The 55,278-nt window shown below is 66.8% G+C and carries 58 protein-coding genes, 2 tRNA genes and 1 pseudogene (2 of these 61 running past the window's edge); 26 read left to right on the top strand and 35 right to left on the bottom strand.

What is annotated here, in order from left to right; all coding sequences use genetic code 11:
* Nucleotides 1-12, top strand: the 3' portion of a protein-coding gene (gene dnaG, locus ACWPXK_RS23495; RefSeq protein WP_454198357.1) for a DNA primase. 1,908 nt of this gene lie to the left of the window's left edge; 12 of the gene's 1,920 nt are visible here — the last part of the coding sequence; its start codon lies off the left edge, out of view; the stop codon is at nt 10-12.
* A gap of 73 nt (nt 13-85) precedes the next feature.
* Here dnaG and ACWPXK_RS23490 read toward each other — a convergent pair whose 3' ends face one another.
* Nucleotides 86-331 carry a hypothetical protein gene (locus tag ACWPXK_RS23490; RefSeq protein WP_454198332.1) on the bottom strand — a complete coding sequence of 82 codons (246 nt, stop codon included), beginning with the start codon at nt 329-331 and terminating at the stop codon, nt 86-88.
* Nucleotides 332-534: 203 nt separating this feature from the next.
* On the opposite strand from ACWPXK_RS23490, the gene ACWPXK_RS23485 reads away from it, so the two are divergent.
* Nucleotides 535-607, top strand: a tRNA-Asn gene (locus ACWPXK_RS23485).
* Nucleotides 608-630: 23 nt separating this feature from the next.
* Here the strand turns inward: ACWPXK_RS23485 and ACWPXK_RS23480 are convergent.
* Nucleotides 631-1,062: a hypothetical protein gene (locus ACWPXK_RS23480; RefSeq protein WP_454198362.1), complete on the bottom strand. Its 432-nt coding sequence runs from the start codon at nt 1,060-1,062 to the stop codon at nt 631-633.
* Between ACWPXK_RS23480 and ACWPXK_RS23475 the strand changes: the two are divergent.
* Nucleotides 1,031-1,156: pseudogene (locus ACWPXK_RS23475) on the top strand (IS5/IS1182 family transposase); the annotation flags it as partial. The gene ACWPXK_RS23480 and the pseudogene ACWPXK_RS23475 sit on opposite strands and share 32 nt — an antisense overlap.
* A 26-nt stretch (nt 1,157-1,182) precedes the next feature.
* Here the strand turns inward: ACWPXK_RS23475 and ACWPXK_RS23470 are convergent.
* Nucleotides 1,183-1,323: a mycothiol transferase gene (locus tag ACWPXK_RS23470; protein ID WP_454198331.1), complete on the bottom strand. Its 141-nt coding sequence runs from the start codon at nt 1,321-1,323 to the stop codon at nt 1,183-1,185.
* Between the two features lie 38 nt (nt 1,324-1,361).
* A complete protein-coding gene (locus tag ACWPXK_RS23465; RefSeq protein ID WP_454198330.1) occupies nt 1,362-2,099 on the bottom strand; it encodes an SDR family NAD(P)-dependent oxidoreductase in 738 nt (245 codons plus the stop codon).
* A gap of 83 nt (nt 2,100-2,182) precedes the next feature.
* Between ACWPXK_RS23465 and ACWPXK_RS23460 the strand changes: the two genes are divergently transcribed.
* Complete coding sequence (locus ACWPXK_RS23460; RefSeq protein ID WP_454198329.1) at nt 2,183-2,824, top strand: TetR/AcrR family transcriptional regulator; 642 nt, start codon at nt 2,183-2,185, stop codon at nt 2,822-2,824.
* Between the two features lie 668 nt (nt 2,825-3,492).
* On the top strand, nt 3,493-3,699 hold the full coding sequence (locus tag ACWPXK_RS23455) for a DUF4272 domain-containing protein (RefSeq protein ID WP_454198328.1): 207 nt from the start codon (nt 3,493-3,495) through the stop codon (nt 3,697-3,699).
* Nucleotides 3,700-3,801: 102 nt separating this feature from the next.
* Here the strand turns inward: ACWPXK_RS23455 and ACWPXK_RS23450 are convergent, their stop codons facing one another.
* From ACWPXK_RS23450 to ACWPXK_RS23425, 6 genes are all read right to left on the bottom strand, one after another.
* A complete protein-coding gene (locus ACWPXK_RS23450) occupies nt 3,802-5,121 on the bottom strand; it encodes a UDP-glucose dehydrogenase family protein (protein ID WP_454198327.1) in 1,320 nt (439 codons plus the stop codon).
* A complete protein-coding gene (locus tag ACWPXK_RS23445; protein WP_454198326.1) occupies nt 5,114-6,058 on the bottom strand; it encodes a glycosyltransferase family 9 protein in 945 nt (314 codons plus the stop codon). Before ACWPXK_RS23445 ends, ACWPXK_RS23450 begins: the two co-directional genes overlap by 8 nt.
* A gap of 55 nt (nt 6,059-6,113) precedes the next feature.
* A complete protein-coding gene (locus tag ACWPXK_RS23440; protein WP_454198325.1) occupies nt 6,114-7,115 on the bottom strand; it encodes a glycosyltransferase family 2 protein in 1,002 nt (333 codons plus the stop codon).
* Nucleotides 7,112-8,734, bottom strand: coding sequence for a carbamoyltransferase family protein (locus ACWPXK_RS23435; protein ID WP_454198324.1), 1,623 nt, complete (start codon nt 8,732-8,734; stop codon nt 7,112-7,114). Before ACWPXK_RS23435 ends, ACWPXK_RS23440 begins: the two co-directional genes overlap by 4 nt.
* A 98-nt stretch (nt 8,735-8,832) precedes the next feature.
* A complete protein-coding gene (locus tag ACWPXK_RS23430; RefSeq protein ID WP_454198323.1) occupies nt 8,833-9,798 on the bottom strand; it encodes a UDP-glucuronic acid decarboxylase family protein in 966 nt (321 codons plus the stop codon).
* Nucleotides 9,795-10,772, bottom strand: coding sequence for a glycosyltransferase (locus ACWPXK_RS23425; protein WP_454198322.1), 978 nt, complete (start codon nt 10,770-10,772; stop codon nt 9,795-9,797). The genes ACWPXK_RS23430 and ACWPXK_RS23425 overlap by 4 nt, the downstream gene beginning before the upstream one ends.
* Nucleotides 10,773-10,920: 148 nt before the next feature.
* On the opposite strand from ACWPXK_RS23425, the gene ACWPXK_RS23420 reads away from it, so the two are divergent.
* The 5 genes from ACWPXK_RS23420 (at nt 10,921) to ACWPXK_RS23400 (ending at nt 16,851) form a co-directional block, all read left to right on the top strand.
* Entirely contained in the window at nt 10,921-12,303 is a 1,383-nt protein-coding gene (locus tag ACWPXK_RS23420; RefSeq protein ID WP_454198321.1) for an aldehyde dehydrogenase family protein, read from the top strand.
* A gap of 28 nt (nt 12,304-12,331) precedes the next feature.
* Nucleotides 12,332-13,219, top strand: a complete 888-nt coding sequence (locus ACWPXK_RS23415) for a polysaccharide pyruvyl transferase family protein (RefSeq protein ID WP_454198320.1) — start codon at nt 12,332-12,334, stop codon at nt 13,217-13,219.
* Complete coding sequence (locus ACWPXK_RS23410) at nt 13,216-14,100, top strand: glycosyltransferase family 2 protein (RefSeq protein WP_454198319.1); 885 nt, start codon at nt 13,216-13,218, stop codon at nt 14,098-14,100. The genes ACWPXK_RS23415 and ACWPXK_RS23410 overlap by 4 nt, the downstream gene beginning before the upstream one ends.
* Nucleotides 14,101-14,104: 4 nt before the next feature.
* Entirely contained in the window at nt 14,105-15,001 is an 897-nt protein-coding gene (locus ACWPXK_RS23405) for a glycosyltransferase family 2 protein (RefSeq protein ID WP_454198318.1), read from the top strand.
* 389 nt (nt 15,002-15,390) lie between these two features.
* The gene (locus ACWPXK_RS23400; protein WP_454198317.1) at nt 15,391-16,851 is read left to right on the top strand and encodes a DHA2 family efflux MFS transporter permease subunit; all 1,461 of its coding nucleotides are present in this window, start codon (nt 15,391-15,393) and stop codon (nt 16,849-16,851) included.
* 178 nt (nt 16,852-17,029) lie between these two features.
* Here the strand turns inward: ACWPXK_RS23400 and ACWPXK_RS23395 are convergent, their stop codons facing one another.
* From ACWPXK_RS23395 to ACWPXK_RS23370, 6 genes are all read right to left on the bottom strand, one after another.
* Nucleotides 17,030-17,740, bottom strand: a complete 711-nt coding sequence (locus tag ACWPXK_RS23395; RefSeq protein WP_454198316.1) for a flavodoxin family protein — start codon at nt 17,738-17,740, stop codon at nt 17,030-17,032.
* Nucleotides 17,737-18,159: a hypothetical protein gene (locus ACWPXK_RS23390; RefSeq protein ID WP_454198315.1), complete on the bottom strand. Its 423-nt coding sequence runs from the start codon at nt 18,157-18,159 to the stop codon at nt 17,737-17,739. The genes ACWPXK_RS23395 and ACWPXK_RS23390 overlap by 4 nt, the downstream gene beginning before the upstream one ends.
* Nucleotides 18,156-19,292: a molybdopterin-dependent oxidoreductase gene (locus ACWPXK_RS23385; RefSeq protein ID WP_454198314.1), complete on the bottom strand. Its 1,137-nt coding sequence runs from the start codon at nt 19,290-19,292 to the stop codon at nt 18,156-18,158. The genes ACWPXK_RS23390 and ACWPXK_RS23385 overlap by 4 nt, the downstream gene beginning before the upstream one ends.
* Complete coding sequence (locus tag ACWPXK_RS23380) at nt 19,292-19,909, bottom strand: methyltransferase domain-containing protein (protein WP_454198313.1); 618 nt, start codon at nt 19,907-19,909, stop codon at nt 19,292-19,294. The genes ACWPXK_RS23385 and ACWPXK_RS23380 overlap by 1 nt, the downstream gene beginning before the upstream one ends.
* Nucleotides 19,910-19,986: 77 nt before the next feature.
* Nucleotides 19,987-20,655: a TIGR04282 family arsenosugar biosynthesis glycosyltransferase gene (locus tag ACWPXK_RS23375; RefSeq protein WP_454198312.1), complete on the bottom strand. Its 669-nt coding sequence runs from the start codon at nt 20,653-20,655 to the stop codon at nt 19,987-19,989.
* Complete coding sequence (locus ACWPXK_RS23370) at nt 20,652-21,323, bottom strand: glycosyltransferase family 2 protein (RefSeq protein WP_454198311.1); 672 nt, start codon at nt 21,321-21,323, stop codon at nt 20,652-20,654. Before ACWPXK_RS23370 ends, ACWPXK_RS23375 begins: the two co-directional genes overlap by 4 nt.
* A gap of 125 nt (nt 21,324-21,448) precedes the next feature.
* Between ACWPXK_RS23370 and ACWPXK_RS23365 the strand changes: the two genes are divergently transcribed.
* From ACWPXK_RS23365 to ACWPXK_RS23355, 3 genes are read left to right on the top strand one after another with little or no spacing between them, the layout of a single operon-like run.
* Nucleotides 21,449-22,792, top strand: a complete 1,344-nt coding sequence (locus ACWPXK_RS23365) for a hypothetical protein (RefSeq protein WP_454198310.1) — start codon at nt 21,449-21,451, stop codon at nt 22,790-22,792.
* A 5-nt stretch (nt 22,793-22,797) separates the two neighbouring features.
* Complete coding sequence (locus ACWPXK_RS23360) at nt 22,798-23,502, top strand: response regulator transcription factor (protein ID WP_454198309.1); 705 nt, start codon at nt 22,798-22,800, stop codon at nt 23,500-23,502.
* Nucleotides 23,495-24,520: a sensor histidine kinase gene (locus tag ACWPXK_RS23355; protein WP_454198308.1), complete on the top strand. Its 1,026-nt coding sequence runs from the start codon at nt 23,495-23,497 to the stop codon at nt 24,518-24,520. Before ACWPXK_RS23360 ends, ACWPXK_RS23355 begins: the two co-directional genes overlap by 8 nt.
* A 4-nt stretch (nt 24,521-24,524) precedes the next feature.
* On the opposite strand, the gene ACWPXK_RS23350 is transcribed toward ACWPXK_RS23355, so the two are convergent.
* Together ACWPXK_RS23350 and ACWPXK_RS23345 are read right to left on the bottom strand one after the other, a co-directional pair.
* Nucleotides 24,525-25,586, bottom strand: coding sequence for an NAD-dependent epimerase/dehydratase family protein (locus tag ACWPXK_RS23350; RefSeq protein WP_454198307.1), 1,062 nt, complete (start codon nt 25,584-25,586; stop codon nt 24,525-24,527).
* 206 nt (nt 25,587-25,792) lie between these two features.
* On the bottom strand, nt 25,793-26,209 hold the full coding sequence (locus ACWPXK_RS23345) for a DUF6010 family protein (RefSeq protein WP_454198306.1): 417 nt from the start codon (nt 26,207-26,209) through the stop codon (nt 25,793-25,795).
* A gap of 219 nt (nt 26,210-26,428) precedes the next feature.
* Between ACWPXK_RS23345 and mbp1 the strand changes: the two genes are divergently transcribed.
* Nucleotides 26,429-26,680, top strand: a complete 252-nt coding sequence (mbp1, locus tag ACWPXK_RS23340; protein WP_454198305.1) for a microaggregate-binding protein 1 — start codon at nt 26,429-26,431, stop codon at nt 26,678-26,680.
* Between the two features lie 167 nt (nt 26,681-26,847).
* Here the strand turns inward: mbp1 and ACWPXK_RS23335 are convergent, their stop codons facing one another.
* Complete coding sequence (locus tag ACWPXK_RS23335) at nt 26,848-28,038, bottom strand: lipase family protein (RefSeq protein WP_454198304.1); 1,191 nt, start codon at nt 28,036-28,038, stop codon at nt 26,848-26,850.
* 276 nt (nt 28,039-28,314) lie between these two features.
* On the bottom strand, nt 28,315-29,061 hold the full coding sequence (locus tag ACWPXK_RS23330; protein WP_454198303.1) for a glucose 1-dehydrogenase: 747 nt from the start codon (nt 29,059-29,061) through the stop codon (nt 28,315-28,317).
* Between the two features lie 138 nt (nt 29,062-29,199).
* Between ACWPXK_RS23330 and ACWPXK_RS23325 the strand changes: the two genes are divergently transcribed.
* Nucleotides 29,200-29,649: a MaoC family dehydratase gene (locus ACWPXK_RS23325; protein WP_454198302.1), complete on the top strand. Its 450-nt coding sequence runs from the start codon at nt 29,200-29,202 to the stop codon at nt 29,647-29,649.
* Nucleotides 29,650-29,740: 91 nt separating this feature from the next.
* Complete coding sequence (locus ACWPXK_RS23320; RefSeq protein WP_454198301.1) at nt 29,741-30,637, top strand: alpha/beta fold hydrolase; 897 nt, start codon at nt 29,741-29,743, stop codon at nt 30,635-30,637.
* Nucleotides 30,638-30,703: 66 nt separating this feature from the next.
* Here ACWPXK_RS23320 and ACWPXK_RS23315 read toward each other — a convergent pair whose 3' ends face one another.
* The gene (locus tag ACWPXK_RS23315) at nt 30,704-32,095 is read right to left on the bottom strand and encodes a WS/DGAT/MGAT family O-acyltransferase (RefSeq protein ID WP_454198300.1); all 1,392 of its coding nucleotides are present in this window, start codon (nt 32,093-32,095) and stop codon (nt 30,704-30,706) included.
* A 176-nt stretch (nt 32,096-32,271) separates the two neighbouring features.
* Between ACWPXK_RS23315 and ACWPXK_RS23310 the strand changes: the two genes are divergently transcribed.
* Nucleotides 32,272-33,174, top strand: coding sequence for a metal-dependent hydrolase (locus tag ACWPXK_RS23310; protein ID WP_454198299.1), 903 nt, complete (start codon nt 32,272-32,274; stop codon nt 33,172-33,174).
* Nucleotides 33,171-34,277, top strand: a complete 1,107-nt coding sequence (locus tag ACWPXK_RS23305) for a PDR/VanB family oxidoreductase (RefSeq protein WP_454198298.1) — start codon at nt 33,171-33,173, stop codon at nt 34,275-34,277. The genes ACWPXK_RS23310 and ACWPXK_RS23305 overlap by 4 nt, the downstream gene beginning before the upstream one ends.
* Before the next feature lie 28 nt (nt 34,278-34,305).
* On the opposite strand, the gene ACWPXK_RS23300 is transcribed toward ACWPXK_RS23305, so the two are convergent.
* Nucleotides 34,306-34,812: a hypothetical protein gene (locus tag ACWPXK_RS23300; RefSeq protein ID WP_454198297.1), complete on the bottom strand. Its 507-nt coding sequence runs from the start codon at nt 34,810-34,812 to the stop codon at nt 34,306-34,308.
* Between the two features lie 582 nt (nt 34,813-35,394).
* Here ACWPXK_RS23300 and ACWPXK_RS23295 point away from each other — a divergent pair.
* Both ACWPXK_RS23295 and ACWPXK_RS23290 read left to right on the top strand, forming a co-directional pair.
* Nucleotides 35,395-36,387, top strand: coding sequence for a zinc-binding dehydrogenase (locus ACWPXK_RS23295; RefSeq protein ID WP_454198296.1), 993 nt, complete (start codon nt 35,395-35,397; stop codon nt 36,385-36,387).
* Nucleotides 36,388-36,452: 65 nt separating this feature from the next.
* Nucleotides 36,453-36,614: a hypothetical protein gene (locus ACWPXK_RS23290; protein WP_454198295.1), complete on the top strand. Its 162-nt coding sequence runs from the start codon at nt 36,453-36,455 to the stop codon at nt 36,612-36,614.
* Here the strand turns inward: ACWPXK_RS23290 and ACWPXK_RS23285 are convergent.
* Nucleotides 36,599-37,048 (bottom strand): nitroreductase/quinone reductase family protein, encoded by a 450-nt coding sequence (locus ACWPXK_RS23285; RefSeq protein WP_454198294.1) that lies wholly within the window; start codon nt 37,046-37,048, stop codon nt 36,599-36,601. The two genes, ACWPXK_RS23290 and ACWPXK_RS23285, sit on opposite strands and share 16 nt — an antisense overlap.
* 108 nt (nt 37,049-37,156) lie before the next feature.
* On the opposite strand from ACWPXK_RS23285, the gene ACWPXK_RS23280 reads away from it, so the two are divergent.
* The 3 genes from ACWPXK_RS23280 to ACWPXK_RS23270 all read left to right on the top strand — a co-directional run bounded on the left by ACWPXK_RS23280 (nt 37,157) and on the right by ACWPXK_RS23270 (nt 40,156).
* Nucleotides 37,157-37,230, top strand: a tRNA-Ile gene (locus ACWPXK_RS23280).
* A gap of 275 nt (nt 37,231-37,505) precedes the next feature.
* Complete coding sequence (locus ACWPXK_RS23275) at nt 37,506-38,180, top strand: VanZ family protein (protein ID WP_454198293.1); 675 nt, start codon at nt 37,506-37,508, stop codon at nt 38,178-38,180.
* 344 nt (nt 38,181-38,524) lie between these two features.
* Nucleotides 38,525-40,156 carry a peroxidase family protein gene (locus ACWPXK_RS23270; RefSeq protein ID WP_454198292.1) on the top strand — a complete coding sequence of 544 codons (1,632 nt, stop codon included), beginning with the start codon at nt 38,525-38,527 and terminating at the stop codon, nt 40,154-40,156.
* Nucleotides 40,157-40,818: 662 nt separating this feature from the next.
* Here the strand turns inward: ACWPXK_RS23270 and ACWPXK_RS23265 are convergent.
* Nucleotides 40,819-41,310: a hypothetical protein gene (locus ACWPXK_RS23265; RefSeq protein ID WP_454198291.1), complete on the bottom strand. Its 492-nt coding sequence runs from the start codon at nt 41,308-41,310 to the stop codon at nt 40,819-40,821.
* Nucleotides 41,311-41,722: 412 nt separating this feature from the next.
* Here ACWPXK_RS23265 and ACWPXK_RS23260 point away from each other — a divergent pair, with 412 nt between their 5' ends.
* A complete protein-coding gene (locus ACWPXK_RS23260) occupies nt 41,723-42,883 on the top strand; it encodes a lipase family protein (protein ID WP_454198290.1) in 1,161 nt (386 codons plus the stop codon).
* Between the two features lie 138 nt (nt 42,884-43,021).
* Here the strand turns inward: ACWPXK_RS23260 and ACWPXK_RS23255 are convergent, their stop codons facing one another.
* From ACWPXK_RS23255 to ACWPXK_RS23240, 4 genes are all read right to left on the bottom strand, one after another.
* On the bottom strand, nt 43,022-43,606 hold the full coding sequence (locus ACWPXK_RS23255) for an acyltransferase family protein (protein WP_454198289.1): 585 nt from the start codon (nt 43,604-43,606) through the stop codon (nt 43,022-43,024).
* Between the two features lie 79 nt (nt 43,607-43,685).
* Nucleotides 43,686-44,357 (bottom strand): CPBP family intramembrane glutamic endopeptidase, encoded by a 672-nt coding sequence (locus ACWPXK_RS23250; RefSeq protein WP_454198288.1) that lies wholly within the window; start codon nt 44,355-44,357, stop codon nt 43,686-43,688.
* A gap of 60 nt (nt 44,358-44,417) precedes the next feature.
* Nucleotides 44,418-45,431: an aldo/keto reductase gene (locus ACWPXK_RS23245; protein WP_454198287.1), complete on the bottom strand. Its 1,014-nt coding sequence runs from the start codon at nt 45,429-45,431 to the stop codon at nt 44,418-44,420.
* Between the two features lie 48 nt (nt 45,432-45,479).
* Nucleotides 45,480-45,737 (bottom strand): hypothetical protein, encoded by a 258-nt coding sequence (locus tag ACWPXK_RS23240; protein ID WP_454198286.1) that lies wholly within the window; start codon nt 45,735-45,737, stop codon nt 45,480-45,482.
* A gap of 501 nt (nt 45,738-46,238) precedes the next feature.
* Between ACWPXK_RS23240 and ACWPXK_RS23235 the strand changes: the two genes are divergently transcribed.
* Entirely contained in the window at nt 46,239-47,417 is a 1,179-nt protein-coding gene (locus ACWPXK_RS23235) for a lipase family protein (protein ID WP_454198356.1), read from the top strand.
* Nucleotides 47,418-47,469: 52 nt separating this feature from the next.
* Here the strand turns inward: ACWPXK_RS23235 and ACWPXK_RS23230 are convergent, their stop codons facing one another.
* The 3 genes from ACWPXK_RS23230 to ACWPXK_RS23220 all read right to left on the bottom strand — a co-directional run bounded on the left by ACWPXK_RS23230 (nt 47,470) and on the right by ACWPXK_RS23220 (nt 51,078).
* On the bottom strand, nt 47,470-49,029 hold the full coding sequence (locus tag ACWPXK_RS23230; RefSeq protein WP_454198285.1) for an acyl-CoA synthetase: 1,560 nt from the start codon (nt 49,027-49,029) through the stop codon (nt 47,470-47,472).
* 85 nt (nt 49,030-49,114) lie between these two features.
* Complete coding sequence (locus tag ACWPXK_RS23225) at nt 49,115-50,242, bottom strand: DUF5938 domain-containing protein (RefSeq protein WP_454198284.1); 1,128 nt, start codon at nt 50,240-50,242, stop codon at nt 49,115-49,117.
* 32 nt (nt 50,243-50,274) lie between these two features.
* Nucleotides 50,275-51,078: an SDR family NAD(P)-dependent oxidoreductase gene (locus ACWPXK_RS23220; RefSeq protein ID WP_454198283.1), complete on the bottom strand. Its 804-nt coding sequence runs from the start codon at nt 51,076-51,078 to the stop codon at nt 50,275-50,277.
* A 210-nt stretch (nt 51,079-51,288) separates the two neighbouring features.
* Here ACWPXK_RS23220 and ACWPXK_RS23215 point away from each other — a divergent pair, with 210 nt between their 5' ends.
* Entirely contained in the window at nt 51,289-51,930 is a 642-nt protein-coding gene (locus ACWPXK_RS23215) for a TetR/AcrR family transcriptional regulator (protein ID WP_454198282.1), read from the top strand.
* Between the two features lie 38 nt (nt 51,931-51,968).
* Here the strand turns inward: ACWPXK_RS23215 and ACWPXK_RS23210 are convergent, their stop codons facing one another.
* The 4 genes from ACWPXK_RS23210 to ACWPXK_RS23195 all read right to left on the bottom strand — a co-directional run.
* Complete coding sequence (locus ACWPXK_RS23210) at nt 51,969-53,870, bottom strand: potassium transporter Kup (RefSeq protein WP_454198281.1); 1,902 nt, start codon at nt 53,868-53,870, stop codon at nt 51,969-51,971.
* A 592-nt stretch (nt 53,871-54,462) separates the two neighbouring features.
* Nucleotides 54,463-54,816, bottom strand: coding sequence for a hypothetical protein (locus tag ACWPXK_RS23205; RefSeq protein ID WP_454198280.1), 354 nt, complete (start codon nt 54,814-54,816; stop codon nt 54,463-54,465).
* A 24-nt stretch (nt 54,817-54,840) separates the two neighbouring features.
* Complete coding sequence (locus ACWPXK_RS23200; protein WP_454198279.1) at nt 54,841-55,191, bottom strand: ArsR/SmtB family transcription factor; 351 nt, start codon at nt 55,189-55,191, stop codon at nt 54,841-54,843.
* 86 nt (nt 55,192-55,277) lie between these two features.
* On the bottom strand, nt 55,278 holds a 1-nt sliver of the coding sequence (locus tag ACWPXK_RS23195) for a GlxA family transcriptional regulator (protein ID WP_454198278.1). 974 nt of this gene lie beyond the right edge of the window; just 1 of its 975 coding nucleotides falls inside the window; the start codon falls outside the window, past its right edge; the stop codon is cut by the window's right edge — 1 of its three bases falls inside, at nt 55,278.

The following is a 55,278-nucleotide window of genomic DNA, read 5'->3' as shown; positions in this document are numbered from 1 at the left end:
ACCGGAGCGTAGGGGCGCACGGCGGCGTGATTCCGCGCACAGTCACCCTGTGCCGTCTGCTGTGGCCGTTCCCTGTTGGCCGAGGTCAGCGACGCAACTGGTCGTGCGGCACCAGGACGGTGGTCCGCTCGTCGAGCGGTTCCATCGGCTCCAGGCGGGGGCGGGTGCTGAGCTTGTCCGCCAGTTTCTGCCTGCCGACGAGCACGAGCTTGCGGGTCACCGGGCTCTCGGTCAGCGTGCGGGTCGCGGCGCTGATCTGTTCGTAGCGAGCCCGCCCGGCCTTGCTGCCGAGTACGTACCCGGCCGCAATGCCGATGATCAACCGCAGCATCTCGATGTGCTCCTCCCAGTTGCCAGTTCGCCGCTCCTATCCTGCCCGACGCCCCATACGCGTGTCGATCCGGATCCCCGCTGCCCGCACCCCGCGGTCGGCGAACAAGTCAGCAGGTAGCGACACGATTTGGGCTCCCGCCCAGCGATACGCTAAAGTTTCTCCTCGGCCCGCCCGGTAGCCACCGGACGCGCCGATAACAATCCCCTATAGCTCAATTGGCAGAGCAGCCGACTGTTAATCGGCAGGTTTCTGGTTCGAGTCCAGATGGGGGAGCATAACCAGCAGGTCAGGCATGTTCATCGTGCCTGACCTGCTTTAGTCTGCGGGCTGCGACCAAGAATACGCCAAAGAATTCCGGTCCAAACCTCCTTGCGCTGCGCCGTTTCGCCTGTGGGTAGGGCCCATTGGCTTGTCGCTTCCGGCTCGACGGGTGAACGTCGCAGACTCGTGCCCTCGGTGGGGCACATCGAAGATGGGAACGGGGACGACCCGGTGTGGCCCGCGACCGTGATCTCGCCACAGCTGCGGAGCATGATGCCGTTGCCCTCGAAGGCGTGCACGTCAGCCACAGCCACGTCATATACATGTTCGTGCCCGTCGGGCTCGACGCTGGCCACAGTCGCCGTGTACGGCTTCCAGTAGAAGCCGCGTCGCATGTTGCTGGTGAGGCCACCCACTTCGCCGTCTTTTGCCGACAAACGCAGGAACGAGGTGGAGCGGATGATCAATGCCCTCAAGAACTTCCGGGCTGTGGCGACGAAGTTCGACAAACGCGCCTACGTCTTCCACGGCGCCGTCACCGTTGCCTCGATCCGACTTTGACTCCGGTCGCGACCCACCGGAGAGACCTAGTAGTACCCCTTCGCCCAGTCAAGCAGCTCCCTCACGATGTCCGCGTGCCCCGCGTGCCGTCCGGTCTCCTCGACGAGATGGATGAGCATCCAGCGGAGGCTGGCGTTGCCGGAGCGGCAGTCGGGAGTGCGCCCCATCGCTTCGCGGGAACCGGATGCGCACCACCGGCCGTCGTTCAGGCCCGGGTGTAGCCGCCGTCGGCGAAGAGTTCGGCGCCGGTGACGAACGACGAGGCGTCCGAAGCCAGGAAGAGGGCGGCCTCGGCGATTTCCTCGGCGTCGGCCAGCCGCCCCAGTGGCACGACGGCCTCGGCGAACTGGTCGACGTCCGGCCCCGCGGCGCCCAGCAGGCCAGGGGTCCGCGTGGGTCCCGGGCTGAGCACGTTGACCCGGAATCGGCGCTCCCGCGACTGCCGGGCCCAGTTGTGCACGAGGTTGCTCACCGCCGCCTTCGAGGCGCTGTAGACCTCGAGTTGCTCATTGGGCCGCACGCTGTTGCTCGAGCCGACGACCAGGATGGAGGCGTTCTCCGCCAGCAGCGGAAGCGCCTTCTGAACAGTGAATAGTGGGCCCTTGACGTTGACGGCGAGCGTCAGGTCGACGTTCGCCTCGGTGTGGGCGCCGAGCGCGGCGTCCGCGACGATTCCCGCGTTGGCTACCAGCACGTCGATGCGTCCGGCCTCCTCGCGGACCCGCGCGTAGAGCGCGTCCAGGTCGGCCAGGACCGAGACGTCGGATCGTATGCCGGTGGCCGCAGGGCCCATCTCCTTGACTGCCGCTTCGAGGCGGTCGATGTCCCGGCCGGTCACGAAGACCCGTGCGCCCTCCCGGACGAAGCGGTGGGCGATGGCCAGCCCGATCCCGCTGGTCCCTCCGGTGATCACGGCCACCTTCTCCTGCAGTACGCCTGCCATGTCGAACCCTTCAGTTATGGAATGGATCGTCCATAACATAGGCATTAATGGACGATCGAGTCAAGAATGGATAGTCTGAGACCATGCCGAGACCACGCGCATTCGACGAACGCCAAGTCCTGAAGCGGGCCCGGGAACAGTTCTGGGCGACCGGCTATGCAGGAACCCGGATGGACGACATCGCCCAGGCGACCGGCCTGGGCAAGGGCAGCCTGTACGGCGCATTCGGCGACAAAGGCAAGCTGTTCCACCGTGTGTTCGGCGACTGGTGCACCGCAGTCGTCGAGGTGGCCGAAGGGCGGCTGACAGGTGGCCCGGACGCAGAGGCCTTGGCCCGGCTGTCGGGATACGTGCACCTCATGGCGGAGAACACCGCCTCCGACACCGAGCGCCGCGGGTGCCTGTTGGCCAAGGGCGCGGCGGAACTGGCCCAGCGCGATCCGACGGTTGCCGGACGGTCGGCCGAGACCATGACGGCACTGCTGACCCTGCTGCGGACGGAGATCAGCGCCGCCCAGCGCCACGGCGACATCGATAGCGCTGCGGATCCGGAGCGGTTGGCGGCACTGCTGCTGACCGTGGTCCGCGGTATCGAGGCGGTAGGCAAGGCCGGCCTGGACCCGGAGACGCTGCGGAACATTGCAGACACCGCACTGGCGGTCCTGCCGATGCCCGAGGGGCAGAAACGCCTCGCAACCGGGCACAGTCCGGCCCGCGAGAACTAACCCCTGCCAGCCTGGCTACGCACCTACAATCACCACCGGCAACACACCGCCATCGGTCGCAAGACCCCATCAGCCGGTTGACCAACCTCCCTGGGTAGTACACCTAGGCCAGGTGCCGGCATCGCCTCATTCTCCGCAGGGCGCGTGAGCGCGTCTCGTGTGGGCACCCACAGGGCGCTGTTGCTGTCATCGTCTGGAATGTCGGGGGCCGGGCCGAGTAGAGCCGTCAGCGGGCAGCCGAGGCCAACAGCAAGGCGGCGCAGTGAGTTTATCCGGGCGTCGTCCCGCTCGCCCTGCTCAATCTTGCAAATGAGGGACACGGACACACCGGCGGAGTCCGCAAGCTCGCGTGGGTGAGTCCGCGCCGCTTACGGATGCTCTAGAGCCGTTCCCCGAGGCCCATGCGTACAGGCTAGCCCCCGGGCGGCTCCTGTATCTTCCGCCGATAAACGCGCGTGGATTCTCCTGTATTCGCTCGGACGGTTTGGGCGCTAGATGTTGCGGGCCCACTCCCACAGGAAGGAGAAAAGCTATGCCCGGCAGGAATAATGGGGCAGATACTTGGGCCAACGTGCTGCGGGCGAAGGAACGTCGGGCGAAGGCGCTCGAGATGCGCATCGAGAAGAAGCGGTGATTGCCTCGGTAGAGGACTTGGTGACGTTCGAGGCGTGCAGCGAGACTGGTGTCTATCTCGTTCGCTGGTTCGTCGCACCGCCGAAGCCCATTTCTTCCTCAATCGTTTGATGGAGGATATATATGAGCAGCATGGCGAAAGCGCCGGTGGCTTGGATCCCATGCTGGTAGCAGAACGGTGCTATGCCTTGCATTGGATTGCCTGTGCCGGCGAGTCGGAATGGGATGCCGACGAAGAATAGAAGACGGGAACGTCCCATATCCGGCAGGTTCGAGCCGGTGGGCTGTACAGGGGCGTCGGACCTGATGGCGACGCCTATCCACATGGTGCGGCACAAGGACTTTCAGGTTCGTCCGTCAGCGGAAGACCAGGCGGTGCCGGTGCCCAGCAACGTGAAACCGGTGCCGCTCAGCAGGTGCTCGTCGAGCAGGTTTCGGGTGTCCACGATCACGGCCCGCTCGACGTCGGTCGCGAGCCTCGCCCAGTCGAGCGAACGGAACTCGGGCCACTCGGTGAGGATCACGATGGCGCCGGCGTCCCGCGCCACCAGATACGGGTCGTCCACCACCCGGATGCCGTCGAGGGTGCGCGACGACGGGACACACGGGTCGTAAGCGGTGACGGTGGCGTCGTGATGGGAAAGTTGTCGTGCGATCGTGACGGCGGGGGAGTCGCGCATGTCCCCGGTCCCGGCCTTGAACGTGAGGCCGAGCACGCCGATCCGTGTACCCGACAGCGAGCCGTCGACCGCGCCGGTGACCGCGCGGCGGATCTTGCGCAGCACCATCGCGTGTTGATGGTCGTTGGCTCGCAGGGCGTCACGGACCATTGCGAAGTCCAACCCCAATTCCTCTGCGGCGCGTAAGAGAGCGCGGGTGTCCTTGGGCAGGCACGAGCCGCCCCAGCCGGGGCCTGGTGCGAGGAAAGCCGGGCCGATCCGATCGTCCATTCCCATCGCGGTGGTGACCTTCGTGATATCGGCACCCACTCGTTCGCACAGTTCGGCCAGTGTGTTCACGAACGAGATCTTGACCGCGAGAAAGGCGTTGCTGGCGTACTTGGCGAGTTCCGCGCTGGCCGAGTCCAATCGGAGTACCGGCGCGCCCGTTCCGGCGTACAGTGTCGCGACACGGTCGGCCGCTTCCCGATCCCGCTCGGCCGCACCGATGAGGACCCGGTCGGGGTGCAGGAAGTCGTGCACCGCGTGGCCCTCCCGGAGGAATTCGGGGTTGCTGACGACCGCCGTGCGCGCGAGACCCGACCGTGCGGCGATCCGCTCCGCCGTCCCCACCGGAACGGTGGACTTGGTGACGAGCACGCAATCCGGCGGCAGGACGGTGGACAGCGTCTGGAGCGCGTCTTCGAGTACACCTAGATCGGCCGTACCACCGGTGCCCATCGGCGTGGGAAGACACAACAGGACCACTTCGCATTCGTGGAGCGACCCTGGGTCGGATGTGAAGACGAGCCGGTTCTCCGACAGCCCTTCCCGAACCAGTTCCGGCAAGCCGGGCTCGACGATCGAGACCGTACCAGCGCGAAGAGCCTCTACTTTGGACTCGTCATTGTCGATGCAGACGACATGATGTCCTAAGTGGGCCAGGCAAGCGGCACTGGTGAGCCCCACATACCCGGCACCTACCACACCGACGCGACTACCCATGGCGCACCTTCTGTCCAAGCAACCCGGTTGCGGCCGTCAGAACATGTTCTGGTCGAACCAGGAGCAGCCCGGGATCCGGATAGGCGGCATGTGGATCGCCGAGGCGCCCGGCCCACAGCGTTACGTGGTGTTTCGCGGCGGCGGGCGGCCCCCACCGGTGCGGAGGCGTGGGGCCGAACAGCACTACCGACGGTGTGCCGAAGGCGGTGGCGAGATGCCCTACGCCGGTGTCGCCGCACACGACCAGTGCCGCGTCGGCGACCAGCGCGGCGAGTTCGACCAAGTCGGTGCGTCCCGCGTAGACCGCTGAGGGCGGTAAGCCCCCTTTCTCGGCGACCGAGTTCGCCAACGGTCTTTCGCCGCGCGTACCGGTGATCACCACTCGGTGGCCGTTGGCAGTGAGTTCCCGGGCCACCCGAGCGAAACGTTCGGATGGCCAGCGACGTGCGGGATAGGCCGCGCCGGGATGGATTACGACGACGTTCGACTCGAGAGCGGGCTGCGGTGGTTCGGGCAGCAGCAGCGCGGTTGGATCGGCGTCGATCCCGCCGTACTCCAGCAGCCGGCACCAGCGATGCACCTCGTGCAGGTCGTCACGCCACTGGGGGCCGGGCAGCTCAGGGAAGTCCGGATGATGGTGGGTGAGCAGCGTGTCCGGACGCAGCGCCAGCAGATCACGGATGCTTTCCGGCCCGCTGCCGTGCAAGTTGACCGCCAGCCTCGGCGGTGCGCCCGCCCATTGGAGCGCACCCAGTCCCGCGGTCGGCAGCAGTTCGTCGACCGCGTCGATGAGGTCGACCAGAATGCGCAGCGCTTCCGGCGCGGCGAGCACCACACGGTCGTCCGGGTAGGCGTTCTTCAGCCCGCGCAGAGCGGGCACGATGGTCAGCAGGTCGCCGAGCCCGAGTGCGCGGAGCACGAGAATCGAGGCGGTCAAGGCCACGATCCCTCTCCCGATGCGCACACGACGCGGGCCACCAGCGCCCGGCACGTCACCGCGCACCCGCCAGCCGTATGGCTTCGGCCGGGGTCGCGTGCCGGTGGCGCAGCTCGCCGCGCAGGCGGTGCCAGCACGCAGCCGGTGGAATCAGCGCACTGCTCACCGCCATCCGGCCGATTTCGCCGGGTGTGCGGGGCCCTGGCGCGATCCGGCGCGCGGCGAATTCGCCGGTCAGCGCCGTCCAGACCGCAGCGAAGGCGAGAGCGGAGCGTTTACGGCCCGCAGCGGCGAGCACCATGGCCACCGCACCCACGGCCGTGGCGAGCGCGTGGCGGGGGAGGAGCCCGTCGCCTTCGCCGATGCGCTGACGCCACCGCCGGCCGTACTTCCGCCGCAGCAACGCGTTGTCGGCGTTCCCACGTTGTGCTCGGACACTGGCCATGGGCCCCGATCTGCGGACCGGGTGGCGAGTGCGCCGTTGTCCGGGCGCGATGACGTAACCGGCGAGGCAGACCCGCATCGCCAGATCGGCGTCCTCTCGAAATGCCCTCGGAAACCGTTCATCGAAGCCGCCGACCTCGACCAGCGCGGACCGGCGGTAGGCCATGTCCGCTGTGATCCACCGCGCGGTGGCCAGTCGTGCGGTTCCTCGTTCGTCGTCGGTCGGTCGGCGGTGCTTTGGCAGCGGAACCTCGATACGCGCTGTGGAAGCGGCCGTTTTCTCATCGAGACCGTGCAGGTCGTCGGCCAAGCGGGCAGGCCAATCCGCCGCGGTGATCACATCGTCATCGAGGAAGGCGATCCACGTGCCGGAGGCGTGCCGCCAACCCGCGTTCCTCGCCGCGGCGGGTCCGCGGCCACCCGAGCGGATGACCCGCACCGGCGACACTGTGTCGGGCAACGGTAGTTCCCCGCCTCCGGGCCGATCGTCCACCACGATGATTTCCCGTGGCCTCGGACCGGCCGCGGTGTCGAGCGACTCGAGCAGCAACCGAAGGCTCTCCCGCCCCGTCGTCGGAATCACGACGCTGTAGTCCAGGATGTGGGCCTTCATGAGCGGCGAACCAGGAAGGAGCCGATGGCCAGCAGATCGATCGGGGCGGAACCGAAGCACTCGAGGGCGTCGCGGGGCGAATCGACCATCGGCCGCCCCGCGGTGTTCAGGCTCGTGTTGACCACCACGGGCAAACCCGTGCGCCTGTCGAACTCCGACAACATCCTTGCCAGGACGGGGTTGTCCGCGGGGTCGACGGTTTGCACCCGCGCGGTGCCGTCCACATGCGTCACGGCGGGGATTCGTGCGCGCCACGCCGGGGCGACATCGTGGACGAACAGCATGTACGGGCTCGGCAACGGTCCGCGTCCGAAGATCTCGGACGCCCGGTCGGCGAGCACCATCGGTGCGAGCGGCCGGAACTGTTCTCGCCCCTTCACATCGTTGAGGCGTTCGAGATTCGCCGACCAGCCAGGATGCGCGAGGAGCGAACGATGCCCGAGTGCCCGCGGGCCGAATTCGGCCCGGCCCTGGAACCAGGCCACCACTTGGTCTTCCGCGAGCGCTTGCGCCACGTCGGCCGCGATGTCCGCGGATCTCGTGTACCTGAGCTTCGCCGTGCGGAGCATGGTTTCCAGCTCCGAGTCCGTCCACTCGCGGCCGAGGTCGGCCCCCCGCATCGGGGTGACACGCTCACCGAACTCGGCCGCCAATTGGAGCGCGGCACCCAGCGCGGTGCCCGCGTCACCCGCCGCGGGCTGCACCCAGATCCGTTCGTAGGGGCCTTCGGCGTGCAGCCGGGTGTTGGCCACGCAGTTCAGCGCGGTGCCACCGGCCAGCGTGAGGTTCCGCTGTCCGGTCTGACGATGCAGCCAGGAAGTCAACTCCAACAACACCTCTTCGAGTCGTCGTTGGACACTCGCGGTGAGGTCGGCATGGTCTTGGCCGAGCTCACCGCCGGTCACGGCCGGTGCGAAGCACTCCCAGTCGACGGGTTCGGTTCGGAAACCGCCGTCACCGGTGGAATACACGAGTTCCCGGAACCGGTCGAGGAACCTCGGCGTGCCGTAGGAGGCGAGAGCCATGACTTTGTATTCGTCGCTCGACCGGGCGAATCCGAGATGTTCGGTGAGGTCCTCGTACATCAGCCCGAGTGAGTGCGGCAGCTGCTGTGACGCCAACTCCACGAACTTGCCGTCGCGGTATTCTCCGGCGAGATACGAGTGGCGTTCGCCGCGTCCGTCGGCCACCAGGACCGCGGAGTCACCCAACGGGGCCGCGAGCGCCGCGGACGCGGCATGCGCCAGGTGATGTCGCACGAACCGCACGATCGTGGGATCGAGGCCGGGCAATGCGGCCTGGAGAAATGCAGGCGCCCTGTGGGCGTAGTCCGTTCGGGTCGCTTCGCTTTTCCGGTCGAGACCGCCGAGCGAATGATCGACCAGCCTCGGGTCGTAGGAGTAGCCCACCGCGTCGAGCTGATCGGGACGTATTCCCGCTCGGTCCAGGCACCATGCGGCCGCTTGCTCGGGCAGCTCCCACGCGGAGAACGGCACCGGCCGCTTGCCGTGCTTGCGACGTGTGAACCGCTCTTCCTCGGCGGCCGCGACGATTTCGCCGTTCACGATCAGGGCAGCAGCAGGATCGTGGAATACCGCGTTGATTCCGAGAATGCGCACGGGCCGCCTTTCTACTCGAGACGCGGGACCTGCCGGTCTGCCCGCTGACGTATAGGGGGGCGCTACCCGCCGAAGTCACCACTAAACCGGCGCGCTGATCAGCGCAGCGACTCTTCCGCCGACACGGCCGTGCGGCCGGCGAACCAGTCGATCGTGCGGCGCAGCCCCTCCGCCCTGTCGACCAATGGCGCCCAGCCCAGTTCGCGCCGGGCCAGCGAGATATCCGGGCAGCGCCGCTTCGGATCATCGATCGCGCTGTCGACATACCGCACAGTGGACCGGCTACCGGTCGCGGATCGGATTTCCTCGGCGAGGCACCGCACCGAGACTTCATGTGGATTGCCGATGTTGACCGGTCCCGGAAAGTCGGTGGACGCCAGCGCGAGCAGGCCGCGCACGGTGTCGTCGACGTAGCACAGCGAGCGGGTCTGCTCGCCGGTTCCCGCGATGGTGAGTGGTGCGTCCGACAATGCCTGAGCGATGAATGTGGGCACCATCCGGCCGTCTTCGGTACGCATGCGCGGACCGTAGGTATTGAAAATCCGGGCGATTCCGGTATTCACGCCCCGTTCCCGGCGAAATGCCATAGTCAACGCCTCGGCATACCGTTTCGCCTCGTCGTAGACGCTGCGCGGACCAACCGGATTGACGTGACCCCAGTAATTTTCGGGCTGCGGGTGGACGGCCGGGTCACCGTATACCTCGCTCGTCGACGCGAGCACGAATCGAGCTCGATTCCGTTCGGCCAGGTCGAGGGCGTTGGCGGTCCCGAGCGAACCGGCTCGTAGCGTCTCGATCGGCAGCCGTAGGTAGTCCGGGGGCGACGCCGCCGACGCGAGATGGAAGATGACGTCGAAAGAGCCTCTCGGGGGCAACGGCTCGGTGACGTCGTGCCGTATGAGGTCGAACTCGGGGCGGTCCAGCAGTCGCGCCACATTGTCCGGTGTGGACGTAGCGAAGTTGTCGAGCGCGACCACGGCTGTGCCCGCGTCGAGCAACTGCTCACACAGGTGTGATCCGACGAACCCGCAACCGCCGGTGACCAACGCACGTTCTGTATTCATTCGGTCACCTCGGCGAGTATGGAATTCCATCGGCGCAGGAAGACGTCGAGGCCGTAGTGCTCCAGCGCGAATTGCCGTCCAGACTTGCCCGCGAGCACCGCCAAGTCGGGTTCGTGGAGTAATTCAGAGAACTTCGCGGTGAGTGATGCGACGTCGGAAGCGATGGCACCGGCTTCGGGCGGCACCGCGCTTACGGCCTCGGTAGTGGCGAGGGCAACTACCGGCATGGCGAGGTGCATGGCTTCCAGGAGAGACAATCCGAGCGAGGTCCACCGGGCGGTGTGCAGATATACCCTTCTCCGCGCCATTTCCGGATGCAATGCCGACTGTTCGACGTCGCCGATTCCGCGAATCGGATGTCCGGTTGGCCGGTCCGCCGCGTAGCCGTCCGTTCCGATGCCGTACAAATCGACCGGCCCCGCCATCGCGAAGTCGGGCAACAGATCGGTTCCCGTGATCCTTCCGCGCCGCATCGGTTCGTTGATCAGCGCTACGCCGTGCGGCAGTTCGCCGGTGTACAGCGCGCCGGGGTCCACGATGCCGTGTGGCACGACCCGGGTGGGCGCGCTTCCGTTGTCCCACATCAGATCGTTGAAATGCGTTACGTGCACGATCGGGATATCGGTGCGATCCGCCAGCGGATGCCTGGTCGTGGCCGCGCTGGGACGCGGAGCGTTGTGCTCGACGTAGACCGCCGGAATGTCGGCGCCGGGACGACGACCGAGCCATCGCTCGACAAGGTCGATTTCCTCCGGGCGCTGCAGAACGATGACATCGGGCTCGGTTTCGCGCAACTCACCCGCGGGGACGTCCTCGGCGGACGGCCAGTCGCGGCCGCACCGCCCGCGGCCCCACGGCCCGCCGCCTTCCAGCACAGGGATCAGGTAGTGGTGCGGTCCCTGGACGAACGAAGTCGTCCACGAACCGTGCACGTGCCACAGCAGCACGGTGAGCCGTTCGATCGTCTCGGCCATGTCGATAGCTCTTGCCTCTTGCCGCCGGATCAAACGTGGCCCGCCGGACCGGTATCGCCGAGTGCCTGGCACTGCCCCGCGGCGGCACTGGCGCGGCTGTTGCCGCCAACGGCGTTTGAACTGTGGGTGCCAGGCAATCGCCCGCGGTATGAGCGGACCGAACGCTGCCACGTTTCCGGCAACCGAAACGATCGAGATCCTTGATCCCGCCACCGGCGCCACCGTCGGCAAGGTGCCCATGACCGGTATCGCGGAGATCGAGAAGCAGGTAGAGCTGGCCAATCGGGTCAAGTCCAGGTGGGCGCGAACCCCGGCGGCGGAGCGGGCCGCCGCGCTACGTGCCGGCGCCGCCTCGCTTCGCGAGCGTGCCGATGAACTCGCCGAGCTCAACCATGTCGAAACCGGACGCCAGCGGTCGGAGAGCAAGGAAGGGGTGCTGGCCGGTGCCGCGACATTGGAGCAATATGCCGAACTGGGGCCGGTGCATCGAGGAAAGAGCCTTCAGGGAGCCTTCGAAGCGATCGACCTCATGGTGTGGGAACCTCGCGGCGTCGTCGTCGCGCTGACGCCGTGGAACGATCCCGTCGCGGTGTCCTGTGGTTTGCTCGGCGCGGCGCTGGCCACCGGAAACACGGTCGTGTACAAGCCGAGCGAACGCGCACCCCATACCGGCGGTCTGCTGGGCGACCTGCTCGCCGCTCCGCTCCCCGAGGGTGTGCTGCAGACGGTGCAAGGCGATGGGAGGGCCGGCGCACTGCTCGCCGCACGCCCCGATGTGGACGTCGTCGCGCACGTCGGCAGCACCACCACGGGACGGTCGATCGCGAAAAGCGTTGCGACCACCGGAGCGAAGGCATTGCTGGAAAACGGCGGCAATGACGCACTCGTCGTCGACGCCGGTGTGGATCCCGTGTGGGCCGCCGGGCAGGCGGCGCTCGGCGCGTTCGCGAACTCCGGTCAGATTTGCGTGTCCGTCGAACGGATCTTCGTGCACCGGGACGTCGCGGAGCCCTTTCTGGCGGCGCTGGTCGCTGAAGCCGAGTCGTGGAAGCCGGCGCCGTTGGTCGACCGGCGCCATCGCGATCAGGTCCACGCCCACGTGTGCGACGCGGTGAACCACGGGGCCGAGCTGTTGACGGGCGGTGTCGTGCCGGACGGTGCCGGTGCGCATTATCCGGCCACCGTGCTGGCGCACTGCGAGCCGAAAATGCGGATCATGCGGGAAGAAACATTCGGTCCGGTCGCGCCGGTCCGGGTGGTGGAAACATTCGGCCAGGGCATCGCGGAGGCCGCGAGCGACGACTACGGGCTCGCGGCGACCGTACTCACTCCGTCGATGGCCAATGCGCAGCACGCCTGGCGAGAACTGCCGGTCGGCACCGTGAAGATCAATGCGGTGTTCGGTGGGGCGCCCGGCGGAGCGGCGCACCCACGCCGGGCCAGCGGCACCGGCTTCGGTTATGGACCTGAATTGCTGGACGAGATGACCCAGACGAAGGTCGTGCACCTTCGTCCGATGGCGGCCGATTGACCTGCGGTGCATCGGGTATCGCCGAGACATGCGGGTACTTGTCACGGGGTGGCCCAGCTTCGTGCACGGGGAAGCGACGGCCGGGGATGTCTTGAGCATGAGCCGGGTGTGCGACGCTCTCACATCCGCGGAAATACCCCATGACACGGCGTGGAGTCCGGGTTTCCGCTCCGATGCGTTGCACCTGGACGACGCCGACTCCGGGCGCTACTCGCACCTCGTGTTCGTATGCGGACCTGCCCACGGCGAGCAGGTGCGGTTCCTGCACAAACGGTATGCGAACTGCCGGCGCATCGCGGTGGGGGTTTCCGTTCTCGATCCGGCCGATGCGGCGGTTACCGGGTTCGACCGCGTCTTGGCGCGCGACGGTCCGTCCACCGCGCGACCGGACATGGCCGTCGCGGCGTCCACGGTGCCCGTTCCGGTGGTGGGCGTCGTATTCGCCCCGGGACAGGCCGAATACGGCTCGGCCCGTCGTCATCGGTCGGTGCATCGGGCGCTGGTGCGCTGGCTCCGCGATCTCGACTGCGCGCGACTACCGCTCGATACCAGGCTGGCGCGCGACGAATGGCGCCACTGCCGTACGCCCGACCAACTCGCGTCGGTGTTCTCCCGACTCGACGCGGTGATCACAACTCGCCTGCACGGCTTGGTGTTGGGCCTGCGGGCCGGTGTCCCGGTCCTGGCGGTGGATCCCATCGCGGGCGGAGGGAAGGTCACCGCGCAGGCAAGGGCGCTGAACTGGCCCGCACTGGTATCCGCGGAGCAAACCGTCGACACCGGCGCGTTCGACCATTGGTGGCGCTGGTGTCTGTCGCCGGCGGGGCGCGAACGTGCGCGGCGACGTGAGTTCCCTGCGGCCGATGCCTTGACCCGGGACCTGCTCGATGAGCTGCGCATGGGACGGTCGGCGTGAGCCCTCGGACCCTGGCGAAGACCACCGTCGTCATCGCCACCCGTAACCGCGCTTCCGAATTGGTCCGTACCCTGACCGAGTTACGCGCGCTCCGCCCGCGTCCCGAGATCGTGGTGCTGGACAACGCTTCCGTCGACAACACCGTCGGCGCGGCGGAGGCATTCCCGGATGTGCAGGTCATCCGACTGCCCCGCAATCTCGGAGCGGCGGCGCGCAACCTCGGCGTCGCGATCGCCCGGACACCCTACGTCGCTTTCAGTGACGACGATTCGTGGTGGGCCGGTGACGCGCTCCCCGAAGCAGAGCGGGTGCTGGACGCCTATCCACGGCTTGGCCTGGTAGCGGGACGTACGCTCGTCGGCGCCGACCACCGTGACGATCCCGTCAACGAACTGATGGCGACCAGCCCGCTCGGGCACCCCCCTGACCTGCCGGGTCCGTTGGTTCTCGGCTTCCTGGCCTGTGCCGCGATCGTCCGGAAGGAGGCGTACCTGCAGGCCGCCGGGTTCAGTCCGCTGCTGCATTTCGGTGCCGAAGAACGGTTGTTGTCGCTGGACCTCGCGGCCTGTGGCTGGCACCTCTGTTATGTGGCGGACGTGCGCGCCCACCATCACCCGTCGGCGCGGCGACCACCTCAGGCCTGGCGCAGGCGGGTCGAACAGCGCAACAACGCGTTGATCGTCTGGATGCGGCGCCCGCTACGGCGGTGCGCGGCCGAATCCGTCGGCCTGTTGCGTCGTGCCGTGCGTGAGCCGGGGACATTGCTGGCGATCGCGGGGGTCATTCGCCGCCTGCCGTGGGCGTTGGCGCAGCGGCGTCGGCTGCCGCCGGAGGTGGAACGCGGGGCCAGGACCCTGGAACTCGCCGAGGGAAGGAAGTGACCGGATGGCCACGGAACGAATGACGGTCGTCATCATCACCCGCAATCGGCGCGAACAACTGCTGGAGACACTTGCGCACATGACCGCGCTTGCCGACGCGGCGCCGATCATCCTCGTCGACAACGGGTCGACGGACGGCACCGCTGACGCGGTCGCCGCGGCGTTTCCCGCCGTAGAGCTCATCCGCTCGCCGGAGAACCTGGGTGCGGTGGCCAGAAACATCGCGGTCGAGCGGGTGGTCACGCCCTATGTCGCCTTCTGCGATGACGACACCCGATGGCAGCCGGGCGCCCTGACCCGCGCGGCCGATCTGCTCGACCAGTACCCCGGCCTGGGTTCGGTGACCGGACGGTGCCTGGTCGCGCCCGACCTCCGCGAGGATCCGATCACGCCGGAACTGCGCGATTCACCGGTTCCCGGGCCCGACTGGCTGCCCGGTCCCGCTCTGCTCGGCGTGATGGCAGCTCTGTCCGCCTTCCGGGTCAGCGCGTTCCGGGAGGTCGGCGGCTTCTCCCGGCGCTTGTGGTTCGGCGGCGAAGAGGAACTGTTCGCGCTCGACCTCGCCGCGCATGGCTGGTGGATGTGCTGGGTGGAGGACATGCTGATCCATCATGAGCCTTCGCCCACGCGTGATCCGACTCATCGTCGTCGACTGGGTATCCGGAACACCTTGTGGACGCTGTGGTTGCGCCGCCCGGCCCGAAGCGCCGCCCGGCGGACCGCCGTTGTGCTCAGGTCGGCCCCGGCCGACCTGACGACGGCTGCGGCCGTCCTGGAGACTCTGCGTGGACTGCCCTGGGTGCTGCGCGAACGAAAAGTTCTGCCCCCGCGCGTGGAGGCGGGCCTCGTTCTGTTGGAAGACTCCCAGCGCCGTTCTCCCGCGCGTCGTTATGTGGGCTGACGTTCACCGCCCGTTTCGTTCAGGCTCGGCGCACGGCGACTCGCCGCTCATCGGCTGACGGGTCCGGTACAGCTGTTCAGGTGTTGACGATCGCGGTTTCGCCTGAGATGTCGCCGGGCGGCGATGACCCTCCGGATTGGTGACCAGGCTCACGATCCGGTACCGCCAGATCGTGGGAAAGCTGGCTGACCAGCAATTTCGATTACGGTGCGGGGTGGGTCGCGGGAAAACCGGGTGATTTGTGTCGGTACCGACCGGAATACTGACCCGCGCCCGATGAGTTCGAGTAGCCGATTCCGTCTCAACCACTGTGGCGCCGGGACGCGATCCGGTGACTCGGCAACGGGCCACGTATTTCCTGACCACGTCCCATGCCCCGGAGGTATCCGATGTCCGCCCAACCATCAGCTCCCGCCTCGGGAGGGCGGACACCGACCGTCATCCGGGTGCTGGTCCTCGCGACGTTCGTGGTGATCCTGAACGAGACCATCATGATCAACGCGATCCCGCGGCTGATGGAGGATCTCGAGATCACCGATCGGTTGGCGCAATGGGTGTCCACCGCGTTCATGCTGACGATGGCGGCGGTCATCCCGGCTACCGGCTGGTTCCTGCAGCGGGTGTCGACCCGGCAGGCCTACGCCGCGGCGATGGGCGTCTTCCTGGCCGGTACCGCGCTGTCGGCCATCGCGCCGTCGTTCGCGGTGCTGCTGCTCGGACGGATCATCCAGGCCGGCGGCACCGCGGTGATGATGCCGCTGCTGATGACCACGCTGATGACGGTGGTGCCCGAGCAGGACCGCGGCAGGGTGATGGGCAATGTCACCCTGGCAATTTCGGTGGCCCCCGCGATGGGGCCGGTGATCTCCGGAGCGGTGCTGCAGATCGGTTCGTGGCGTTGGCTCTTCCTGCTCGTGCTGCCGATCGCGGGTGTGATCGCCTGGCTGGGCCTGCGCCAGCTGGAGAACGTCGGTGAACCGCAAGCCGGGCAGATCGACCCGGTCAGCGTGGCACTGGCCGCGCTCGGGTTCGGTGGGCTGGTGTTCGGGCTCAGCCGGTTCGAGAGCGGCAACCTCGCCAGTCCCGCGCTGATCGTCGCCGCGGGCTCGGCCCTGATCGCCGCGTTCGTGTGGCGTCAGTTGCGCCTGCAGCGCACCGGCGCTCCGCTGCTGGATCTGCGGGTTCTGCTGTCCGGCACCTACACCAAGGCGTTGGTGCTGATGTCGGTCGCGTTCATGGCGATGCTCGGGTCGATGATCCTGCTGCCGTTGTATCTGCAGAACCTGCGTGGCCTGAGCCCATTGGCCACCGGCTTGCTGGTGATGCCGGGCGGGTTGGCGATGGGTCTGCTCGGACCGACCGTCGGGCGCCTGTTCGACCGGTTCGGCGGACGCGTGCTGGTGATTCCGGGCTCGATCGGGATCGCCGCGTCGCTGGCCGGTTTCACCCAGATCTCGATGACCATGCCGTACTGGCAGCTGCTGGCCCTGCACATTCTGCTGATGATTTCGCTGGCCGCGGCCTTCACCCCGGTCTTCACTCTCGGCCTCGGTGCGCTGCCGCAGCATCTGTACTCGCACGGCAGTTCCATGCTCGGCACCCTGCAGCAAGTCGCCGCCGCTTTCGGCACCGCCCTGGTGGTGACGGTGATGTCGGCCCGCAGCACCACCCTCGTCGCCGAGGGTGCCGACGTCATCACCGCCACCCTCGACGGCATGCGCCTGGCCTTCCTGGTCTCCGCCGTCTTGGCGCTGATCGTGATCGTCATGGCAGTGCTGTTGCCGGGCCGGGCCGCCGCCCCGGAAGCCGAGGATCCCGAGACCACGACCCCCGAGCTGGTCAAGGGCTGACCAGGATTCGCCACGACGAAGCCCCTGGCCGCATCGAGCGCCAGGGGCTTCGCCGCATGAATCGGCCGCACCAGGGCGGTCGCGGCCGTACTGCGATGGGCGGAGCGGCCGACGCGCCGGGCGAGAACGCCTCACGGGCGAGGGGGGCGAGCGGATGTTCGCCTGAAGGACAGAGCTGCTACCGGTGTTCGGGATTCTCGAAGTCGAAGCGGCAGCCGGCGTCCCACTCTGAACGCTGGTTGCCGTGTGCTGGGATTCCATTGTTGTCTTTGAGCATTCGGGCCACATGCATCAAATTCCAGGTCATGAATGTGGTGTTGCGGTTGGTGAAGTCGTTCTCCGGTCCACCGGAACCGGGATCCAGGTAGGACGGTCCCGGGCCCGCCGCCCCGATCCAGCCCGCGTCGGCCTGTGGCGGAATGGTGTAGCCGAGGTGTTGGAGGCTGTAGAGGATGTTCATCGCGCAGTGCTTCACGCCGTCCTCGTTGCCGGTGATGATGCAGCCGCCGACCCGGCCGTAATAGGCGTATTGGCCGCGTTCGTTGAGGATGGACGAATTGCCGTAGAGCCGCTCGATGACCTTCTTGGTGACGGAACTGTTGTCGCCCAACCATATCGGTCCCGCCAGCACCAGGATGTCGGCATCCATGACCTGGCGTTGCAGGGCGGGCCACTCGTCGGTGGCCCAGCCGTGCTCGGTCATATCCGGCCAGACGCCTGGCGCGATGTCGTGGTCGACGGCGCGGATGTGGGAGACCTGGACGCCGTTCTTTTCCATGATGTGGGCGCTGAGGTCGATCAGTCCTTGGGTATTGCTTCGTTCCGGTGAGCGCTTGAGTGTGCAGTTGATGAAGAGGGCGCGCAGGTCGTCGAAGCTGGTCATGATCATCTCCCGGACGTGTTCGTTGGGGGTTTCCGTCGATGTTTTGCGCTGGCGGCCAAGACGAGCAGCCAGGTAATGGTCAGGAGTGTCGCGAGGCCGACGGGGTAGTTTCGGTCGAGAATGGTCGGGTTGTCGGGTGCCGCGTGACCGCGGCCGAGCACAGGGGCGGCGATCAGCAGCAACGCGGCGGTGCAGACCGCGCCGCAGGCGGCGGCTGCCCACCAGGAGCGTGGCAGGATCCGCCGGGCACCGAGGCCGACCATCGCGGTCAGCGGTGCGAAAACCGCGTCGTGGAGCAGGATCCCGGCCGCGAACCACAGCGCGATCGACAGCAGTCCTTCGGAGTCGAACTCGAGTAGCAAGGTGATCGCGTACCACATGAGCGATACACCGGTCAGGGCCAGCAGGGTTCGCACGATGGTCACGACAGCACCTCGATCGTCGACAGCCACTTCGTCTGGAGCACGCCGGGCCGATTGGGGGCGATCAATCGGCAGGGGTAGCCGTGGTCGAGGTCGAGCGTCTCACCGTTGATCGCGAGCGCGACCAGCGTGTTCGCGTCGAGGGCATGGCGTTGCGGGAGGTCCGAACTGTTGTAGATGCCGCCGGTTTCGAGAGACCGCAACCGGATATCTCCGCCCCGGTAGGACCCGACCGCGGCCAGCAGGTCCCGCAGCCGGACGCCTGACCATTCGGCCGAGGCGCTCCAGCCTTCGACACAGGCGATCGGAAGCCGGGCGGAGGTCTGTGGCAGTGCGAGCAATTCGGCTCGGGTGAACTGGCGACTGCGTTCGCCGACCGTCACCGTCAACCGGTAGCCGGGATCCCGTGCCGCCACGCTGGTCCCGGCCGCGGCGGCCGATCTATTGACCGGAACCCCCTGGGGTCCCTCGCCGCTACGGGGTGCCAGCAGGGATGCCCAGCGCAGGAATGGCACCGTCTGTCCGGCGACGGCTACGACTGCCACGCCCGCTGCCACCCAGGCAGCATTCAGCACCCCGCGCCGCGACACATGTCGGTGGGCGGTCTGTTCCGGATCCGCTTCATCCAATGGACCGCTCAGCGCTTCCCGAATGACCGGCAGCTTCACCGCGACGTGCACGGCGAGCGAACCGAGCACGATATATGCCATTGCATAGTGCGCGGTGGGAAAGAAGAACTTCCACGGATAGTACTGAGCGATATTGGACAATCCGGTGGACAGTTCGAATATCGTCGCACCGACGAGCAGGGCGATGGATCCACGTTCCAGTATCCGCAGCGGCGATCCGATCACCGGCCGCTGGAACAGCTTCGGGTACACCGCCCAGAGTTTGACCAGCAGTAGCGGTATCGCCGCGACCCCGGAGATGACGTGGGCGCCTTGAGTTACCTGGTACAGCCATACCGGATTGGCGGGCCACCAGAACCAAGCGGGGGGATGCTGGATCCAATGGCTCAGCATGCCCGTCACGAAGCAGATCGTGATGGCCGTGCCGAGTGCGAGGCCGACTCGGCTCGCCACTTCCGGTCCGCGGGCGCTGGATATCCCGATCGACCCGGGCTTGCGCACTACCATCACCCCGCCTCCGGAAGGCGGCGTAGCCAGGCGAAATATCGTCCGGAGACCGCTGCTGTCGTGATGACGCGGAAGCCGGTGGCCGTGGACAACTCGTGCGCATGGTCGATGCCGACGCGGGCCCACGGCATCCAGGCGCCCACTCGCGTCCGGGTTTCCAGACGGATCGGTCGGAGGTCGAAACCCGTATGGGGAGGATCGAATTCGACGATCGCCACGCCGCCGCTGGCGAGCAGTGCCGCTGAGCGGGTCAGCAGTCGTTGCGGGTCGCCGCCGATCCCGATATTGCCGTCGGCGAGGATCGCGTATGACCAGCGCCCCGCACCGGGCAAGTACCCGAAGAGGTCTCGCCGCAACGCAGGGGCGCCGCGAAAGCGCGTGACGGCGACAGCCATCGGCGAAATATCGACGCCGAGGGCGATCACGCCTCGTCGCAGCAAGTCCGCCACGAGCCTGCCGGGTCCGCAGCCCAGATCGAGAGTCGGTCCGTCGCAATAGTGGGTAATGGCGGCATCCGCGCGGCGGTCGGTGGTATCCGGATGTCCGAGCCAGCGGCGCGTCGGCAGCCGATGACGGTCGCCGTCTGCCGTGCGCATCCAGCATTCCGCGCCGGTCATGGCCTGATCGAAGAGACCGAGGGCGCAGTCCTGCCGCTGTGCATCTCGGCGGCCTGATTGCCGAAAGATATTGCGGCTCACCGTGGTACCAGCCCCATGCGGTGGATGGTGTCGGCAAACCGCCCACCGGAGTCGGCCGCTACCCGGACGGCGTCGTCGAAGCTGTCGACGTCACTGAACAGGGGTAGGTGGTCGACCTGTAATCCGCAGTACAGCATGGCAGCGCGGGTCAGCTCGCCGGTGCGGTTCGTGGACATCGGGACCTGGGCGAGCATGCGCGCCGGCTGCGGTGTCGGCAGGCCGAGCGCCCACCAGCCGCCGTCCGCGGCCGGGCCGAGCACGGCGGCCTCGCCGCCCGCCAATTGCGCTGCGGCGCAGGTGTGTACATCGGGGCCGATCTGCGGCGTGTCCATCCCGATTTGGAGGACGGGTGCGCCGAATCGCGCTGCGTCGGCGTGCGCATTGGCCAGGCGTGTGCCGAAGTCCGCGCCGCGCTGCGGGATCACGCTGAATCGGTCCAGCATCCGGGCAATTTCGGGTCCGCGTTCGGCTGCACCGAGATTCCCGGTGAAGGCGACGACGCGGTGGGCTACCTCGCTGCGCAGTACCGATTCCAGAGTGTCCAGCAGCGAAGCCGCGGCGACCAGCGCCGCCTCCCGTGGTGTGAGCGGCGGAGTCAACCTGGTCTTGGCGAACCCGGCGATGGGGGCCTTCGCCAGCACCAGCAGGGTGGCACCGGAGGTCATCGCAGCACCGCCAAGAAGTCCATGGTGGCGCGCAGTGTTCCGGGGATCGAGCCGGAAACCTTCGATACGCCACCCGTGCGCGGGCGGTAGGTGATATCGCGCTCGATGACGCGCCATCCTGCCGCGGAGGCATGCACGAGAAGTTCCAGCGGATAACCGGACCGCTCGTGCAGCGGGCCGAGCGACAACAGAGCGCTGCGCCGGGCCACCCGCATCGCGGCGATATCGTGCACGGGCAAACCGTATTTGCGGCGCAGCCGGGCCGCGATGACGCGATTCCCCAGTCGTGCGTGCCACGGCCAGACCCGTGCGTGGACGGGCCGTCGCCTGCCGACCGCGAGATCGGCGCCGTCACGGACCAGGTCGACCAGTCCCGGCAAGTCGGCCGGGTCCATCGACCCGTCGCCGTCGAGCACCGCAACCAATTCGGTGCGGGCCGCCCCGATGCCTGCCTGGACGGCGGCCCCGTACCCGGGCCGGTCCTCACGGACCACGGTCGCGCCGCGTACTCGCGCAACGGCCGCGGTGTCATCGATGGAGCCGTTGTCGACTACGACCGCGTGATATCCGTCGGGGATGGCCGCGAGTACCGCTGGCAACGCTTCAGCTTCGTCCCGGCACGGAATCACCACGGTTACACCGTCCGGCTCAGCATGGGTTTCGGTCACATTTTCAGACGCTAAGCCGCTGCGCCGTCAATGGCACCGAAAAACCTGTGACGAAACAGTGACGGCCTCGGAAAAGGCCGTTCGAACAGGGATAACTGCCCGGGTGTTGACCTATCGTTTGACCCGTGCAAGACCTTGCCGAGTCCGCGCCCCGGCTACGGAACCCGATTCGTGGCGACATAGCTGCCGCCGCTATCGCCGCAGTACTGCTCGCCGCGGCTTTCCTGATTCCGCGTATTGCCAGCGAACAATGGCGTGCAAAGCTGTATGCGGGTGCGGCGCCGATTTTCGGCAGTTGGCAGCCGCATGCGGGATGGGGCACAGTGCCCGCCGTTGTTGTCGCGGCGCTCGTGGTCACTCGAGGCCCGGCGCTGGCAGAGCGCCTGCCGTGGCGGCGGCTGCTGGTTACCGCCTGGAGCGTCGCGGTCGCCTGGGCATTTTCGTTGGCCATGGTCGACGGCTGGCAACGGGGATTCGCAGGGCGCCTCACCGATTCCAACGAATACCTGCACGAGGTCGGCGGCGTCACCGACATCCCCGTCATGCTGCGCGGGTTTTCCGGGCGCATTCTCGACTTCCAGCCGGATTCATGGACCACACATGTTTCCGGGCATCCGCCCGGCGCGCTGCTGTTCTTCGTGCTGCTGGACCGGCTCGGTCTCGGCGGCGGTGCCTGGGCGGGATTGGTCTGCATGGTCATCGGCTGTAGTGCGGTCGTGGCCGTCGCGGTGGCGTTGCGGGCGCTGGGCGCCGAGGATCGGGCGCGGGCCGCGTTGCCGTTCCTGGTCCTCGCGCCCGCGGCGCTGTGGATCGCGGTCTCGGCGGACGCGATGTTCGCCGGCATCACCGCGTGGGCGGTCGCGTTGCTCGCCATCGCCTGCCGGCCCGGCGGCAGTCCGGTCGCGGGCGTGAGCGCCGGGGTCCTGTTCGGCCTCGGTATCTATCTCAGCTACGGGCTGGTACTGATCGCCATACTCGCTGTTGCCGTGGTGGTTTCGAGCCGGGTGGCTCGGCCGCTGCTACCCGTTACCGCGGGTGCGCTCGCCGTGGCGGCAGCCTTCACTGTCGCCGGATTTTGGTGGCTCGACGGTTATCACCTCGTGGTCGAGCGGTACTACCAGGGCATCGCTACGGAGCGGTCCTATGCCTACTGGTGGTGGGGCAATCTCGCCGCGACCGTCTGCGCGGTCGGCTTGGCGACCTGCGCCGCTGCCCACCGTGGGCTGGCGTGGACACGGCTGCGCGCACTCGAACCGGCGTCGTTGCTCGTGGCCGCAGCGCTGTGCGCCATCCTGGCCGCCGATGTCAGCGGGCTGAGTAAAGCGGAGACCGAGCGCATCTGGTTACCGTTCGATATGTGGCTGCTGGTGGCGACCGCCTTCTTGCCTCGGTCCTCGGCGCGAGCCTGGCTCGCGGTGCAGGCGCTCGGCACCTTGCTGCTGGTCCATCTCATCCTGACCAATTGGTGATATCCATGAGCATTCTCATCGCGGACGACGACCCGGTAGTGCGAGAGGTGGTGCGGCGCTACCTCGAGCGCGATGGTCTGATCGTGCGTGAAACCGCCGATGGCCCAGCGACCTTGGCCGCGCTCGCCGATCCCGGCGATCCGGTCCAACTGGCGGTGCTCGACGTCATGATGCCCGCCCCGGACGGCATCGAAATCTGCCGGGCCATCAGGTCGGGGCCGCGGCCGGACATGCCGGTCATCCTGCTGACGGCGCTCGGTGAGGAAGACGACCGGGTGCTGGGCCTGGAGGCCGGGGCCGACGACTACGTCACCAAGCCGTTCAGTCCACGTGAGCTCGCGCTGCGTGTCGCGTCGGTGCTGCGGCGCGCCCAAGTGGTGCGCGACAACAGTGATCCGGTCCTGCGGGACGGAGCCGTCGAAGTGCGTCCGGCCAATCGCCTGGCACTCGTGGACGGGTCGCCGGTGGAACTGACACCACGGGAATTCGATCTACTGGTCTTCCTTTTGCGGCATCCACACCAGGTGTTCAGCCGGGAGGAACTGCTGGCCCGGGTCTGGGGCTGGGATTTCGGTGACCTGTCCACGGTCACCGTGCACATCAAACGGTTACGCGGCAAGCTCGGCGACCAGCACCGCATCGAAACGGTGTGGGGGCGGGGATATGCGTGGGCGCGCAGCGAGGCCGGAAACGGAGACAGCGATGCCTGAGGACAGTTTGCAGATCGTCGGCTACGCGCTGGCCTGCTCGATACCGGTGGTGCTGATCGGCGCGATCATTCTGCGCGCCACCAGCAATCGCTCGCTGACCACCAGCATGGCGGTACTGGTGTTGATTCCCACGCTCGCCACGCTGGCGGGAATCGTGGGAGTGAGCGGGCTGATGTTCACCCATGAATTCCAGCGAAACGCCCTCGTGTTGGCCGTGGTCGCGGCGGTGACGGTACCGGCCGCTGTCCTGCTCGGGCGGGAGCAGGCGCGAAAGACCGTCTGGGAGAAGGAAATCCGTGAGCAAGAGCGGGCCGCGGAGCGTTCGCGCCGTGAGCTCGTGGCTTGGGTCAGCCACGATCTGCGGACGCCGCTGGCCGGTATCCGCGCGATGGCCGAAGCGCTGTCGGACGGTGTCGTGACCGGCGGGGCCGATGTGACGCGTTATGCCGAGCAGATCGGCTGCGAAACCGATCGGCTCTCGCGGATGGTGGACGATCTGTTCGAGATGTCGAAGATCAACGCGGGAGCGCTGCGGCTGGAGCTAGAGCCGGTCGATCTGCGCGAGGTGATCGATGAGGTGCTGGCCGCCAACCACCCGACCGCCGAGCGGGCGCAGGTGGCGTTGCGCGCCGAGCAGCCGGCCGATCGGATCGTGGTCACGGCCAGTGACCGGGCACTCGGACGGGTGCTGACGAATCTGGTCTCCAATGCCATCGCGCATACGCCGCCGGGCGGTGAGGTCGCGATCTCGGCGGGAATCTCCGAGGGGCAGGCATGGGCTCGGGTGGACGACACCGGCCCTGGGATCGCCCCGGATGATCTGCCGCGCATCTTCGAGGTCGCCTACCGCGGGACGGCCGCTCGTTCGCCGGTGGCGGAGAGCGGAGTGCCGATCGGAAGCGGCATGGGGTTGGCGATCGCGGCGGGACTGGTCGAGGCCCATCATGGGAACATCACCGCCCAGAACCGAGAACGAGGCTGCCGGTTCGAGGTTCGGTTGCCGCTCTCCGGCAACTGAAGCACTACACCGTGGGCGCGCCGACCCCAGCGGTGGACCGGAGCGGCGCGAACGCGAACTCGGTCAGGCCACTGATCGGATCTACCTGTGCCGCGAAACCTATGGCGTGCCTGGCGCGGTTCGGGTCCGCGACGATATGCCGCACATCTCCGGCCCGATAACGTCCGGTCACCACCGGCGCCGGTCCGCCTCGTGCGGCCGCCAGCGTCGCGGCGACCTCGCCGATGGTGATCGGCTGCCCGGAGGAGATGTTCAGTGGTGTGAATCCGGCCAGCGGCTGTTCGACGGCGGCGAGGTTCGCGGCGGCGACGTCGGTGACGTGCACGAAATCCCGTGCTTGCCTGCCATCTTCGAACACCCGCGGTGGCTGCCCGGCCTCCAAGGCCGAACGAAAGATCGCCGCGACCCCCGAATAGGGCGTGTCCTTCGGCATATCGTCGCCGTAGACATTGTGGTAGCGCAGCGCGGTCACGCTGGATCCGGTCGCCGATGCCCATGCGGTCGCGAAGTTCTCCTGGGCCAGTTTGCTGGCCGCGTAAAGGCTTCGCGGACGCAGCGGGGAATCCTCGCCGACCGGAACCCACGACAGGATTTCGCCGGTGTCCGGATCGCGGTGCTCGAATATGCCGTTATCGAGGTCGTCGACACGGCGAACGCCGACCTCGACCGGACCACAGCGCCCGCCGTGATAGCGGCCTTCGCCATACACGACCATCGACGACGCCAGCACCAGCCGCCGACATCCGGCACGAGCCATCGCGGCCAGCAGCACGGCGGTCCCGTAGTCGTTGTGACTGGCGTAGGCTGGCCCGTCCTGCGCGCTCACACCGGCACCGACAACCGCAGCTTGATGACACACGACGTCGATGCCGCGGAGCACGCCGTCCAACGCATCGCCGTCGCGGACATCCAGTCGCCGCACGTCGTCCGGAGTCCGCGCCTCGTGCCCATGGGCGGCGGGCAGCATCAGATCCACCGCGACGACCTCATGTCCCGCGATGGTCAGCGCGCGGTGAACATGGGACCCGATGAACCCGGCGGCGCCGGTCAACAGCACGCGGCTCACGACGGCACCTTCCCTGTGCTCGGCCCCGTCGTGCGCCGCAACGTGCGGTGTCTTCGGTTCACTCGCTGACGCTCGCTCATGTGCACCCGCGCAGCACGGCGAGTGATCACGAAAAGGGCTCTTGGCATGCACCGATCGTGCCGGACCGACACCCTCGGCGACACCATCCACGCCGCGGCGTCACACTTTCGTCACAGCGGTCTCCCTCAGCATTTTGCTTGTCCGAGATCAGGCACCGCTGCCTTGCCGCGAAACGAGAAAAGCGATGGACCGCCGCGGAAGCACCACAGGGCGATGACCGGGTCGCAGATCGCGCAGCCCAGGGACGAGTCGTGGGCGAACGGGATGATGGGGTTCCCCTTGAAATGCTGCAGCAGGTCCCAAGCGGTGTGCAGGAGCCATGCGATGCCGATGAATGTCCAGGATTGCAGTCCGCGGTAGGCGCAGTAGGTCACTACGGCGGTGAACAGGAATTCCCAGCCGCCGAATCCGCCGCCGCTGAGGTAGGCGGCACCCGCACCGGCGACCATGATGGCGTTGAACTGGCGCCGGTGTGGTTCGCGGATCAAAGACATCACCAGCGCGTACAGGATGCCGATCGCTACCGGCGCGATGTAATTCATTGTCGAACCGACTCCTCGTGCAACAGGCCATTACCAGTCGAGATCCGAAGCTATCCGGCCTTCTTGTGGCCTCCCAGTGGCATTAATGCCACGTTCCAACGGGTACTCGCCACCGAAGTGCCATGTGCGCGCCCCGGTGGCGGCGGTCACAGGGTGATTGAGCGGGACGGGTGCGGGTATGCGGCGGGTGTCAGCCGATAAGTGAATGGGAGGTATGTGATGCCGGAGCATCAGAGCGGACCTCGGGAAGCTGTCGAAGGTGTCGTCGAGGACATCAAGGGCAAGACGAAGGAAGCTGCGGGCGTCGTTACCGGCGACGAAGACCTGAAGAAAGAGGGTCGAGCGCAGCAGGACAAGGCCGATTCCGAGCGGGAGGCGGCGCGCAAGGAAGCCGAGGCCGAAAAGGCCCGTGCGGAAGCCGATGTCGACGAGGCGCGGCAGGGCGCGTTCGAGAGCGGTAAGAACGCCTAGCCTTCTCTGCGAGATCCGATGCGGCGGTAGGGCGAAACGGCCCGTTCCCGGTGGTGGCGATCTGCTGCCACCGGGCCGTCATGAGATCCGCAAGCGCGGAACCACCCTGAATATGGTCTGCGACATGGAAATTCCACAGCCGTCGGTCATCGCGTTGTCCCGCATGATCAGCAATTGCTCGGCGCGGGCACACCGTGGAACCGGTCATCGAGCCAACCGAGCGCCGACGGCACCCCCAACACCGCGGTGGACAAATGATCCGGGCTCGGCAGCATCTCGTATTGGAGCCGGACTCCCGCAGCGCAATACCGACGGATCGTGCTGTCGACCGACGCCACCGGGACCAGTCCGTCGTGCACTGCGCGCCACTGGAAGATCGGCGTGGTGGGGATGCCATCAAAGAGTTCCAGGCTGTTCTCCTCGAGCACCCCGAGTGCGGATTCGTCATTGACGAGCGAAACCGAGGTAGCGACGTCCATGACGTTGCGCCCAGCGCCCGCCAGCAGGATCTCGTTGGTGCAACTGTTGGCTATCCGATCCCGGACCGCCATGCCGAACGAGTTCAGGTGATCACTGATCGGCAATTGTGCCGGGTACTCCCGTTCCAGGCCGATCGCCGCCGCGAAGGCGAGGCCGAAGGCCGCATGCCGCGTGTAGCCGAGGCCGTCGATCATCGTGACGAGGTTCATCGGCACCCCACCAGCGGCGGCGCCGACGAGAGGCAGTTCCGGCGCGTAGGCCGGCGCGAGCGCGGCAGCCCAGGCGGTCGCCATGCCGCCGCCGGAGTAGCCGAGCATGGCGACCGGACTGTCGGCCAGCCCCAGTTCCGCGACCCGTCGCGCGGCGCGGATGCCGTCGAGGGTGATCATGCCGCCCAGTTTCGCCGCGCCATAGGCACTGGTCGGGCCGAGATGGTCGGGCAGAGCCACCGACCAGCCACGCAGCAACACAGCGTTCAACGCGGGTGCTTCGCGCACCATGAGGTTGGGGTCGTTGGTGTAGAGCACGCGGGACACCGCGCACTGGGTCCCCAGGCCGTTGATGATGTGCTGATAGGACAGCAGCGGCCCGCCCGGGGCGTGATTCGGCGGCGTCAGCACGGTGGTGGTGGCCGCGATCGGCCTGCCCGCGGAATTGCTGGAGCGAAACTTGATCATCGTGACCGTCGCGCCGGGGAACGTGAGCAGTCCTGGCATCGGCCGGACGGCGAGGACCTCGCCCGGCGCGGCGCGGTCCAGGCCCGCCGGTGCGGCATAGAACGGATCAGGGTCCGGTGCCGGATAGATCGGCTGCGCGGCAGCCGACGGGGAAATCGCGAAAAGCAGGGCCGCGGCGATGGCGATACCTGATCGAAGCATGGCGTTCGTCGACTCCCATTCATCACTACGTGCTTTCCGGGACGGTGCTGCTGAAGTCGAATGCTCCGAATACCGATCGCCTGCGACCGGTGCCCGGACCTGGTCACTGTAGGGGACCAGCGGAAAAAGCCGAGGTAGCCGCGCCGTTCGGCGGCGGCGAGGCGAGCTGTCGAGCGGGCGGGAAGCCCGAACGGGTGAATGGCCCTGGCAACGGGAAGCTTTCACGTACGCGCGACTCTGGCGCTGAGTGACCGGCGTCAGGGCCGGCGGCCAGGTTCAGCTGTCGAAGCTCTTGTGCGGAATGCCTACGGTCAGACCGCCATCGATGACGAACTCCGCCCCCGTCGAATACGACGACTCATCGCTGGCCAGGAACGTCACCAGCGCGGAGACCTCGGCCGGTTCGGCGGCGCGGCCGAGTGGGATCTGCAGGAAGTCCGCGGGGATGTTCTCGGTCATCGGCGTCCGGATCAGCCCGGGGTGCACCGAGTTCACCCGAATCTTATACTGCGCCAGCTCGAGTGCGGTGGACTTGGTGAGCCCTCGCACTGCGAACTTGGTGGCCGTGTAGCCGTGCAGGCCAGGGCTGCCGCGCATGCCCTCGACGGAGGAGATGTTGATGATCGAGCCGCCGCCCGCCTCGGTCATGGCCGGTGTCGCGGCCTGCATGCCGAGGAATGTGCCGGTCAGGTTGATGTCGATGATCCGCTGCCATTCGGCCAGCTCGAACGCGACGAGCAGGTTGCCGTTCACGATGCCCGCGTTGTTCACCAGCACGCTCAACGACCCGAACCGGCTCACCGCCTCGGCGACGGCTTTGCGCCAGTCGTCGGGTTCGCGCACGTCGAGGTGGATGTAGACCGCTTTGTCGCCCAGTTCCTCGGCGACCGCGGCGCCTTCGTCGTCGAGCACGTCGCCCAGCACCACGCGCGCGTCCTCGGCGACCAGCGCCCTGGCGTGCGCCGCGCCCATGCCGCGCGCCGCGCCGCTGATCAACGCCACTTTTCCGGTCAATCGCCCCATCGCGATACCTCCGTCTCTCGAACTCTTCTGAAACACGTTACAGATTGCGCCGCGTGCCCGGCGCATCCGGCGCGGTGACCCGACCCGCGGCCGGAAACCCTCATGCGAGTGCGACGGGCCCGGCCTAGGGTTCGTCGAATGACCGACTTCACGATGGAAACGCTGCGGACCGCGACGGGTGCCGAACTGGGCGCGAGTGACTGGATCGAGATCGATCAGCAGCGTATCGACGCCTTCGCCGAGGCGACCGAGGATCGTCAGTGGATCCATGTCGATCCCGAGCGCGCCGCCGCTGGGCCGTACGGCACCACCATCGCCCACGGCTATCTGACGTTGTCGCTGCTTCCGCCGATCATCGGGCAGATCTTCCGGATCACCGGCGCGGCGGCGCGAATCAACTATGGCGTGAACAAAGTCCGTTTTCCCGCACCGGTTCCCTCGGGTTCTCGCATCCGAGGCCGGGCGCGGATCGCGAGTGTCGAGGAGGTGTCCGGCGGCTTGCAGGTGACGCTCGCCGTGACCGTCGAGCGCGAGGGCGGCGACAAGCCGGTCTGCGTCGCGGAGACCGTGGTGCGCGTCCTGGCGTGACCGCTGGACGGTAGCGCGGTCCGGCCACTCCGTTCGCCGTTGTACCATGCTGGTATAGAACGTGTTCTATTTTTCGGCCCCGGAGGTGTCCGTGACGAACTCGCCCCGACGTGTCGCGCGGTTCGGTGGACGTCTCCGGGTGCCGGACATCGCCGAGGTACCCGGTGGTCGCCTGGTCGAGCTGCCGGGGCGAGGCCGGACCTACGTGGTGGACATCCCCGGGCCGGAGGGCGCGCCGGTTCTGGTACTGCTGCACGCCACGGCGTGCACCGCGTATCTCACCTGGTTTCCGTCGCTGGCGGCGCTGGCCGAGCGGTACCGGGTGATCCTGTTCGACCAGCGTTGGCACGGGCGCGGTATCCGCTCCGAGCGGTTCACGGTGGAGGACTGCGCCGACGATGTGGCGGCCGTCCTCGACGCGCTGCAGGTGGACCGCGCCATATGCGCGGGATTCTCCTTGGGCGGCATCGTGAGCCTGCTCGCCGGACATCGCCATCCGGACCGGGTGAGCGGTCTCGTTCTCTGCGCGACGCCCTATCGGTTCCAGGAAACCCTGCGGGAGAAGGCTTTCCACCGGACGTTCGGCGCCATCGCCGCCGCGGTCGGCCCGTACTCCTACCGGCGCGCCGAGAAGCTTGCCTGCCGCCTGCCGGAGCTTCCGGAGATCACCTGGCCGCCCGGACGACTGGACCGCTGGGCGCTCGGGGAATTCCGCAGCACCAGCGGATGGGCGCTCGCCCAGGTGGTGGCGGAGGTCGGTCGCTTCGACGCGACCGCGTGGTTGTCGAGCTTGACCATGCCGACGGCCGTGGTGATCACCACGCGCGACCGGGCGATCCCGGTCTCCCGGCAGGTGGAGCTGGCGACCATGATTCCCGCGGCGAGCACGCACGTGGTCGAGGCCGGGCACGCGTCCTGCGTGCTGGAGGCCGACCGATTCGTGCCCGTGCTGCTCGAAGCCTGCGAGGCGGTCGCCGCGAAGATCTGACTCCGCCCGGATGGTGTTCGGCTGAAGCGACCGTGTCCGGCGGCGGTGGCGAACAGGGCCGGGCGATCAAGCGGATGCCCGTGCCGCCGAGAGCAATTCGGCGACCACGCCGGGAACGGCGTCGGCCAGCTCCGCGATGTCGGGCACCAGTTCCTTGCAGGCGATGAAGCCGAAGTTGAGTTTGTCGTTGTTCGACAGCACGGTCACGGTCAGCCCTGCACCGTGGAACACCGGCCCGAACGGGTACATCGCGTCCACGCGTATGCCGAGGAAGTACAGCGGCATCGGAGGGCCGGGCACGTTGGACACCACCAGGTTGTGCACCACGGGGTGCATCTCGGCCAGCTTCAGCGACGAGTACATGCGTGCCGCGAGCCGGAATGCGTTCGGCGGAGCATATTTCGACCAGTCCTGCAGGAAATCGGCGCCGATCAGTTCGTGTTCTTCTTTGGCCCCGCGATTGCCCTCGGCCACCTCGTGCAAGCGTTCCACCGGATCGGCGATATCGGTGCCGAGCCGCGCGAACAGCGTGGACACCTTGTTGATGCCCGCGGTATGCCGCGTCGAGTCGTGCACCGACACCGGGACCGACGCGATGAGCGAACGATCCGGAAGTTCGTCGTGCCGTTCCAGATAGGCGCGCAGTGCGCCGGCGACGACGGTCAGCAGAACGTCGTTCACCTTGACCCCGAACGCGGAGCGGATCTCCTTGACGGCGTCGAGTTCGGCATCGGTGAACGCGACGGCGCGATGCGGGGTGATGGCGAGGTTGAACGGCGTGCGCGGAGCGGAGAACGGTATGGCCATGCCGGTCTTGTTCTGTCGGCGGCGCTGCGCGAAACCGGCGACCACGCCGACGGTTTTCGGCACCATGCCCAGAATGCCCGCTTTGGTGGGGAACTTGACCACCGCCTCCATCAGCAGGCGCCAGTCGTTCGGCTTCGGTTCGGGGTGCCACTCTTCGTCGGGCACCGGCTTGGTGGCGCCGGGTTCCAGATCGCACAGATGCATCATCAGATTCGCGCCCGTGATGCCGTCCACGGCGGCGTGGTGGTATTTGCAGATCACCGCCACCTTGCCGTCGTCGAGGCCCTCCACCACCGACATCTCCCAGAGCGGGCGGTCGCGGTCCATGGGGCGGCTGGCGATGTCCCCGACCAGCTCGGCGAGTTCGCGGTGTCCGGCCGGCGCGGCGATCGCGATCCTGCGGACGTGGTAGTCGAGGTCGAAATTCTCGTCCTCCGCCCAGACGGGATGGTCGAGGTTGAACGGCACCTCGTACACGCGGCGGCGCATCTGCGGGATCAGCGGAAGCCGCCTGCCCAGTTCGGCTTTGAAGGTGTCGAATGAGTAGTCCGCCGATCTCGGATCGAGGATCAGCAGCGCGCAGACGTGGAGATGCTGGGTCCCGGTTTCCAGGTAGAGGAAGCTGGCGTCCAATCCGGTCAATCGTTCCATAGCGAAAGCCTACTAGAACGCGTTCTAGATATCCGGTTGAAACCGGAATGCCGCGAGGTTGCCTCACCGTAGGGTAGTTTGTGTGTTACTGAAAGTTCTATATATGTGTATGATCCTTGCTACGAAGGCGTAGGAATCGTGCGTCGGCGTGACGAGCGAGGGATCGAGGAGTACCGATGAAGCTACTTCGCAGGGCTGGGCGACGTCCGGATACCGACCCTGGACCGGTCGCGCTGCATGCCCGCAACGTGCGGTTCGATTGGGCGGGCACGCCCCTGCGCTGGATGCCCGCCGAGCCCATCGCCTCGCACCTGATCAACTCGCTGAACCTGCTGCTGCCCGAGGGCGAGCGCATGTTCTGCGCCGCCTACGCCGAGGCGCTGCCCTACGTGCACGACGACAAGTTGCGCGAGGCGATGCTCGGCTTCATCGGTCAGGAGTCGATGCACGCCGAGACCCACGACAAGGTTCTGCACGAGGTGCTCGCCGTCCACGGCATCGATCCCGAGCCGTATCTGCGGCAGGCCGAGTATCTGTTCCGCCGCACGCTCGGTCCCCGGGATGCCGACGGGGTCGCGCGACGGCAGGTGCTCATCGAGCGGCTGGCTTTCATCGCCTGCCTGGAGCACTTCTTCGCCTATCTCGGCGACTGGGTGCTCAACGCGGATCTGGAGCGGTTCGACGCCGACCCGCGCATGGCCGACCTGTTCCGCTGGCACGGCGCCGAGGAGGTCGAGCATCGCCATGTCGCACACGACGTGGCGGTGTACTTCGGCGCCGGTTATCTGCGGCGGGCGGGACTGATGACGCTGGTGTTCCCGATCTTCCTGACCTTGGTGCTGCGCGGCACCAAGTTCCTGGTCCACCAGGACCCCGAGCTGCCCGATCTGGGCTATCCGCGATTGCTGGCACGGGTTTTCGGCGCGATGTGGCGCGGTGCGTTGCCCGGGGTGCCCTCGCTGCTGTGGAGTGCGTTGAGCACGTTCAAGCCCGGCTACAACCCGGACTCGGTCGGCTCCACGGCGCAGGCGGTGGCGTACCTGGCCAAATCCCCTGCCGCCCAGGCGATCGCCTCGTGACTGTGCGGCCCGTTCCCGACCAGCTGCCCGCGGACCTGTTCGGCAAGCGTGCTCGCGACCGCACGGTGCGCGTGGTCGACGCGGTGGCCTCCGCGCGGCTGCGCTGGACCACGCTGGTCAACCGGCGCGATCCGCGTCCGAAAGCGGACGATCACCGCCTCGCCTTGGTCGTGACCGAACGGCGGATCGAGGCGCACGACCAGGATGTGGTGAGCCTGCGGCTGGCCGCGGCCGACGGGCGCGTGCTGCCACCGTGGCGGCCCGGCGCCCACGTGGACCTCGAGTTGCCTTCCGGCAGGCTGCGGCAGTATTCGCTGTGTGGCGACCCCGCCGACACCCGCGCCTATCGGGTCGCGGTGCGCCGCATCCCGGAAGGCGGCGGTGGTTCGGTGGAGGTGCACGACGCCCTGCCGGTCGGGGCGCCGATCGTGGTGCGCGGTCCACGCAACGCGTTCCCGTTCGCCGTGCCCGGCCACGGATCTCCGGCTGCCCGTTTGCATTTCGTCGCGGGCGGCATCGGCATCACGCCGATCCTTCCGATGGCCAGGCTGGCGCACCGTCTCGGGATCGAGTGGTCGATGGTGTACACCGGACGCAGCCGCGACACCCTGCCGTTCCTCGACGAGATCGCGGGTTTCGGCGACCGCGTCATCGTGCGCACCGACGACGAACAGGGGCTCCCGGATGCCGCCGCCTTGCTGCCCGGAGTCGGGCCCGACACCGCGGTCTACTGCTGCGGACCGGTGCCGATGATCACGCTGATCGCCGACGCCGTGCGCGAAATACCCTACATAGAACTGCATTCCGAGCGCTTCTCGCCGCCGCCGATCGTGAACGGCACGCCGTTCGAGATCCAATTCGCCTCCACCGGAGAGGTCGTCGAGGTCGCCGCCGACCGTTCCGCGCTCGACACCATCCTGCAGACCCGGCCCGACCGGCCGTACTCGTGCAGGCAGGGTTTCTGCCGGACCTGCAAGGTCCGTGTGCTGGCCGGTGAACCGGACCACCGCGACAGCGTGCTCACCGATGCCGAACACGAGGCGGGCGAGATGCTCGTCTGCGTGTCCCGTGCCGAGGGCGGGCGACTCGTACTCGATCTGTGACTCCGGGAAGCGCCGGGGCGGTCGGCGGTCAACCGCGCGTCGCGGCGAGTTCGGCCTCGATGGCCTGGACTCGCTCTGCTTCGATGCCCCACGGGTGCTCGACACCGACCCGGCGATCAAGGTCCCACAGCACGCATTCCTCGTCCGGAGCCGCGACGAACGACCACGCCACCACGGTGCGGCCGAGCTGCTCGTCCATGGTTCCGTGCGAATTGTCCGGCTGACCGGCGCCTTCGGGGAAGTGGTGCAGGAAGCGGCCGTAGGCCTTCGTGCAGAAGTCCGCGTAGCGTTTCGTGCACAAGATGAAGCCGTGCCATGCCTCGTCTACCGCGTGCGACGGCATGCCGATCACCTTGTCGTCGCGCATGGCGGCGCCGCAGCAGAGCAGCCACTGCCGTAATCCCTTGTCCACCAGTTCGCGCGGCTGCCAGGGACAGGTCTTGTACACGGCGTCGGGCAGTTCCAGCGCGTCGACGGCGGAGCGGACGGCCGCCAGGTCGATTTCGCGGGGCCTGCGGAAACTGAATGACACCACAGTTCACTGTACGTGCGTGCCGGTGGACCACTACCGTTTGGGCATAGGCGCTCAGGCCCGTAGTAGGCGGAGCGTGACCACGGAGGGACCGGCTCTGCCGGAAAGGACACGATATGGAAGCGCTCATCCTTCTTTTCGTTCTGATGATGCTGGTGCTTCTCATAGCGGTTCCGATCATCGTGGTGCTCGTCGTCATCCGCTCACAACGCAGGCGGCACCTGCCGCCGCCGAACGGACCGTGGCAGGTATCCCGGGGCGGAGGGCATCACCACCACAGCGGATCCACCGACCCGTTCTGGGCCGCGGGCGGTGCCGGTCTGATCGGTGGGCACGACCCGGGCCATCCGAACGGCTGTGGCGGCGGCAGCCACGGCAGTAGCTGCGGCGGAGGAAGCGGCAGTAGCTGCGGCGGAGGAAGCGGCAGTAGCTGCGGCGGGGGGAGCAGTTCCAGCTGCGGCGGCGGCGGTGGTGGTGGGAGCAGCTGCGGCGGTGGCGGGTCCTGACCCACGATTTGACCTCAACCTGACTTCAGGTTCCATGCTGTCCTCATTCGTGATGGCAAGGAACGATGGAGGTTGAGTCATGCGGGCTGTGCAGGCCAGTGCGTTCGGTGGACCGGAAGTGCTCGCGGTGCGTGAGCTGCCGGACCCGGTGGCCGGACCGGGTGAGGTGGTGGTCGACGTGGCGGCCGCCGATGTGATGTTCCTGGACACGCGACTGCGTGGTGGCTGGGGGACGGACTTCTTCGCGATCGAGCCGCCGTACGTGCCCGGCGGCGCGGTCAGCGGCGTGGTGGCGTCGGTCGGCCCGGATGTCGATCCGGCCTGGGTCGGCAAGCGGGTGTCCACTCCGACCGCGGCCAGCGGTATCGGCGGCGGCTTGCCGATCGGGGGGTACGCCGAGAAAGCGCTCGCCAAGGCGGAAACCTTGGCCGCGATCCCCGACGGGCTGACCATGACGCAGGCCGTCGCGCTCGCACACGACGGCAAGACCGCGCTCGCGGTGTTCGAACGCGCCGCTGTTCAGCCCGGGGAATGGGTCTTGATCACCGCGGCGGGCGGCGGTCTCGGTATTTTGCTGATCCAGCTCGCCAGGGCGGCGGGCGCGAACGTCGTCGCCGCCGCACGCGGCGCCGCGAAGCTGGAACTCGCCGGAAGGCTCGGCGCGACCGCCGTGGTCGACTATTCCGCGCCCGACTGGGCGGCGAAGGCGCGCGCCGCGACCGGTGGAGCGGGCGTGGACGTGGTGCTCGACGGCGCGGGCGGCGCACTCGGGGAGGCCGCGGTCACGGCCGCGGCCGAGGGCGGTCGCTTCCTCGGATACGGTGCTGCGGCAGGTGAATTCGCCTCGTTGGACGAGCAGGCGGCAGCGCGTGGTATCACCGTATACGGACTGTTCGACATCACCGGCGCAGACACCGATTGGCAGGCGCTCGCCGAGCGCGCGCAAGCCGAGGTTGCCGCCGGGCGGCTGGAGGTCGTCATCGGTCAGACGTTCCCGCTGGAACAGGCCGATCGGGCGCATGCCGCCATCGAGTCGAGGACTGCCGTAGGGCGGACTTTGTTAACAGTGTGAACAATCCGCCCGATCTGGAGAATCGATGTAGTGCGCAGGCCCGGCGACGGCGCTAATGTGCCGGGGTGGAAACTCTGCTCGTCGTCGGTATCGTCATCGTGGTCCTCGGCTTCGTCGTCGCAGTCGTGCACTTCGCCAGTCGCCCGCCGAAGGATGCCGATTCATGGGACCGCGACGACGCCGAGGACTACGACGCCGACTGGGACGAGGACTACCGCGACGGCTGACCCTGCTCGGTCGGGGTCAGCACCACCACCGCGATGGGCCGCTTGGTCAGCTTTTGATAGGCGCTGTAGCGACCCTGATTCACCTTGTCGACGATCGCCCAGCGCCGGGCGTAATCGGGATCATCCGGCAGTGTCGGCCGCGCCCGCACCGCCAGTTTCCGCCGCCCGACCTGGATCTCACACTCCGGTCGCGCCTTCAGATTCGCCAGCCACCCCGGCGGCCGCGGCGAGCCACCATTGGACGCCGTCACCAAATATTCCTCACCGTCGCGCGCGTACGTCAGCGCCGAGGTCCGCTGTTCGCCGCTCTTGCGCCCCACGCTCCGCAGCAGCAGCGTCGGATTCCCCAGCAACAGCCGATGCCCCACCAGCCCACCAGAGTTCTCATACACCCACTGATGCGCCTTCAACACCTTGATGAACAGACCGGCCATACCTGACCCTCCAGTAAGTTTCCGACACCCCACCCTAAGTCACCACCATCCGACTGGTCCCCACCGACCCGGTAGCATCCCCCACGCCTGGGGGATTCCTCGCGGCACGGGGCGGTAGCTCAGTCGGTTAGAGCCGTGGACTCATAATCCATTGGTCGCGGGTTCGAGCCCCGCCCGCCCCACAAATATCTCTGAGCTGCGAAAACGCTGAACTTTACAGCTGAGTTGATCTAGAACAGCGCTCCGACAGCAATGAATTTTGCCGATGAAATTTGGGCTTGGGGCTGGAACTGGACGGCATCCGAGAGCTTGCGGAGGACTTCGCGACGGAACTGCGTCGCAAAAACCGGAGCAAGCGGACCATTCCGACGGCTGGCTGGTGTGTGTGCGGTGTGGGTCGTGTGGATGGTCTGTCGAGCCGACTTGTGGCGCAGATGATTTGGGTGATACTGGCGGTGTGAACGGGACTTGGGAGGCGTGGGGTGGGGTCGCGATCGCCGCGATTACCTCGATACCGCTAGCCGGTCTCGCGGCCTGGTGGCTGGCTGGGCGGTGCGGGTGGCGTGCTGCGCTATGCGATGTCGGGATGGTGACGGGTACCGCGCCGTGGTTGTGGATGATCCTTACGCCGACGGGAACGGGCCGTTCGGTGAATCTCGTGCCGCTGCGTGATCTGGCCGAGGTACTGGCCGACGACCGGGTAATCGAGCAGTTCGGTGGGAATCTGCTGGTCTTCGCCGCACTCGGCTTCCTGTTGCCGGTGCGCCGACCCTGGTTCGCCCGCTCGTACCGCATCCTGTTGGCGGGAGCAGCAGCTTCGATCGCGGTGGAGACTGTGCAGTTCGCCCTTGCTATCGGCCGTTACTCATCCGTCGACGACGTGCTGGTGAACGCGGCCGGTGCATACCTGGCGGGCCAGCTCTCACGACAGTTGTGGGCGCCGCGCGCAGTGACTGACCGGTCCGAGCCAGCGCTACCTGAAGAGCCGAAAGGGGCATCGTCTCCGAGCAGGACGGTCTCGGCCAGCCCACCGTCCCCGAGTATGAAGATCATCGACAAGCGTGTGGCCGCGGGGTCAACGCGAACCATCCGCGATGAGCCGCGAGAGCGACACAGCGGCGGCGTGGGGTGACGAACGGCGGGACACCAACTGCGGACCTACGTGTATCAACTCACTCGAGCCACGATTTGAGCATCAGGTGGCACAACTCGGTCACGACACGCCGCAAATTGAATCACAACACGTAAGAGAAGGTTTTGGCCTGTAGTCCACAGGCGGAAACTCCCGGACCGACGGCCCGAGCTGTGTTCTATTCCTGTGTTTCGATAGAGCAGAAGGAAATCGCTCAACACGATCGATAGCGGACACGTGCGAACATGGCATAGCTATACTGGCGACAGGTGAAAGGACATCGCACCAGGCTGCACTCGAGGGTATTATCCGCGAGCTTTACCGAGCCGCCAGGAGGAAGCTTGATGTTCGAGCTGCCGGACGTTCCATTCAGCCGACAACTGTCGAGGCCTATCGCACTACTGGGGCTACGGCCGCCGATACTGCCGCCAGCGCTCAACCAATTTCTGCCGAATGTGATCGAACCGCTGGCCAAAGTGCCCGTCCTGCGGCGCGAGTTGAGCCGGTTTTTCGTCAACTACTACGGCTACGCGACCTCACCGCGGCCACGCCCGCTGACACTCGGTCGCGACTACACGACCTGGCGGACGCTTACCGATCGTATGTACACCGGGCGCCACCTACCGCCGGCTACCTCGGAGCAGCAGGATAAATGGCCCGATCAGGCCGATGTGGTCGCACTGTTCCGGCGAGATCGGGAAATCAAATCCACTGACACCAGCGTAATGTTCATGTTCTTCGCGCAATGGTTCACCGATAGCTTTCTGCGCACCAGTCGCGACGATTATCGACGCAACACATCCAACCATGAAATCGACTTGTGTCAGATTTACGGGCTCACCGAGGAAAAGACCGCTATGCTGCGTTCGAAGACCGGCGGCCGGCTGAAGACCCAGCAAATCAACGGCGAGGAATTTCCGGTATTTCTCTTCGAGCGTCGGCAGCCGGGCGGGCCGCTCGTCGTCAAGCCGGAATTTCGAGGCCTCCACGACGAGGAGTTTCTCATAAAATTCATCCTCGACGGCGCCTCGGAAGAGCACAAGGACGCGATGTTCGCCGTCGGACTGGAGCACGGCAACTCGACCATCGGCCAGACGATGTTGAATACCGTCTTCTACCGGGAACACAACCGGATCGCACGAATGCTCGAGCAGGAGTACCCGAAATGGGACGATGCACGGTTGTTCGACACCACTCGCAACGTCATGATCGTCATACTGCTGAAGCTGGTGATCGAGCAATACATCAGACACATTGCGCCTTTCGACTTCCCGATCGAGACAGTCCCGTTTCTGGCGGAAGGGGAACGCTGGAACCGCTCGAACTGGTGCGCCATCGAGTTCAACTTGCTGTACCGATGGCACTCGCTTGTGCCGAACAGCATCGGCAGCGGCGCCGACCGGCTGGAACCATCCGGATTCCGCAATAATAACCCGCTGCTGTTGCGGCGCGGAATCGAAGCGCTGATGGCGCAGTGCTCGATGGAGCGAGCAGGAAAGATCGGACTTCGAAACACCCCACACTTTCTTGTCGACCGGTCTCGACCAGACGATCCCTCTGTCGAGGAACGGACGGTCGCATTGATGCGAAAGGCGCAGTTGCGCTCCTACAACGAATACCGGGAAGCTTTCGGGCTCCGGCGATTGTCGAGCTTCGAGCAGCTGACGAGCGACCCGCAATTGCGCGGTCGGATCGAGGAACTCTACAAGGACATCGATGACCTCGAGTGGTATGTCGGGATTTTTGCCGAGGACTACCCCGATTACCTCATGATGGGTGAGTTGTTGACGACGATGGTGGCACACGACGCGTTCACTCAAGCCTTCACCAACCCGCTGCTGGCTCGCAACGTCTTCAACGAGGAGACATTCTCACGCGTCGGCCTCGAAATCATAGAGGAGACCAACTCGCTCGGACAGATCGTCGCCCGCAATTCCACCTCGCCTGACAAAGTGGTGGTCGAGTTCAGTTGCTGAACAGAGCTCGGCGCATGGCAGCGGCGGCAGATCGGCGCGCACGTCGTCATCAACCGTGACCGTTAGTTCCAGCCGCTGGCGTGAAGCCCGACGCTACTACGCCGATGCGGCGTAGGCCGCCACGGCTGCTGGCGATGGAATTGCCGCTGCCCACGCTTGGATCAACGCGTGCCTGTTGTCGTACCGCGAAGGCGCACGGCCTGAAGAAGGCGTCAAGCTCGCAGAAGCCGCTCAACTCGCCGCTCGGCGGGAAAGGTGGACCGAAACTGCGGGCATTGGCGGCGATCCGAGAAGCCGAAGCCCTCAGCGTGATCGGTGACTGGACTGCCAGCATTGGTCAGTGCCTCCAGCTTTCCGACACCCACCTGCCCACCGTACCGCGCGGTACTTCGGTTCGGTGCTGCCGCACGGTCGGGGAAGCTGCCGCAACCTGCTGCTGTGAGCGATGGTCTTGCTCGAACATCGCCAGCACTCGTACACCTGGCAAGTCATTGCCCGAATCTCGCTGGGCACTGGCGGAGGCGCGACACCTCTCCATCAATGAGTGAAAGCGTCGACCCCGAGCTTGCTTTGTCGGCCGCCGATGTGCCGGACGGGTGGTTATCGACAGCGGTCGGACGGCCCGGCGTAGGTAGTCCACGCACCAGCGACTCCGGCTCGATTCAAGGATTCGGGTAGGTGGGGAAGTTGGTCGGGAAGGTCGGGGTCGGGAAGTTGGTGGGGAAAGTTGGGATTGGGAAGTTGGTGGGGAAAGCCGGAGATGGGAAGGTGGTCGGGAAGGTCGGAGTTGGGATGTTGGTCGGGAAGGTCGGGGTCGGGTAGGTGGGGAAGGCTGTCGGGAAGTTGGTCGGGAAGGTCGGGGTCGGGTAGGTGGGAAGGTCGGGGTTGAAGGTCGGGGTTGGGAAATTGGTCGTAGGTCGGAAAGTGAAGGTCGGGAAGTTGGTCATGTAGGTCGGGAAGGTTGGGATTGGGTACTCCCCGGCAACCTGGGCGACCGGGAGGAGGCCCCCGGCGCCGGCTTCGGTGTCTTCGACGTAGGTCGCGGCTTCTACCGCGGGAGCGGGTTCGGTGTCGTGGGTGGCCAGCGTGGCGACACCGGACAGGAGCGCGGCGGCGGACAGGAGCGGGGCGAGGAGCGTTGTGGGAGACAGCACGAATTTCCCTTCTCGTATCCCGGCCGATCGGCGTCGGCGACGGGTCGGACAGCGGGGCAACCTGCGGAAAGCGTGCGATCGGCAGCGTAGTGGCGGTGGCGGTTGCTATCGGGAAACCACGCCGCATCATCCGCACGATAGTTCGGGAACCGCCTGGTCGAACGCGGTTGCCCATCCGTGCGGCGGACACGAGGCTCGTTGTGGAATGTCGCGAGAGTGTTTCAGTTCCGGCACATTCGGCCGCGCTCCAGCGTGTTGCTGATAGTTTGCTGATGTTGGCCCTCTAATAGGCCAGCTCGTCGACGAATGGCGCGAACTACCCGTGGAGGTCAAGGTCGTGACTCGTCTATTTCCTCGTTTCCTACGCAGATGGCGTAGCGGTTCACCCAGAATCCTCGGTCCGCTCGCCGGTATGGCAGTCGGGCTCCTGCTGGCGGTGACGGCAACCGCCGAGCCGTTGTATCCGCGGCCTCATCCGGACCCGTTCTATGCCCCACCGGCGGATCTGGCGGCGCACCGACCCGGTGATGTGCTCGACGTGCGGGCACTGCCGCCGCTGCCCCTGTTTCCCGGCGCGACGGTCACGCTGGTCGAATTCCGGTCCACCGACTCGCATGGCGGGCCGATAGCGGCGACGACCACGATCCTGACGCCCGCCAACCATCCACCCAACGGGCCGCTGCTGTCGTATCAGCACTTCATCAACGCGCTCGGCACCGACTGCGCGGTATCGCACCTGCTATACGCCGGCGATACGAACCTGAATACGACGACGCCGCTTTTGAACGTGCTGCTGCAGCAGGGCTGGAGTATCGCGCTGCCGGATCATCTCGGACCGCAGTTCGCCTTCGGCGCCGCGCGTTTGGGTGGCCAGATCACATTGGACGGCATCCGGGCGGCGCAACGGCTGCCCGCGCTCGGCTTGCAGCACAGCCCAGTGGTGATGACCGGCTACTCCGGCGGCGGCATGGCCACCGGATGGGCGGCTGCGCTGCAGGCCTCGTACGCACCTGACCTGCGGATCGCGGGGGCGGCCATCGGCGGCGCGCCGATGAACCTCCTGGCGATGGCGGAGGGGCTGGGCTTGGAACCGCATCCGGCCTTCGGGCTGGCCATGGCGGCGGCGATCGGCCTGGAGCGGGAGTACCCGGACCGGGTGCAGACCAGCGCGTATCTCAACGCGCGCGGTCTCGAGATCCGTGACGCCATGGCCAACAGCTGCACCAACGACATCCTGGCCGTCGGAGCCGGCGGCAGTGCCCGGGAGTTCGTCACCACCACCTCGATCTTCGAGCGGAGCGAGGCCAGGGCGGTGGTGGAGGAGAACAGCCTGGAGCTCTACGCCGGGGTGCCGCAAATGCCGATCTTCGAATGGCATTCGCCGGACGATCCGCTGATTCCGGTCGGCGCCATCGACAACACCAACGGCCGCTGGTGCGCGGCCGGGGTGCCGTTGCAGACACTGCGGGTGCCCGGTGTCGAGCATCTGTCCGCGGCGTTACTGGGCGCGCCCACGGTACTGCCGTGGCTCCAGGCACGGGTTCGCGGAGAGCCTGCGCCCATCGCCTGCTGACGCATCGGTTACGCGGACCGCTGGCTCAGGCTGAAGTGCTGCTGCGGTCCGCGAGCCCGGTGCGGGAGGCCACTGAACGGGTCGTGCTGAGCAGCGCGGCCGCCAGAACGACGCCAACGACAGCGAAACCGAGTGTGCCTATGGGAGATAGGCCGTTTCGCCAGATGGCGTACGCGCTGGCGGCCGCGACCAGTGCACCGGTGAGGGCGGTCGTGCGAGCAAGCCGGCGGGCAGAACCCACGCCGATCGGTCATGCACCTGAACCACCAAGGGCGCTATCGTCACCGCGATCCGATACACCGCGAGAAACCACAGCGGGCTCGCCACCACATGTGCTGCCGTCCGCGCCATTTCATCGGAGTGGGCACGCAGGAGCCACACCACCGGTCCGAGTACCGCGATCAGCGGGATCATCGGCAGGGTCAGCCTGCGGGCCCGCGGCCCGAGATACGCGCCATAGTTCGTGGCCTGGGCGCGCCATCGATCGACGACCAGGGTATTGGCGAAGCCACCGGCGAGAAAGAACAGCGGCATCACCTGCAGCACCCAGCTCAGTGCCCATATCGGTCTGCCGTGCAGGGTGAGATCACCCCGAACGGCACCCCCGCCGCTGGTGACTCGCACCGAGATCCAATGCACGACCACGACCACAGCGATGGCGAACGTCCGGACAACGTCGACGTTCCAGTTCCGCAGTGTGGTCCTGCTGCGCGGGGCGGTCACATTCGAGGATCAGCCGGTAGGGCTTAATGCGACATGAACGCTGGGCACGCAGACGATCTCGAATCGGCTGCGACCGGATTCAGAAACTCATCTGGATTCGCGCAGACGGAGCCGCGCCGTGATAGAAGTGCCGTCCCAAGCCGACCGTAAAAATGAGCATCCCGTACAGCGAATGCTCGACGGAAACGGTGAACAGCGAGTGCGTCCGCAAATATCGTGTCGCGAAGATCCAGCCGCCGACACCGCTGGCGACGACCGAGACCCAGCTGCCGAAGATGATGTGCACGTAGCCGAACGCGGCCGCGCTGGCTGCCACCAACCCGGGACCCTCACCGAAGACCGGCGCGTATCGATGGAAGAGGAATGAGCGGAAGATCAACTCCTGTGGGTACACGCTCAGCGCTGGATAGAGCACCATCACCGCGAGCCACAGCCACGGATTGCGCCGCGGCAGGTCGAACAGATCCTCCCGCCGCAGTGCCGCGACCACCGCGGTGAGCGCCAGCGCGCTCGATCCAGCCAACGCCGCCATCGAGCCCGCTTGTGCGCCGAACGCCCCGGTACGCCACAGGGCAGCGCGGTCGAAGGTGGATGAGCGCCGCAGGTAGACGGCGGCACCCGAGGCCAACGCGAGCAGCGCCGGGATCGGGGGTTTCCCCCGCATCACCGCGTTGTACACCGTCGTTCCGCCGAAGAACAGCGCCGCGTACTCGGCACTCAGATACACCCGCCGCCACGGTCGAATCCTCATGAGAAACACCATATTTGCCGGATCGCGAGTGTGCCGACCGCCAGTGGCTCCATGCAGCTCTTACGTGGGACTGTCCGTAGACGGGGTATTCGGACGAGACCGGCGGTGGGCGTCGACTCGACCCACGGTGTCGCCGTAGACGTGCGGTGATCGGTCGCACTCGGCGATGAAGTCGCCGGGGAAACCGAGTTCGAACGGGACTGCTGCCTCCAGGGCGCTTACCGCGTCCTTCGGCAGCGTGAGGCCGGCGGCGTCGAGATTCTCGGTGAGCTGCGCTGCGCTGCTGACGCCGATGATCGGCAGCACGGTGGGCGAGTGGTGCCGGGTCCACGCGATAGCCACATGTGCCGGTGGCACGCCGAGTTCGGCCGCGACGGTGTCGACGGCCGCGGCCGCGGCGCGTTCCCGTTCGGTGTGCCGGGCTGGGTCGGTGCGTCGTCCCGCGGCGCCGGAAAGGATCCCGCGGGCCAGGGGCGCCCAGGTTGTGACGCTCATGCCGAACGCCTCGGCCATCGGCACCAGTTCCCGTTCGATATCGCGTTGCAGCAGGTTGTAGGGCACCTGTAGGCCGGAGAAGGGTGTCTGGTCTCGGCACTGGGCGAGGGTGTTCGCCTGGGCGACCACCCACGCGGGGGCATCGGAGATTCCGATGTGGAGCACCTTGCCCGCGCGTACCACGTCGTCGAGCGCGCGCAATGTCTCCTCGATCGGGGTGTGCCGGTCCCAGACGTGCACCCAGTACACGTCGATGTAGTCGGTGCGCAGCCGTCGCAGGCTCTGCTCGAGCGAGCTGATCAGGTTCTTGCGGTGATTGCCGGAGGCGTTCGGGTCGCTCGCGTCGCGGGTCAGTGTGTACTTGGTGCCGATGACGAACCGGTCGCGGTGGTCGAGCACCGTGCCGAGCATCTCCTCGCTCGCGCCGTAGGCCGAGGCGGTGTCGATGAAGTTGCCTCCGGCGTCGGCGAAAACATGCAGAATCCGCCGGTATTCGTCGACCTCGTCGATCACCATGGTGCCGAGCACGAGTTCGGACACACGCAGACCGGTTCGGCCGAACAGTCGGTATCGCATCATGAGAGCAGTCTGCGGTGCACGCCCGCCCATAGGCAGGCCGTGTCAGGGCTAGTACTCCTGTATCCGCCGCCCACGACCAGGGCCGCCCATGGTGGCTTGCGCCACTGCCACGCCGCGCGGGGTGATCGACCAGCGCGCCGCGTACGGCGTCGCCATGATGAGACCGCGCGATTCGAGTTGGCCGATCGCCTGGCGGGCAATCCACTCGGTCAGTTGCGCTTCTCGGGTGATCTGGTCGGCGGTGAACATGCCGCCCGGCGCAAGTACGGCGAGCACCGCCGTTTCCGCCACCGTGCCGGTACCCATCGCTTCCCCCTTGGCCGATTCGTTGTTGGTGCACCCGCCGCCGGGGACCAACGGCGTGCCAGGGCTCATGTCCGGCCGTGCCGATACGCCGACATCCACCCGGCGGCGGGGGTGCAATCACGTTACGCGGACATGGTGGCGTGCAGATGAATTCGCCGTCTACAGGCGTCTACAGCACGGCAAGGCTTGTTAGGCCGGAGTCGTGGAGCCCCGTCACCAATCACCGGTGCCGGGCTGCGCGCGAGGCGGCGGGCCTGAGCCTGTCGGCGCTGTTGGGCTGATGTCGGGAGGGAGGCGCAAATGTCATTTTCTCGGCACAATCGGCTCTCTGTCCGGCGTGTCGCTGAGAGTTTGCTGGTGCTGTCGCATTTGAATTCATGCTGGCTGGTCGACGAATGCCACGAACTACCCGTGGAGGTCAAGGCTGTGACCCGGCAGTTTCTTCTTTTTCTCAGCAGCAGACGCAGCGGTTCGGCCCAGGCCCTCAGTGCTGTCGGCGGTGTGGCACTCGCGCTGCTGCTCGCGGTGACGGCAACCGCGGAACCGCTGTATCCGCGGCCGGATCCCGACCCGTTCTACGCCGCCCCGGCGGATCTGGCGGCACACCGACCCGGTGAGGTGCTCGACTCGCGTCCAATGCCGCCGGTGGCGATCTTCCCCGGCGCCACCGTCACGCTGGTCAAATTCCGGTCCACCAACTCACACGGCGCCCCGATCGCGGCGACCACCACGGTGCTCACCCCCTTCGGCCAGCGGCCCGGTGGGCCGCTGCTGTCGTATCAGCATTTCATCAACTCGCTCGGCACCCACTGCGCGGTATCGCACGCGCTGTACCGCGGCGATCGGAATGCGACGGTGACGATGCCGATTTTGAACGCGGTGCTGGCGCAGGGCTGGAGTGTCGCGCTGCCGGATCATCTCGGACCGTACTTTGCGTTCGGAGCGGCGCGCTTGGGTGGTCAAATCGTGTTGGACGGTATCCGTGCGGTGAAACAGCTGCCCGCGCTCGGCGTGCAGCACAGCCCAGCGGTGCTGGCCGGCTACTCCGGTGGCGGCCTGGCCACCGCATGGGCGGCTGCGCTGCAGCCGTCGTATGCGCCGGAGCTGGAGCTGGCGGGTGCGGCCTTCGGCGGCGCTACGCTGAACCTGGTGACGCTGGCGGAGGGGGTGGGCTTGGGTCCGCATCGGTCCTTCGGGCTGGCCATGGGGGCGGCGATCGGCCTGGAGCGGGAGTACCCGGACCGGCTGCCGATCAGCTCGTATCTCAACCAGCGCGGCCTCGAGGTCCGTGAGGAGATGGCCAACAGCTGCGCCAATGAGATCCTCACCGCGGGCATCGGCGGCAGCGCCGGCGAATTCCTCACCGACACCTCGATCTTCGAAGACCGCGAAGCCCGGTCGGTGGTGGAGGAGAACAGCCTGGAGCTCTATCCCGGGGTGCCGGAAATGCCGATCTTCGAATGGCATTCGCCGGACGACCAGGAGCTTCTGGTCGAAGCCATCGAGAACACCCTCCGCCGCTGGTGCGCGGCAGGGGTGCCGGTGGAGACGCTGCGGGTTTCCGCGGGTGAACAGCTGCCCGAAGTTGAGCACCTGACCGCGGCGGTACTGGGCACACCCGCGGCACTGTTGTGGCTCCAAGCAAGGGTCCGCGGCGAGCCCGCCCCCACCACCTGCTGACGAAGCGATTGGCAGACGCGCCGCAGGGCGCCGCGGCGGCGGCCATGCCAGCTCAGCGGGGAAGGGATTGCGGTGTGTTGCTCTGTGCGCGCAGTTGCGCGCGGATTTCGGGTTTGAGCACCTTGCCGATCTTCGAGCGGGGGAGGTCGGCCCAGATCTCCACTTGTTTCGGGGTCTTCACGGCGCCGAGCCGTGCCTTGGCGAATTCGCGCAGTTCGGCGGCGGTGGCGGTGCGGCCGGTGTGGAATTGGACGACGGCGGTGACGCGCTCACCCCACTTGTCGTCGGGCAGGCCGACCACGGCGCAGTCCTGAACGGCGGGATGGGCCAGCAGGGCCTGCTCGACTTCGGCGGAATAGACGTTGAAGCCGCCGGTGATGATCATGTCCTTGGCGCGATCGACGACGTAGAGGTAGTTGTCGGCATCGAGGTAGCCGATATCGCCGGTGTGGTGCCAGCCGTATCGCGACGCGTCGGCGGTCGCCTCCGGATTCTTGTGGTAGCCGGCCATCACCAGCGGTCCGCGCACCACGATCTCGCCGCGTTCGCCCGTGGGCAGCAGCCGGCCTTCGCCGTCCATGATCGCCACGTGGGTCAGGGGAGTGGGACGGCCCGCGGACGACAGCCGCTCGGTCGCGATGGAACCGTCCGGCCGGAAGTGTTCCTTCGGGGCCAGGGTGGAGACCATCATCGGGGCTTCGGATTGCCCGAACAGCTGTCCCATGACCGGCCCGATCCGGTGCAGCGCCTGCTCGAGCCGAGCGGTCGACATCGGCGCCGCGCCGTACCAAAGACATTGCAACGAACCGAGATCGGCGCCCGGCAGGGCTGGGTGGTCCAGCAGCATGTAGATCAGCGTGGGTGGGAGGAAGGTGTGCGTGACGCGGTGACGCTCCAGCAGTGCGAGGAATTCCGTCAAGTCGGGGGAGGGCATCACGACGATCTCGCCGCCGAGGGTCATGATCGGGAAACACAGCACGCCCGCGGCGTGGGTGAGCGGCGCGAGAGCCAGGTAGCGCGGCCTTCCCTCGAACGGGTAGCTCATCAGCGTGAGCGCCGTCATCGCTTCGATGTTGTGCCCGGTGAGCCGGACACCCTTGGGCCGCCCCGTGGTCCCGCCGGTGCCGACCAGCATGATGACGTCGTCCACCGGTTCGGCCTGCCACTCGGTTGCCGGACAGTCGCGAATCCACTCGTCGAAACGCACCGCTCCGGAGACGTTCGCGTCCAGGCAGATCAGGGTCGTCAACGCGGGCAGCCGCGGTGCGATGGCTTCCACCAGCGGCGCGAAGGCGGAGTGGAAGATCAGGCACGTGCAATCGAAGAGGTCAAGCAATTCCCGGTTTTCGGCGGCTTCGTTGCGCGGGTTCATCGGGCACCACACCGCACCGGCGCGGGCGATGCCGAAGACGCAGGCGAAGGCGAGTGCGTCGTTCGCCGACAGGATCGCGACCTTGTCGCCAGGGCGCACTCCTGAATCGTGCAGGGCGCGGGCGACCTGCCAGGACAATTGCCTGACCTGCTGATAGGTCAGCGTGTTCCCGTTCATGGTCAGGCAGGGCGCGGTCGCGCCCAGCGAGGCGCCCTTGTCGAGATAGTCGGTCAGACGCACGGTCATTCCTTCGAAAGCGAAGCGGGTGGGTGGAAATCCCGGCCCGTCGGCGTGCGGCACCGGACGCCGACGGGCCGAGGCGTGATCAGCGGTGCACGGTGAGGACCGGTTCGGCGACCAGCCCGAAACCGCGCAGCACCCCGAGCAGTTCCCGGTGGCCGAACGCCTGGCAGGCCGAGGCGAACCCGACCCGCTTCGGCGACGCCTGCAACAGCGAGTTCGCGGCGAACGCCTGCATCAGGCCGGTCTGCTTGTAGTTGCAGTTTCCGTAGATCACGCAGTGGGCGCGCGCCAGCGGACCCGACGCGTGGACCGAGTCCAGCGAGGTGTTGACGCGCGGATTCTCCCGCGGCGGCATCTCGCTGCGCACGGCCGACGCCTGCTCGGTGAGCACCCGGTATTTCTCTTCCACCGGAAGGTCTTTCACCTGCTCGATGACCGCCTGCACGATCTGTGGAACGCCCAGCATCAGCGGCCGGTTGAAGACACCGCCGAGCACCTTCACGTTCGCGACGCGTGGATCGCGTTTGAACCAGACCGGATGCGAGGTGCCGCCCCACGGCAGGGCCAGCCCGATTTCGTGCTGGCCGGGCACGACGACGTCATAGAGTCCGCCGTCGGCGGGCCACTCGACGTACTGGTTCTGCTCGAGGTAATAGGCCTTGGACAGTGCGGCGTTGACCAGGATCGTCTTCGTCGATGCGACGGTCGGGAAGCCCTTCCAGAAGACCTGGATGTCCAAGGTGTCCAGGCCGGGCGTCTCGAGGCAGAGGTTGGCGGCGATCTCGCCGGTGGTGTACATCTGCGCGATGCCCGGCGACAGCAGCAGTCCGCGTTCGGCCATGTCGCTGCCGTATTGCTCATCGCAGGCGATGAGCCAATCCTGTTCGCCCGTGGTGTCGAGATAGTGCGTCCCCGCCGCGAGGCAGGCCTGCACGACCTCGTGGCCGTATTGCGAGAACGGCCCGACGGTGTTGCAGACGACGGAGGCGCCGCGGAACAGTTCGGTCAGCGGTCCCACGTCGTGGGCGACCTCGACGATCTCGTGCTCGACGGTGTCGATGCCGGGGATCTTCTCGATCGCTTCCTGGAGGCGGGACTTGTCCCGGCCCGCGGCGATGAACGGGATGTTGAACTCGCGCAGGTATTCACAGACCAGTCGGCCGGTGTAGCCGGAGGCGCCGTAGACGACGACGGGCTTGTCGGTACTCATGAGATCTCAGACCTTTCGATGTTGTTCGGTGCTCACATGCCCATGCCGCCGTCGACCGGCAGGCCGGCCCCGGTGATGAAGCGGGCGGCGTCGGAGGCGAGGAAGACCACCGCGTCGGCCATCTCGGCGACCTCGCCGAGCCGTCCCTGCGGGGTCTGCTCGATCACGGCGCCGACGGCGGCCTCCGCGCTGGGGAACAGACCGATCTCGGCCACATCGCTGGCCAGCCGCGCGCCCATCTCGGTCGGAACGAGCCCGGGGTAAACACAGTTCACCCGGACGCCGTAGCCGAGCTTGCCGGACTCCATCGCGGCGACGCGGGTGAGCCGATCGACCGCGGACTTGGTCGACGAGTACACCCCGATACCGGGGAATGCGATCGTCGCGGCCACCGAGGCGATGTTCACGATCGCGCCACCGCGGCCCGCGGCCCCACCGGGACGCATCGCGCGGAAGGCATGTTTGATGCCCAGCGCCGTGCCCAGCACGTTCACCTCCAGCATCCGGCGCGCCTCGGACGGATCGAGATCCACCAGCAGACCGGTGATTTCGATACCGGCGTTGTTGACGACGATGTCCAGACCGCCGAGCGCGGCCACGGTGTCGGCGACCGCCTGCTCCCACCGCGCGTCGTCGGTGACATCGAGCGAAACGAATTCGGCGACGGCGCCGGAGGCGCGCAACGCCTCCACGGTGTCCTTGCCGAGATCCTCGCGGACGTCGCCGATCGCGACGGCGGCTCCGGCGCGGGCCAGCGCCTCGGCCATGCCGGCACCCAATCCCCGTGCTCCACCGGTTACCAGCGCCCGGCGCCCGGTCAGGTCATACCCACTCATCCGGCATCTCCTCCTCGAGATGGCTTGTGCGGCGCGGGCGCCCGATGCGGCGCTCCGTCCGACTGCGACGTGGATCACACTACTGCGAAATTTTGACAAGCGTCAAGATTTTCTTTGACGACTGTCAAGGAGACACGGTCCGGTATCGCGCGGCCGCGTTAGACTGAGCGGGTTCGCAGGGTGTGGACACGTGGACGGAGAGAAGTCACGGTGACCGAGATCGTCGAGACCAGGCGGGATCGCATCGCGCGCAGGCAGGTGGACAAGTTCGCCGAACGGCGCGCGCAGTTGGCCGCCGCCGCGCTGCACACCCTCGCCGAACTCGGCTACGCCCGGACCAGCCTGCGGGAGATCGCGCAGAAATCCGAGTTCACCCACGGCGTGCTGCACTACTACTTCAACGACAAGGTCGAGCTGATCACCCACGCGGTGCGGCAGTACGAGGCGGTCTGCGTCACCCGTTACGACGACATCGTCGCCACCGCGACCACGGCCGAGGGCCTGCGGCGTGACTTCGGCGCCGCCATGGCCACCACCGTGGACACCGATGCTCCGCTGCACCGGCTGTGGTACGACCTGCGCAATCAGAGTCTGTTCGAGGAGTCCTTCCGCGACGACGTCATCGAGATCGACGGACGTCGCGAGCAGATGATCCACAACGTCGCGCGGCGCTACGCGGAACTGTCCGGCAAACCTCTGCTGGTGCCGTCGAAAACGGCGTACGCCCTCTTCGACGGCCTCTTCCAGCAAGCGCTGCTGCACAAGCTCTCCGGACGCGCCGACGCCGTGGACAACCTGCGCGCCGACGCCGCCCATCTCCTGGATCTGGTGACCGGCGACGGCCGACCCTGACTCGCCACGCCGGTGGGCTGGTGCGCACCACGTGCCGCCTATACCTCGATACGGGAGCCCATGATGACGGTGCGTTCGCGCGGTAATCCGAAATGCTCGGCGGCGTCGGCGGTGATGTAGGAGGTGGCGATGAACAGCCGCTTGCGCCACGGTGCCATGGTGGGCGCGGTCCCGCGCCGAAGCTCGATCGTCGACAGGAAATAGGAAGCCTCGTCCAGTCGCAACGGCCCTTCGGTGCTGTCGGGGGGCAGCAGCGCCAGCGCGCCGGGCACATCCTGGTGCTCCATATAGCCGAACCGAGCTCGGACGTGGATGATGCCGTCTTCGGCATAGCCCATGGAGTCGACGGTGATCCTTTCCTCCGCCGGAACGTGGGGGACCGGCTCGGTTTCGATCGACATGATCACGACATGCTTGTGCCGCACCTGGTTGTGCTCGACGTTGGCCCGCATCGCCAGCGGCGCGGTCCGCTTGCCGCGGTTGAGGAAGACGGCCGTGCCGGGAACCTGGCGTATCGAGGGCTTTCCTTCGTGCAGCTGGTCCACGAATTCGCGCAGCGATCCCTCGCGCCGTTCCCGCTCCGCGGTGACGATCTCGCGCCCGCGCCGCCACGTGGTCATCACGGTGAACGCGGTGAGGCCGATCGTCAGCGGCAGCCACGCGCCGTGCACGAGCTTGGTCAGGTTGGCCGCGACGAACAGCAGGTCCACCAGCAGCAGCGGGACGGCGCCGAGGCCGATCAGCCACCGCGGTGTGCCCCACCTGGCGCGGGCGATGTAGAAGAACAGCAGCGTGGTGATCGTGATCGTCCCGGTCACCGCCATGCCGAACGCATAGGCCAGCGCTGCCGATCTGCGGAAGGCGAACACCAGAGTGAGCACCGAGACCATCAGCAGCCAATTGATCCACGGGACGTAGATCTGGCCGACGGCGGACTCCGAGGTGTGCGCGATCCGCATCCGGGGAAGGTAGCCGAGCCGCGCTGCCTGGGAGGCCACCGAGTACGCGCCGGTGATCACCGCCTGGGAGGCGATCACCGTCGCCGCGGTGGCCAACAGGACCAGGGGCAGTCGGCCCCAGCCGGGCACGAGCAGGAAGAACGGGCTGCTGATATTCCTCGGATCGTCGAGGATCAGCGCGGCTTGGCCGAAGTAGCTGAGAACGCAGGCGGGGAATACGAGGATCAGCCAGGCACGGGTGATCGCGCGGCGACCGAAGTGCCCCATGTCGGCGTAGAGCGCCTCGGCTCCGGTGACCGCGAGCACGACCGCGGCCAAGGCGAAGAACGCGATGTGGAAATGGCCGGTCAGGAAGCCCAGCGCGTAGGTCGGCGACAGTGCCTTCAGAATCTGCGGGTGGCGGGCGATGCCGGCCACTCCGCACACGCCGATGGTTACGAACCACGCGATCATGACCGGCCCGAACACCCGGCCCACCGCCGCGGTTCCGCGCCGCTGCACGAGGAACAGCACCACGATGATCAGCGCGGTGATCGGCACGACGAAATCTTTCAGCTCCGGTTCGACCACTTCGAGCCCTTCGACGGCGGACAGCACCGAGATCGCCGGAGTGATCATGCTGTCGCCGAAGAACAGCGACGCGCCGAAGACGCCCAGGGCCGCGAGCACGGCGGCTTGCCGCCGGCCGTGCTGAGTGCCCCATCGCCGCAGCTGCGTGATCAGCGCCATGATGCCGCCCTGCCCGTCGTTGTCGGCGCGCAGTGCCAGCAGCACGTAGGTGATCGTGACGATGATCGTCACCGACCAGAAGATCAGCGACACCACGCCGTACACGTTCGCCATGCTGACCGGGACCGGGTGCGGGTCGCGTGGGTTGAACACCGTCTGCATCGTGTAGATCGGGCTGGTCCCGATGTCGCCGAACACCACGCCCAACGCCGCGACAACCACCGCGAGCCGCACGGTGTCAGGGGCGCTCACAGCGTGGCCTGCCGATGACCGTCCCTCATCCGATGTGGTTCCGTGCTGGTGATCGGTCACGGCGATCCTCCTGCGTGCGGGCACCGCTGCCGCATCCGGCGCTTCGTTCCGGACGTTACCGCTCCTCGACTCGGCAAATCGGCAGGTTGCGGGAGAACAGCTGGCGACCGGCGCTCTCCCGCCCGATCCAATGGGTTCGTAGAAAGCTGGGCAGTCCCGCCGTTAGAAACGATCGTCCCGGGTACCCCTGATCTTGGGTTTCAATCGAAAAGAGGTGAAAACGATGATGACCTTGGATCAGATGATGGCGATGGCACGCGAGTGGTGGAATCGGATGTTTCCCGGTATGCCGATGATGATGTGACCACTCCCCCGCAGACCCGCATTCAGCTGCGCTGATCTGAGTATCTGAGTCCGGTCTGCCGCAGGTGGCTCGGCGGTCGTATGGATGGACTCGAGGCGACTTGGACGAGTCGGTCTCGTTCATCGATGACCCCGAGTGCGCGGTGGTCTGCGTCATCGGCGGGCATGGTGCCGCATGCCTGCGCCCCCGGCAGCGATGGCGCGCTCTGCTGGTCGTTGTTCTACCGGATCAGCAGGGCTGGGGATCGAGCGATCGGGTGCGTCCGACGCGGAGGACGAGCAGCAGTGCGACGGTCAGATAGACCGCGGCGATGATGAGGTTGATGGTTGCCTGGCTGGATTCGCCGCGGTCGAAGCGGTTGAAGGCGGCGACGGTGATGACGCCGGAGCCGAAGAAATAGCCGGCGGTGAGGGCCGGGATCGCGAAGCGCCAGGGGAGGAGGGCGGCGATCAGCAGGACGAGGGAGAACGTGAAGTCCGGGGCGGCGAAGATATTGTCGGCTCGATAGTCGGCATCGACGATGAGCGCTGTGATCAGCCACAGACTGACCGGAATGGCGCATACTCGCGCGACTGCGTTCAACGACATAACGAAATTCCTTGCGGATCAGTTCGATTCGGGGCGGTTGGGCAGATGGCCATGCTCGGCTTGCGCGAGGATCGAGGCGACCAGACCGGGGAAGCGGGCGTCGAGCTCGGCGAGCCGCAGGGTGTTCATGCGCTGACGGCCCTGGTCGAATTGGCGGATCAATCCGGCGTTGCGCAGTGCTTTGAAGTGGTGGCTGAGGGTGGACGGTGGGATCCCGAGCCCGAACGTGCCGCACGGCCGGTCGCCTTGGTCGATGAGCATGCGCACGATCCGCCGGCGAGTCGGGTCGGCGAGGGCGTGCAGGACGGCATCGATCGACACGGCATCGATCTCGGGATGATCGGCGGACTTCCAGCGCCCGAGTGGCATCGCACCTCCGCTTCCTCGATCTTTTCTAGAAGCCTCGAAGAGATGGTAACGCGCGCGGCGTCTATTCCGCACTGCTGGAAGAGAATT

This window comes from Nocardia sp. Marseille-Q1738, assembly GCF_965283145.1.
This window is presented reverse-complemented; position numbering and strand designations above follow the sequence as displayed.

Excerpts from the sequence above, each read along its gene's own strand:
- ACWPXK_RS23425 (WP_454198322.1), bottom strand. The coding sequence starts at position 10,772 with ATGGCCGAGACGATCGAACGGCTCACCGTGCTGCTGTGGCACGTGCAC.
- ACWPXK_RS23440 (WP_454198325.1), bottom strand. The coding sequence starts at position 7,115 with ATGAAGGCCCACATCCTGGACTACAGCGTCGTGATTCCGACGACGGGG.
- ACWPXK_RS23375 (WP_454198312.1), bottom strand. The coding sequence starts at position 20,655 with ATGACCTCCGGTGCCACCCTGCTGGTGCTGGCGAAGGCCCCCATCGCC.
- ACWPXK_RS23270 (WP_454198292.1), top strand. The coding sequence starts at position 38,525 with ATGTTCGAGCTGCCGGACGTTCCATTCAGCCGACAACTGTCGAGGCCT.
- ACWPXK_RS23470 (WP_454198331.1), bottom strand. The coding sequence starts at position 1,323 with ATGGGGCGCACTCCCGACTGCCGCTCCGGCAACGCCAGCCTCCGCTGG.
- ACWPXK_RS23260 (WP_454198290.1), top strand. The coding sequence starts at position 41,723 with ATGGCAGTCGGGCTCCTGCTGGCGGTGACGGCAACCGCCGAGCCGTTG.
- ACWPXK_RS23405 (WP_454198318.1), top strand. The coding sequence starts at position 14,105 with ATGGCCACGGAACGAATGACGGTCGTCATCATCACCCGCAATCGGCGC.
- ACWPXK_RS23285 (WP_454198294.1), bottom strand. The coding sequence starts at position 37,048 with ATGGCCGGTCTGTTCATCAAGGTGTTGAAGGCGCATCAGTGGGTGTAT.
- ACWPXK_RS23310 (WP_454198299.1), top strand. The coding sequence starts at position 32,272 with ATGAAGCTACTTCGCAGGGCTGGGCGACGTCCGGATACCGACCCTGGA.
- mbp1 (WP_454198305.1), top strand. The coding sequence starts at position 26,429 with ATGCCGGAGCATCAGAGCGGACCTCGGGAAGCTGTCGAAGGTGTCGTC.
- ACWPXK_RS23420 (WP_454198321.1), top strand. The coding sequence starts at position 10,921 with ATGAGCGGACCGAACGCTGCCACGTTTCCGGCAACCGAAACGATCGAG.
- ACWPXK_RS23360 (WP_454198309.1), top strand. The coding sequence starts at position 22,798 with ATGAGCATTCTCATCGCGGACGACGACCCGGTAGTGCGAGAGGTGGTG.
- ACWPXK_RS23395 (WP_454198316.1), bottom strand. The coding sequence starts at position 17,740 with ATGATCATGACCAGCTTCGACGACCTGCGCGCCCTCTTCATCAACTGC.
- ACWPXK_RS23385 (WP_454198314.1), bottom strand. The coding sequence starts at position 19,292 with ATGGTAGTGCGCAAGCCCGGGTCGATCGGGATATCCAGCGCCCGCGGA.
- ACWPXK_RS23295 (WP_454198296.1), top strand. The coding sequence starts at position 35,395 with ATGCGGGCTGTGCAGGCCAGTGCGTTCGGTGGACCGGAAGTGCTCGCG.
- ACWPXK_RS23430 (WP_454198323.1), bottom strand. The coding sequence starts at position 9,798 with ATGAATACAGAACGTGCGTTGGTCACCGGCGGTTGCGGGTTCGTCGGA.
- ACWPXK_RS23380 (WP_454198313.1), bottom strand. The coding sequence starts at position 19,909 with ATGACCGGCGCGGAATGCTGGATGCGCACGGCAGACGGCGACCGTCAT.
- ACWPXK_RS23460 (WP_454198329.1), top strand. The coding sequence starts at position 2,183 with ATGCCGAGACCACGCGCATTCGACGAACGCCAAGTCCTGAAGCGGGCC.
- ACWPXK_RS23315 (WP_454198300.1), bottom strand. The coding sequence starts at position 32,095 with ATGGAACGATTGACCGGATTGGACGCCAGCTTCCTCTACCTGGAAACC.
- ACWPXK_RS23220 (WP_454198283.1), bottom strand. The coding sequence starts at position 51,078 with ATGAGTGGGTATGACCTGACCGGGCGCCGGGCGCTGGTAACCGGTGGA.
- ACWPXK_RS23330 (WP_454198303.1), bottom strand. The coding sequence starts at position 29,061 with ATGGGGCGATTGACCGGAAAAGTGGCGTTGATCAGCGGCGCGGCGCGC.
- ACWPXK_RS23240 (WP_454198286.1), bottom strand. The coding sequence starts at position 45,737 with ATGGGTACCGGCACGGTGGCGGAAACGGCGGTGCTCGCCGTACTTGCG.
- ACWPXK_RS23400 (WP_454198317.1), top strand. The coding sequence starts at position 15,391 with ATGTCCGCCCAACCATCAGCTCCCGCCTCGGGAGGGCGGACACCGACC.
- ACWPXK_RS23345 (WP_454198306.1), bottom strand. The coding sequence starts at position 26,209 with ATGAATTACATCGCGCCGGTAGCGATCGGCATCCTGTACGCGCTGGTG.
- ACWPXK_RS23465 (WP_454198330.1), bottom strand. The coding sequence starts at position 2,099 with ATGGCAGGCGTACTGCAGGAGAAGGTGGCCGTGATCACCGGAGGGACC.
- ACWPXK_RS23450 (WP_454198327.1), bottom strand. The coding sequence starts at position 5,121 with ATGGGTAGTCGCGTCGGTGTGGTAGGTGCCGGGTATGTGGGGCTCACC.
- ACWPXK_RS23335 (WP_454198304.1), bottom strand. The coding sequence starts at position 28,038 with ATGCTTCGATCAGGTATCGCCATCGCCGCGGCCCTGCTTTTCGCGATT.
- ACWPXK_RS23225 (WP_454198284.1), bottom strand. The coding sequence starts at position 50,242 with ATGAGTACCGACAAGCCCGTCGTCGTCTACGGCGCCTCCGGCTACACC.
- ACWPXK_RS23355 (WP_454198308.1), top strand. The coding sequence starts at position 23,495 with ATGCCTGAGGACAGTTTGCAGATCGTCGGCTACGCGCTGGCCTGCTCG.
- ACWPXK_RS23415 (WP_454198320.1), top strand. The coding sequence starts at position 12,332 with ATGCGGGTACTTGTCACGGGGTGGCCCAGCTTCGTGCACGGGGAAGCG.
- ACWPXK_RS23325 (WP_454198302.1), top strand. The coding sequence starts at position 29,200 with ATGACCGACTTCACGATGGAAACGCTGCGGACCGCGACGGGTGCCGAA.
- ACWPXK_RS23250 (WP_454198288.1), bottom strand. The coding sequence starts at position 44,357 with ATGAGGATTCGACCGTGGCGGCGGGTGTATCTGAGTGCCGAGTACGCG.
- ACWPXK_RS23490 (WP_454198332.1), bottom strand. The coding sequence starts at position 331 with ATGCTGCGGTTGATCATCGGCATTGCGGCCGGGTACGTACTCGGCAGC.
- ACWPXK_RS23245 (WP_454198287.1), bottom strand. The coding sequence starts at position 45,431 with ATGATGCGATACCGACTGTTCGGCCGAACCGGTCTGCGTGTGTCCGAA.
- ACWPXK_RS23200 (WP_454198279.1), bottom strand. The coding sequence starts at position 55,191 with ATGCCACTCGGGCGCTGGAAGTCCGCCGATCATCCCGAGATCGATGCC.